This is a genomic window from Pseudomonas sp. 1L-E-NC-VB-C3, assembly GCF_057291535.1.
Map to the genome: position 1 here is coordinate 1 of NZ_JBXAWD010000008.1, position 56,667 is coordinate 56,667.

Here is a 56,667-nt window from a genome sequence, read left to right on the forward strand (position 1 = left end):
GGCTCATCTGATAGCGCAAGGCCCGAAGGTCCCCTGCTTTCTCCCGTAGGACGTATGCGGTATTAGCGTTCCTTTCGAAACGTTGTCCCCCACTACCAGGCAGATTCCTAGGCATTACTCACCCGTCCGCCGCTGAATCCAGGAGCAAGCTCCTCTCATCCGCTCGACTTGCATGTGTTAGGCCTGCCGCCAGCGTTCAATCTGAGCCATGATCAAACTCTTCAGTTCAAACATCTTTGGGTTTTTAAGAAACCCTAAACTTGGCTCAGCAATCGTTGGTTACATCTTTGATTTCTCGCGGAGTAACTTGTGATGCTGATAATCTTGTTGACTATCAGTCTGACTGCACAAGCACCCACACGAATTGCTTGATTCAGTTGTTAAAGAGCGGTTGGTTAAGATCTTTCGTCTCAACCGAGGCGCGCATTCTACAGCAGCCTCATTTGCTGTCAAGTGATTATTTTCAGAAGCTTTCGAAGAATTCTTCAACAACTTCAACCACTTGCGCTTCCGATCTCTCGTTAGCGGGAGGCGAATTCTACAGCGTTAATCGCTGCTGTCAACACCTCTTTTTCTCCGCTTTCGACCGAGAAGATCGAACCGTTAAAAGAGCTACACATCACTGCTCTTTCAACTCCTTCCAGACTTCGATGACCTGAAGCAAGCCGCTGTCGAAAACCGCGTAACTCTTTGAATCTCAAGGAGTTTTCCGTTTCGACTGCGCCGGAAGTGGGGCGAATTATAGACCTCTGGAATCTGCCGTCAACCGTTAATTTCGCTTTTCTTGCAGATTCTGCTTTTTAGCCATTAAACGCGGGATTCGCCTCATCACCGGCGGCACACGAAGCAGCAAGAGCACAGCGCCTATAAAGGCATAAATCGCCCACTCCTCTAGATCGGCCCGCACGATCCAGAGCATATGCAGCAAACCCAGCCCAAGTATCACGTAAACCAAGCGATGCAGCTTCTTCCAGCGAGCACCCAAACGACGCTGACTATAACGATTCGACGTCACTGCCAGTATCAGCAATCCGAGAAAGCCGAGTGCACCGACAATGATGTAAGGCCGCTTACGTAGCTCAACGCCCAACTGTGACCAGTCAAACCCGAGGATAAACGCCATATAGCTGAACAGATGTAGCGCTACATAAGCAAAACACCAAAGCCCTAACTGCCGGCGCACTGCAATCCACCCCGCCCAGCCGCTCAGCTTTTGCAACGGCGTCATGCTCAACGTAATCAACAGCAACACCAGCGTGCCAAGCCCGAGACGATCAACCAGCACCTTGCCTGGATCAGGCCCGAGCAGATCGGCGAACGCCTGATAGAACCACAGCAATGGCCAGATCGCTGCCGCAATGAACACGCCCACTCGCCAGAACGGATAACGCATCAGTAGTTCTTCCGCAGATCGAGCCCTGTATATAAAGAAGCGACTTCATCCGAGTAGCCGTTGAACATCTCCGTATCGCGCACATTCGGTTTGAACAGGCTGTTCGGCAAGCGCCGCTCGCGGGCTTGGGTCCAGCGCGGATGATCAACCGTCGGATTCACATTCGCGTAGAAGCCATATTCATCGGCAGCAATGCTTTGCCAAGTGGTCTTCGGCTGCTCGCTGACCAGACTGATGCGCACAATGGATTTCACGCTTTTGAAGCCGTACTTCCACGGCACCACCAGACGCAAAGGCGCGCCGTTCTGGTTCGGCAGTTCGCGTCCATACATGCCCACCGCCAGAATTGCCAAAGGATTCATCGCCTCATCCAGACGCAAGCCTTCGACGTACGGCCAGTCGATCAAGGCAAAACCGGAACGCTGGCCGGGCATGCTCTTGGGATCCAGCAGGGTTTCAAAGCGGATGTACTTGGCCTTGGAAGTCGGCTCGACCTGCTTGAGCAAGGCCGAGATGGGAAAGCCGATCCAGGGAATGACCATCGACCACGCCTCGACGCAGCGCAGACGATAAATACGTTCCTCCAGTTGATACGGCTTCATGAAGTCTTCCAGCGCATAACGCCCCGGCTTACCCACCTCCCCGTCAATGACCACGCTCCAGGGTTCGGTTTTCAGGTCGCCAGCGTTCCTCGCGGGATCGCCCTTGCCGGTACCGAATTCATAAAAGTTGTTGTAGTTCGTAGCGTCTTTATAAGGCGTGATCGCCTCGTCCTTGACATTGACCGCCCCCCATTGAGTAGAAGGAAGCTTTTCGGCAAACCAGGCCGGAGCCTTGCCGGATTCGACGTCAGAGTAGCGAGGGGTATCAGCGGCATTGGCCCAGCGCGGCAGGCTGCTCACGGCAATACCGGCAGCAGTGGCGCCGAGCAATTGGCGACGGGAGAGATAAATGGCTTCAGGCGTGACATCCGACTCATGGCAGTCGGATGCTTTGGGGATCTTGATCAACATGACAACTCCGCAGCTTTGGAGGACAGGTGCACCCATAGACTGCGGAGTATGCGGGAAATTACATCATTCGGCGTTTTTGTGACGACGAAGACGCAACAGATACTGCACCGGACCGGACGCCGCATAGGCGAGAAACACCAGCAGCAGAATGCGTGGCGGATCACTGAACACGACAGCGAATACCAGCACCACCGCCAGGATCGCCACGAACGGCACGCGACCTTTGAGATCCAGCTCCTTGAAGCTGTTGTACTTGATGTTGCTGACCATCAGCATGCCGGCCGCCGCCACCATCAACGCCACCAGGAACGACATCTTCGAACCCTGAATGCCGTAATCGCTGAACGCCCAGACAATGCCGGCCACAACACCTGCCGCCGCCGGGCTGGCCAGACCGATGAAGTAACGTTTGTCCGCCGTGCCGACCTGGGTGTTGAAACGCGCCAGACGCAACGCCGCACCCGCTACATATATGAAGGCGACCATCCAGCCGACCTTGCCCATGTCTCCCAGCGCCCAGCCGAAGGCCAGCAATGCCGGCGCGACGCCGAAGGCGACCATGTCCGACAGCGAGTCGTACTCGGCGCCGAAGGCACTTTGCGTATTGGTCATGCGCGCCACGCGACCATCAAGACCGTCGAGCACCATCGCGACGAAAATCGCGATCGCAGCGAAGGCGAAGTACTTGCTCGCATTCACCGAGTCGCCGGCGCTCAACGCGGCCTGCGCGCTCATCGAGTTGATGATGGAATAGAAGCCTGCGAACAGGTTGGCGGTGGTGAACAGGTTCGGCAGCAGATAGATACCACGATGCCGGACTTTACGACCTTCGGCGTCGTGCCCTTCTTCGATGTGTTCATCGATGGGCAGCAGGCTTTCGGCGTCGGAAGCCTTGTTCGGCTCTTCGGGACGTTCGCTCATGGACATTACCTTGCAACGGTTTGGAAAAAATTCGACAGAGGCTTGAGGACGACAGTTCGGCCACAAACGATGCAGCTTTATACCAGAAGCACCGGCCCAAACGAAAAAACGCGGCCTAGGCCGCGTTTTTCGTACAAGGGACGACGACTTAGTTTTTGGCTTTGTCGACGATCTTGTTGGCACCGATCCACGGCATCATGGAGCGCAGTTGCTCGCCGATGATTTCGATACCGTGAGCGGCGTTGTTACGACGCTTGGCGGTCATCGAAGGGTAGCCGGTTGCGCCTTCGCTGATGAACATTTTGGCGTATTCGCCGTCCTGAATACGTTTCAGGGCGTTGCGCATGGCCTGACGGGATTCGGCGTTGATCACTTCCGGGCCAGTCACGTACTCGCCGTACTCGGCGTTGTTGGAGATCGAGTAGTTCATGTTGGCGATACCGCCTTCGTACATGAGGTCAACGATCAGCTTCAGTTCGTGCAGGCACTCGAAGTAGGCCATTTCCGGCGCGTAGCCAGCTTCAACCAGGGTTTCGAAACCGGCTTTTACCAGTTCAACGGTACCGCCGCACAGAACGGCTTGTTCGCCGAACAGGTCAGTTTCGGTCTCGTCCTTGAAGGTGGTTTCGATGATGCCGGTACGACCGCCACCGACGCCAGCGGCGTAGGACAGTGCAACGTTTTTGGCGTTGCCCGAGGCGTCCTGGTAGATCGCGATCAGGTCAGGGATACCGCCGCCTTTGACGAACTCGGAACGCACAGTGTGGCCCGGGGCTTTCGGCGCGATCATGATCACGTCGAGGTCGGCACGCGGAACAACCTGGTTGTAGTGAATCGCGAAGCCGTGGGAGAAGGCCAGAGTGGCGCCTTTCTTGATGTTCGGCTCGATTTCGTTCTTGTACAGCGAGGACTGGAACTCGTCCGGGGTCAGGATCATGACCAGGTCGGCAGCGGCAACAGCGGAAGCAACGTCGGTCACTTTCAGGCCGTGAGCTTCGGCTTTGGCAACGGTGGCCGAACCTTTACGCAGACCGACGGTAACGTCGACACCGGAGTCTTTCAGGTTGCACGCCTGAGCGTGGCCCTGGGAGCCGTAACCGATGATGGCAACTTTCTTGCCCTGGATGATCGACAGGTCGCAGTCTTTATCGTAGAAAACTTTCATGAATTTCCCCTTATATCCGGCCGTTCAGGCCATGCGCTAATTTGGTTTAGATGCTGAGAACTTTGTCGCCGCGAGCAATGCCGGTCACGCCGCTACGGACGGTTTCCAGAATCGATGCGGTGCCGATGGACTGAATGAAGCTGTCGAGCTTGTCGCTGGTACCGGTCAACTGAACGGTATACACGCTGGCGCTGACATCGACGATCTGCCCACGGTAGATATCGGTAGTGCGTTTGATCTCGGCGCGCTGGGCGCCAGTGGCCTTGACCTTGACCAGCATCAGTTCACGCTCGATGTGAGCGCTTTCCGACAGGTCCACCAGCTTGACCACTTCGATCAGCTTGTTCAGGTTTTTGGTGATCTGCTCGATGACTTCATCGTGACCCACGGTGGTCAGCGTCAGACGCGACAGGGTCGGGTCTTCGGTCGGCGCCACGGTCAGGCTTTCGATGTTGTAGTTGCGCTGCGAGAACAGGCCGACTACACGAGACAGAGCGCCGGGTTCGTTTTCCAGAAGCAGGGAAATAATGTGCCGCATGATTAAGTACGCTCCGTCTTGCTCAGCCACATATCGCGCATGGAGCCGTCTTTGATCTGCATCGGGTAGACGTGCTCGCTGGTGTCGACCGCAACATCGATGATCACCAGGCGATCCTTCATGGCGAACGCTTCGGCCATCTTCGACTTCAAATCTTTCGATTCGGTGATGCGTACGCCAACGTGGCCGTAGGCCTCAGCCAGCTTGATGAAGTCGGGCAGCGATTCCATGTAGGAGTGCGAGTGACGGCTGCCGTAGCTCATGTCCTGCCACTGGCGAACCATGCCCAGCACACCGTTGTTGAGGATGACGATCTTTACCGGCAAGCCGTATTGCAGGCAGGTCGACAGCTCCTGGATATTCATCTGGATACTGCCTTCGCCGGTGACGCAGGCAACGTCGTCGTCCGGGAAGCTCAGTTTGATGCCCATCGCGGCTGGCAGACCGAACCCCATCGTGCCCAGACCACCGGAGTTGATCCAGCGGTTCGGCTTGTTGAACGTGTAGTACTGCGCAGCGAACATCTGGTGCTGACCCACGTCGGAGGTCACAAAGGCGTCGCCCTTGGTCACTTCGCAGAGGGTTTCGATCACGGTCTGCGGTTTGATCTTGCTGCCGTCGCCCTTTTCATAAGGGAACAGGCCGCGATCGCCACGCCATTCATCGACCTGCTTCCACCAACTGGCCACGGACTCCTTGTTCGGGGTCTCGCCGATTTCCTTGAGGATCGCGACCATTTCGGTCAGGACGCTCTCGACCGGACCCACGATTGGCACGTCAGCCTTGATGGTCTTGGAGATCGACGCCGGGTCGATGTCGATGTGGATGATCTTGGCGTTCGGGCAGAATTTCGCCGGGCCGTTGATCACCCGATCGTCGAAGCGTGCGCCGACGGCGAGGATCACATCGGCATGGTGCATCGCCAGGTTCGCGGTGTAGCTGCCGTGCATGCCGAGCATGCCGATGAACTGACGGTCAGTGCCAGGGAAAGCGCCCAGACCCATCAAGGTGTTGGTCACCGGCAGGTTGAGCATTTTCGCCAATTCGGTCAGTTGCGCGGAGCCATTGCCGAGAATCACGCCGCCGCCGGAGTACAGCACCGGGCGCTTGGCCGCCAACAACATTTCTGCCGCCTTGCGGATCTGCCCGGAGTGACCGCGAACGGCCGGGCTGTAGGAACGCAGCTTGGCTTTCTTCGGGAAAACGTATTCGAATTTCTCGGCCGGATTGGTCATGTCTTTCGGGATGTCGACCACGACCGGGCCCGGACGACCGGACTGCGCCAGGTAGAAGGCCTTCTTCATGACTTCCGGGATTTCCGAAGCGTGCTTGATCATGAAGCTGTGCTTCACGATCGGCCGGGAGATACCGATCATGTCGGTTTCCTGGAACGCGTCAGTGCCGACCATGGTGCTTGGCACCTGACCGGAAATGATCACCATCGGAATCGAGTCCATATAGGCGGTGGCGATACCGGTGATGGCGTTTGTGGCGCCTGGACCGGATGTCACCAATACCACGCCGGCTTTACCGGTGGCACGGGCGTAGCCGTCAGCCATATGGGTAGCCGCTTGTTCGTGACGAACCAGGATGTGGGTCACTTCCGGTTCTTTGAACAGGGCATCGTAAACATGCAGGAGAGCACCACCCGGGTACCCGTAGATATATTTGACGCCTTCGTCACGCAAAAAGCGGACGAGCATCTCACCGCCAGATAAAAGCTCCACGTTGTTCACCTCTAAAACGCCAGAATACCGTCCACAAAAAAGGGGCGGGTCTTAATAGGTTTACTTCTCGGCAGAGCATGAGCGACGGTGGTCGCCGACTACGTCAGCACTGACTGAGCAAGTATTGGGATCGTCCCAAGTGTTGCGGGCCTTTCCCACCCAGCGCGAGGTAACGCGTTGCGGGTGTAACAGGTCGGCGCGGATGTGCGCCTCATGATCTACCGAGTGGGTCTGCTTCTGGCAGTCCCTCTACAGCGGACTTTGGATTCTTCTGTTTCGCCCTCTGCAAGTCAAGTCGTCTGTGGGGTTAATTGTGGGTAAGCACATGAGAACGCAAGAAAAAACCTGAAAAGCGCTACTCTGTTAGCGTCAATTGCGCATTTTTGCCAAGGAATCAGCATGCGAACGCTCCTCCTCACTTTGCTGATCGGTCTCAGCCCATGGTGCTCGGCCGCTCAAATCTACAAATGGGTCGATGCCCAAGGCGTCACACATTTCGATGCACAACCGCCGCAGGGCCAACCGGCGACGACCCTGCAAACGCCCTCCTCACCCGCGCCGAAAGCCGCGCCGCTGCCGGGCGGCGGCGTACTCGGCGATCAGAAAGCCATTGATGCCAAGGTGAAGAAACAGGTCGCCGAGCAGCAGGCGCAGCTCAAGGCCTTTTGCGAACAGGCACGCACGAACCTGGCGCAACTGCAGAACAATCCGCGTTTGCGTGAGGAGGTCGAGGGGGATGTGCGCAGGCTCGACGATACACAGCGTCAGGAACGCATCGTCGAAGCGAAGAAGCAGATTGCCGAGAATTGCTCGTAATCGCTGCGAAGGAGCTGTGTAGGAGCTGCCGAAGGCTGCGATCTTTTGACTTGTTTCAAAGCAAGATCAAAAGATCGCGGCCTCGTTGCACTCGTCAACTCCTACACAACCGCGCTCAGCGGGAGGCAGTGATCAGCAGGTCAAACTCTTTGAGCAGCACCTGCAACTGCCGATCCTTGCCGCCAAGGTTGCGCTGGGCGAAGACCATTTCCGCCATTTCCTGAATGCCCGAGGCGTTCGGCAAGGGCAGATCCTGTTCGAGGATCATCTTCATGCGCGGCAGGAAGATCCATTGCAGCCATTGCTCGAAGTCCAGCGTGTCGACCGAAAACGGCTCGACACTGCTCAGGGCTTCGACCGACGGCTGAACCTCATCCCACCAGCCCTGGGTGCGCAGCTCGCGTTCAATCAACAACAGCTGATCGGCGATTTTCGGGAAACGCACGTCCATCACAGGGAAACCTTGGCCTTCTGACGGGCCAGCGCGGCGCCGGCGGAATCGCCTTGTTTCTCACGAGATTGAGCGATGATTTCCCACAGGCTGGCTTGCAGATCCGGACGACCGTTGGCCATGGTCAGCGCACGACGGGCAAACTGCTCGGCTTGCGGCGCATCGCCCTGGGCCATGCGCACCTGCGCCAGACGGTAAAGCACTTGTGGCTCCCGGGGGGCGACACGTTGCGCCCGCTCCAGGCTGGAAGAGGCACCGTTGAGGTCGCCGCCGGCCTGCTGCTGTTGCGCGGTGGTCAGCAAGGCGAGTACCGGACCGTCCAGTTGCTCATCCGCCGACAGCCCGCCACCGCTGCTGGCCGAAGGAATGCCACTTGGCGTCGACGGCATGCTGTAGCTGCCGGAGTTGATCGGCGCCGACTCAACCGCCGATGGGTTATACGGCCCCGACGTGATACCGCCAGATGCAGGCCCCGGGACGATCGGCGAAGAACTGATCGGTGTTGACACCGCAGCACCGCCGCCCGGCACCATCACCACCACGCCGGTATCGCCCTGCGGAATCGCCTGAGTCTGGCCCTGCGCCGGGCGCTTGACCGTGGTCTGGCGGAAACCGCCATTGGCGCCGATGCGTTCGCTGTTGGACACGGCCGTACCCGAATCCACTACCGGAATCGAACCACGCTGTACGGTGGAGCAGCCGCTGAGCAAAGCCACGGCGGTCACCGCTGGAATCAACCACTTGTTCACTTGAAACCCTCTTTGCTTAATTCATCCAGCCCTTGACCCAGTCCATCACCGACTCCGGCGAGGCAGGTGTTTCGCTTGCACACGCGGCGCCGGGTGGCGGCTCGCTGCCGCGAATATACGGCATCTGTACCGCGCCGGGGCAGTTGGCATCGGAACCCTGGCCGGTGCGCGAATCGACCCACGCTTGCACGACGTTGTCCGGCTGCGGCATGTCCAGCGGCAGCGGATCGGCCTTGCGCATGAAACTGGTCCAGACCTGCAGCGCACCGGTGGCCCCGGTGAAGGGCGTCTTGCCGTTGTCGTCGCGGCCGAGCCAGACCACTGCCAGCAGATCCTGACTGAAACCGGCAAACCAGCTGTCGCGCGAATCGTTACTGGTACCGGTCTTGCCCGCCAGTGTCAGGGTCTTGGGCAGCACGTTATAAACCGAACTGCCGGTACCTTCACGCATCACCCGCTGCATGGCGTTCTGGATCAGGTAAATCGAGGCAGGATCGAAGCGCTGTTCGATCTGGAACGGATAACGCTTGAGCGGCTCGCCCTCGGCGGTCAGCACGCTGCGAATGCCGCGCATCGGCGTATTGAAACCACCGTTGGCCAGCGTCTGGTACATGGTCGCCACTTCGATCGGCGTCATACCGCCAGCACCGAGCAGCATCGACGGGAACGCCGGGAATTCACGGGTAACTCCCAGACGACCTACGGTCTTGAGCACGTTCGGCACGCCGACTTCCAGGCCCAGGCGCGAGGTCGACAGGTTGTAGGAATGCGCCAGGCCCTGATAGAGGAACACCGTACCGTGGGAGCGGCGATCGTAGTTCTGCGGCTTCCACACCTGACCGTTGGCGCCTTTGACTGACAGCGGATCGTCCGACAGCCAACTGGTCAGCGTGTACTGGCTCGGTTTCTCAAGCGCGGTCAGATACACCGCCGGTTTGATCAGCGAGCCGATCGGGCGTACCGCATCGAGTGCGCGGTTGAAACCGGCGTAACTGGCCTGACGGCTGCCGATCATCGCCTGGACTTCGCCGGTTTCCGGGTTGGTCACGACCATCGCCGCTTCGACGTCATCCGAGCCCTTGCGCCCGGCCAGACGCTTGAATGTGTCGTTGACCGAGGCTTCGGCTTTCATCTGCAGAATCGGGTCGAAACTGGTGAAGATGCGCAGGCCTTCTTCGGTCAAGTCTTCGTCGCGGTAGTCTTCGCGCAACTGGCGTTTGACCAGGTCGATAAAGCCCGGGAACGAGCTGTCGGCGAGCTTGCCGCGAGTCGTCACACCGAGCGGCATTTTCTTCGCCGCTTCGACTTGTTCGGGGGTTGCCACGCCTTGCTGCGCCAGCACGTCGAGGACCAGATTGCGCCGCTCCAGCGCGCGTTCCGGGTTGCGGCGCGGGTTGTAGTAGGACGGTCCCTTGACCATGCCGACCAGCATCGCAACCTGATGCAGTTTCAGTTCGGACAAAGGCTGGCCGAAGAAGAACTGACTGGCCAGACCAAAACCGTGCACCGCACGCTGGCCGTCCTGACCGACGAAGACTTCGTTGAGGTAGGCCTCAAGAATTTCCTTCTTGTCGTAATGCAGTTCCAGCAGCAACGCCATCATCGCTTCGGTGAGCTTGCGGGTCAGGCTGCGTTCGCTTGTCAGGTAAAAGTTCTTCACCAACTGCTGGGTCAGCGTACTGCCGCCCTGGGTCATCTTGCCGCCGGAGGTGTTGATCCACACGGCGCGGGCGATCGATTTCGGCGACACGCCCCAGTGGCTGTAGAAGTCGCGGTCTTCGACGGCGATCAGGGTTTCGAGCAGGTACGGCGGCACCTGATCGAGTTTGATCAGGATGCGGTCTTCGAGATTTTTCGGGTAAATGCCGCCGATCATCAGCGGCTCGAGGCGCACCACCGACAGTTTCGAACCGTTGGTCGAGGACAGTTCGGCGACGTAATCGCCGGAGAAGCGCACACGCACCGGCTGCGGCTTTTCCAGACCTTCATAGAACTGGAAGCCACGAGTGTTCAGGTCAACCGTATTGCCGCTGACGGCGGCTGCGCCGGGGCCATTGCTCACGGCTTCGCGGCGATAGCCGAGGGCATCGAGTTCGGTGAGGAAATCGTCCTTGCTGAGCTTCTGTCCGACGAACAGCTCAAGCGGGCGCGCGTACACCTTGGCCGGGATGGTCCAGCGCTTGCCGGAGAACTTCTCCTGCACCACGGCATCGAGGTAAACGGCAAAGCCGGCCAGCACTACAAGGCCGACCAGGCTGAGTTTAATGGCCCAGCTCAACCATGGGCTGAGGCCCTTGGCTGGTGGTTTTTTCTTGGTACGGGGGGATCGGGATCGAGTCATGGCGGCGGATTATACGCACTTTATCGATCCTCAACAGGCACGCGCGGAGGTTTGCGTCAGGCGGGCAAGCAGCCATAATGGCCGCCTCGAATTCCCCCGCCTCTGAAGGATCGCCCGTGAGCCAGTCCCTGATCGCTGCCCTGCAAAACCCGGCCCTCTACCCGCATCCCGTCGAAGGGTTTCAGGTCATCGAAACCCACATCTCGTGGGTGATTCTCACCGGGCCCTTTGCCTATAAAGTGAAGAAGCCGGTGAATTTCGGCTTCCTCGACTTCACCAGCCTCGACGCACGTGCGCATTTCTGCGCTGAAGAGCTGCGGCTGAACCAGCGTCTGACCGATGATTTGTATCTGGACGTGTTGCCGGTCACCGGCAGCGTCGAGGCACCGCAACTGGGCGGCGACGGCCCGGCTATCGAATACGTGCTGAAAATGCGCCAGTTCCCGCAGAGCGGCTTGCTCAGCACCCTGCAAGCCAATGGCGAACTGACCACTCAGCACATCGACGCGTTGGCCGAGCAGATCGCCCATTTCCATCTCAACGCCCCGAAAGTCCCGGCCGAACACGACGCCGGTACACCGGACAGCGTGATGGCGCCGGTCGCGCAAAATTTCGAGCAGATCCTGCCGTTCCTCAGCGACAAGAACGACTTGCTGCAACTTGAGGCATTGAAAGCCTGGGCCGAAAGCAGCTTCGAGCGCCTCAAGCCCCTGTTCGCCCAGCGCAAGACACAAGGTTTCACCCGTGAATGCCACGGCGACATTCACCTGGGCAACGCCACGGTCATCGACGGCAATGTGGTGATCTTCGACTGCATCGAGTTCAACGAGCCATTCCGTTTCACTGATGTCTGGGCCGACACCGGCTTCCTCGCCATGGACCTGGAAGACCGTGGCCTGAAATCGCTGGCGCGTCGCCTCATCAGCCAGTATCTGGAACTGACCGGCGACTATGAGGGCCTGGAAGTGCTGAACTTCTATAAAGCCTACCGCGCGCTGGTGCGGGCCAAGGTGGCACTGTTCAGCATGCCGGCGGACGCGACTGCGGTGCAGCGCGCCACCACCCTGCGCCAGTACCGCAACTACGCCAACCTGGCGGAAAGCTACAGCACCATTCCTTCGCGCTTCATGGCCATTACCCACGGTGTTTCCGCAGTCGGCAAGAGCCATGTGGCCATGCGCCTGGTCGAAGCGCTGGGCGCAATTCGCCTGCGTTCCGATGTCGAACGCAAGCGCCTGTTTGGCGAGCAGACCGTCGCCAACGATGTGCAGGCCGGCATTTACAGTGCCGACGCCAGCACCGCGACCTACGCACGTCTGCATGAAATCGCCGAGGTGATTTTGCACGCCGGGTTCCCGGTAGTGATCGACGCGACCTATCTCAAACGCGAGCAGCGCGATAACGCGGCGAAGATTGCCGAAGCCACTGGCACGCCGTTCCTGATCCTCGACTGCAATGCCCCGCAAGCGGTAATCGAAAGCTGGCTGGCGATGCGCCAGGCCGATCAGAAGGATCCGTCCGACGCCACCCTGGCAGTGATCGAAGCGCAGCAGGCCAACCGCGAAGCGCTGACCCCGGAGGAGATTCTGCGCAGCAAACGCGTGCAGACCAATGAATCCGGCACGCTGGACACCGTGGTTGCGCAGATCCGTCAGCGCCTGCCGGGCCTGTAAAAAACTATTTCGGCCGTGAAGCCCTCGCTCGCTTCACGGCCGGCAAATAGTGGCACTATACTGGCGTCATAAAACCAACAGGTGATCTGACATGAGCCAGCCTAAACTGCTCGACACTCCGCTTTACGCCCTGCTGCACAAAGATGACGTTGCAGGCTTCAACAAAGAACGTCCACAGGATGGTCTGATCGACATGGTCGGCGGCGATTTTCGTGGCCTCGACCTGCGTGAACTGAACGCCGATAACGTGGATTTCCGCGATGCGTATTTCCGCTCCGCCGATTTGCGTGGCATCGATTTCCGCAAGGCTTCGCTCGAAGGCGCCAGCCTGGCCCATGCACAGATTTCCGGTGCGTACTTTCCGCCGGAGCTGAGTGCCGACGAGATCCTGATGTCAATGAATTTCGGTACACGGTTGCGCTATCGCACTCGCTGATATCCGGAAATCTTCCTGACACCACGCCTTGCCCCTATGGGAGCGAGCCTGCTCGCGACGGCGTAGTGTCAGTCGATATTGATTGTGTCTGATACGCCCTCTTCGCGAGCAGGCTCGCTCCCCCATTGATAATCGTTTACCTCCCTTCCCTCTGCGTTCGCAGGTCCTTTATCCCCCTTTCTTAGAAGCTTTTGCGTCGAATCCGACCAAACAACCACGCTTTTCCTACTGATGGCTACACTGCTGAGAAGCTCGCCCACGCACCATTCGGCCGTCGCAAGGAGGCTTGATGAATGATGAACTGCAACACCTGAAAAATCTTGGCAAGACATCGGCGCAATGGCTGCATGCCGTGGGCATCCACAGCGCCTCGGACTTGCGTCGCCTCGGTGCAGTGGATGCCTACCGGGCCGTGCGTACTCGAGGCTTTCGCGCTTCAAAGGTGTTGTTGTATGCGATCGAAGGGGCGTTGATGGACGTGCACTGGAACGACATCCCTGCCGAGCGCAAGGACGCCTTGAACAAGCAGCTCGAAGCCATTTCCGCGCGCCATAAAAACTGAACAGGCGCTGACGCCATGTATTTGCTGGGGGAACAATCGGCCCACGCCGACGCATTGATCAATCGCTTGCAGAGTCTTCCCGGGCAGTGGCTGCAGGATTTGTCGCCGTGCGCGCCTGTTGTCGAACTGGAGGCCACGGATGATTTGTATACGCAGTTGCCGGACGATCAGCTGTTTTTGCTGAGCGAGGGCGTGGTACATGGCTGCATCGCGGGCCGTGCGCTGTTCTACTGGCAGGAAGGTGATCTGCTCGGTCTGCAACGTGGCGAGCAATGGAGCGACTGCCGCGTATGCAGCGACAGCACTGTGCGCCTGCTGCCCTATGGTCGCGCAGAGGTTTTGCAGCATTTGTATGCCGACCCTGATCGAGCCGAGCAGCTTCTGAGCTATCTGCTCGGGCAAATGGCGCTGCTCGCCCACGCTGTGGCCGAGTTGAAACCCCGGGAGTTCCGCAGCACCAACGGCTTCAAACGGGTCGAGGCCGGCGCCGTGCTGATCCAACAGGGCGATGCAGCGGATCATGTCTTCGTGATCATCGACGGGCACGCCGAGGCATTTGTTGACGGGCACAAGGTCGGTGACGTGCCGAAGGACGAGATTTTCGGCGCCATGGCGTTGTTTACCGGCGAGCCGCGCAACGCTTCGGTGGTGACGTCCGAGCCGAGCACGGTGATGTTGATTCCCGGTGATCAATTTTTGAGCATGACTCGCAGCAATCCGAAGATCGCCCATGGCCTGATTGAGGGTATGGCTCGACGCATCGGACAGTTGAATCGCCAGATCACGCAGTTGACGACGCAGCGCACCTAGCGCATAGCCCTTTATTCACAGGGCCTCACCACCACTCGCAAAACTAAATTACAGATTTGCAAAAACAGCGGTTGACTCGGTAATGAGAATCGCTATGATTATCACAACTGGTCGCGAGATCAGTCGATATTCTGAAAAGCCCTTGGTTCGGACTCTCAGATTATCTCCTCATCAGGCTAATCACGGTTATTTGACCCGGTTTTTTACCGGGTCTTTTTTTGCCTGCCGAAAAGTCATTTGGCGAATTGCTGACGCATCTGCTCGCAGTAATCCGGCTTCGGTGTGGCCGGCGTGTACCAGACGTAATCGGCCATCGCCGGCGTTACCGCAGCGCCCTGCTCGGCCAGCATCAATACGGTCGGCGCCCTGGTGGCGCCCAGATCGAGCAGATGCAGCGGCACGCCGACATCCTTGCGCGCATGCCAGGCACCGGCCAGCAGGATCGAAGGCGTCGCCGCCGCCAGCATGCGTTGGGCCATTCGCCGATCGCGCTGTTGCTGAATCGCCAGCATCGCCGGCATCTGTGATTCGGGCAGCAAGCCGCAGTGAGATTCACTGACTTGTCCAAGCAACGTGTTCTGCACGGACAACGCATTACTGCGAGGACCGTTCAGCGCAGGTGGATTTCGGTAAAACGCGCGGATTTCGCTGTCATCGAGATTGGCCGCCAGCAGCGGATATGGCTGTGTCAGAGCGAAGCGCACGATCGGCCCGTAAAGATTCCAGTCCCAGCCCTCCTGCCAGGCCAATGCCGCAGGCAAATCAGCCGCAACGGAATTCGACTGGCGCAACGCATCGACTTTCGCTTGTTGATCCGGCGTGAGCATTTCCAGCAGCAGACTGCCTTGCGCCCGGCGCTTGCCCAGCGACTGCAACAGCCATAATTGCGCAGCATGATGATCGGCATTGTCGTGCTGCTCACCGATGATCAAACGCTCAGGTTCAGCGAGACGCACCAGCAGTTGCTGCGCGGTGAGCATCTCGCCGCTGCGCAGATCGCGGATATCAGCGCCCACCGGCGGAGCCGCCACGTGCTGACAGCCCGCGAGCAACACCAGCGCCAACAACCACAATCCACGCATGCGACACCTCGATGATGATTCAGCGGGCGATGATCAGCGGATGCCCACGCTCCGGGTGCGGTTGCACCAAAACCTCCAGGCCGAACACCGCTCTGAGCGTATCCGGACGCAGCACCTGCTGCGGGGTATCCAGCGCAACCGGGCGCCCCTCCTCCAGCAACAGCACGCGATCACAATAGCGCGCCGCAAGATTCAGATCATGCAGGATCACCAGCACCGCCGCGCCGCGATCGGCGAACTCGCGCACCGCTTGCAAGGTGGTGTGCTGATGCAGCGGATCGAGCATCGATGTCGGTTCGTCGAGCAACAAGGTTTGCCCGGCCTGACCCGGCCAGAGTTGCGCCAGCACCCGCGCCAGATGCACGCGCTGACGCTCGCCACCTGACAACGCCAGATAGCTGCGCCCACTCAGGTGCCCGGCATCGGCGGCGGCCAGCGCTGCCGCGACGATTTCGTCATCACGTACGCGCCCGGTCTGGTACGGCAAACGGCCCATGCCGACGACCTCTTCGACGGCGAAGGCAAAATCCAGCGTCGACACCTGCGGCAACACCGCCAGTCGTTGTGCCCGCTGTGTTCCGCTCCAATAGCTCAATGCCTGACCATCGAGCGAAACGTTGCCGTCACTGGCGAGCAACTCCCCGCACAAGGCGCCAAGCAACGTGCTTTTCCCGGCGCCGTTCGGCCCCAGCACCCCAAGCACCTCGCCGGGTTCGAGCCCGAGCGTAACACCACTGAGCACAGCTTTGCGGCCACGGCGGACATGCAGATCGTGCGCGGACAACATCAGGCACGCCCTCGCAGCAGCAGATAAAGGAAGAACGGCGCGCCGATAAACGCAGTGACAATGCCGATTGGCAACTCCGCCGGCGCCAGCGCCAGGCGCGCCACCAGATCGGCGAGCAATAACAGGCTCGCACCCGCCAGCACCGAGGCTGGCAATAGCACTTTGTGATCCGGGCCGGCCAGCAGGCGCACCAGATGCGGCACCACCAGCCCGACAAAACCGATCATGCCCGCAGCGGCCACCGCCGCGCCGACACCCAGCGCGGTGCAGAACACCAGTTCGCGCTTGAGCCGTTCGACATCGATGCCCAGATGACCGGCCTCGGATTCACCGAGCAACAAGGCATTCAATGCCTTGGCCCGACGCGGCAGCCACAGCGCCACGCCGATGGTGATGATCAGCAAGGGCCACAGCCGCGCGTAACTGGCGCCGTTGAGGCTGCCCAGGTTCCAGAAGGCCAGGGTGCGCAGCGTCGCGTCATCGGCCAGATAAGTGAACAGACCGACCGCCGAACTGGCCAGCGCCGTCAGCGCGATACCGGCCAGCAACATGGTCGCCACGTGGGTCTGACCGTTGCGCCGGCCCAGCCGATAGACCAGCGCCGTCACCCCGAGACCACCAAGAAACGCACACACCGACAACAGATACGGCCCGAACCACTCCGGCAGGCCGCCGAATAAAGAACCGCCGACAATCGCAATCGCCGCGCCGAGTGCCGCGCCACTGGACACCCCCACCAGTCCCGGGTCCGCCAGCGGATTACGAAACAGACCCTGCATCGCCACGCCGGACAGCGCCAGCACGCCACCGACCGCCAAGCCGAGCAAGGTTCGCGGCAGGCGGATCTGGCCGAGAATCAGCTCGGCCTGCTCCAGACCTTCCGGCGCCAGCGGCACGCCGATCAGACGCAGCGCCGCGCGCAGGGTATCGAACAACGGCAGGCTCACCGGCCCCAATGCCAGCGACAGCCAGATCGCCAGCAGACACAGCAAGGTCAGGCCGATGAACAAGCCACGGGGTTTGACCAGTGTGGTCATTGGCCGCCCTTGGCCGGGTAGAAACCGTCCGTCAGGGTTTGCAAAGCAGCCGGCAACCGTGGCCCGAGACCGCCCACCAGCAGCGTCGGGTCCAGCTCCATCACCCGCCCGCTCTTGGCCGCGCGGCTGGAATTGAGGATGGGGTTTTCCTTGAACAACGCGGCTTTTGCCGCCTCGCCGGTCAACGCTCGGTCAGCGAACACCAGCACTTCGGGATCGAGGCTGGCGAGGGATTCGACAGAAAACGGTTTGTAGCCGGTATGAGTAGCAAGGTTGTGCCCGCCGGCCTGTTGCAGCAGCCAATCGGCGGCAGTGTCCTTGCCGGCGATCAACGGCTTACCGCCGGCGTGCCCGAGCAGCAGCAACACACCGGGGGCTTTCTGTGTGGTTTGCACTTGGGCAACTCGCACTGTCTGCGCCTGGAGCTGCTGTTGATAATTCTCCAGCAACTGCGCAGCCTTCTCTTGCGCACCGAGCAACTGGCCCAGATGAGTGACATTCTTTTCCAGCGTCGGCAGATCAGGCTGGGCTGAAAACGACTCGACCTTTACCTTGGCTGCTTTGACTTGCGCCAGAACCGGCGGCGGCCCCATTTCTTCGGTACCGATCAGAATGTCCGGACGCAGGCTCAAGATGCCTTCGGCCGACAGGCTGCGCTGATAACCAATGCTCGGCAGCGTCTGCAACGATTGGGGATGCTGACTGGTGGTGTCGACCCCTACCAGCTTCGATTCGCCGCCCAGTGCGCTGACCCATTCCGACAGCGCACCGCCGGCGCTGACCCAGCGTTGCGGTAAATCCGCCGCAGCCGCCTGATGGCAGAGCAAAAGGCCGACGCACAGTACGGCAACGCGGGTTTTCAGGCGCATACGCAGCTTCCTTGAACAAGGTTTCCCGGGCATCGGCGCAGCGAGCCAAGTATCCTCGGCAACGGCCAGACTCCCTGTGGGAGAAGGTCGCCATTTGATAATTGTTTGCATTTGAACGTCAAGCTCGGACATATCCAGACACGAGCGGACATTAGAGGATAGCCATGAAGTTTCTCTGCGCCGGCAGCGATCTGGCCGAAGCCGGCAGTCGCGGTTTCGAAATTGAAGGCAAAAAGCTTTTCGCCGTGCGTCGTGGCGGGCAGGTCTATGTCTACTTCAATCGCTGCCCGCATCGCGGCGTCGGGCTGGAATGGCAGCCCGACCAGTTTCTCGACCCCAGCAACAGTCTGATCCAGTGCGCCACCCATGGCGCACTGTTTCTGATCGAGAACGGCGAATGCGTCGCCGGCCCCTGCGCCGGGCAGTCACTCACGGCAATTGAATGCCGGGAAGATACACGAGGCGTGTGGATCGACGTTTAACCGTTGAGCCGCACATCGAGTCGGCGGTCGATGACCATCTCTTCATGGTCCAGGCGCACGCCGTACGCCAACACCTCGACACCGCACGCGACCGCTTCACGCAGCGCCTCGGCGTAAGCCCAATCGATTTCCTCGGCCGGGCGCACGGCATCGATGCCGGAGAGGTTCACGCAGTACAACTGCACCGCCCGAATGCCGTCGCGCGCCAGATGCGCCAGCTCGCGCAGATGTTTGGCGCCGCGCTGGGTCACCGCATCGGGAAACGCCGCCACCGCCGTGCCGTCGAAGCCGAGGGTGACGCTTTTCACTTCGACATACGCCGGGCCGCTGGGGTATTCGAGGCGGAAGTCGATGCGGCTTTTTTCCTGTCCGTAGGCAACCTCACGCTTCAACGCGGTAAAGCCGTTCAACTCGGTAATCACCCCAGCGTGCAAGGCTTCTTCGACCAAACCGTTGGCGCGCCCGGTGTTGACGCAAAACAGCCGGCCCTGCGGGGTTTCGCCAATTTCCCAAGTGCCGGGCAACTTGCGTTTAGGGTCATTGGAGCGACTGAACCAGACCTGCCCGCCCTCGACCTGGCAATTGAGCATCGAGCCGGTATTGGGGCAGTGAATGGTCAGCAACTCGCCGCTAACGGTCTCGATATCGGCGAGAAAACGCTTGTAACGACGAATCAGCCGCGCTTCTTCCAGAGCAGGATAAAAGCGCATCAGCCTTGCCAGCTCTTCAAGCCGCGCGCGATGCGTTCCACGGCTTCCTGTAATCGTGCGAGGTTTTGTGTGTAAGCGAAGCGCACGTGATGACCGGCCTGATAACGACCGAAATCCAGTCCCGGCGTAAAGGCGACGTGCTCGGTTTCGAGGAAATGCCGGCAGAACGCGAAGGCATCACCGCCGAAACGGCTGATATCGGCGTACAGATAAAACGCGCCTTCCGGCTCAACCGCGATGTTGAAACCCAGTTCACGCAGCGCCGGCAGGAGAAAATCGCGACGGCGCGCAAACTCGGCGCGGCGCTCTTCGAGAATCGCAATGGTGGCGGGCTCGAAACAGGCCAGCGCAGCGTATTGCGCCATGCTTGGCGCGCTGATGTAGAGGTTCTGCGCAAGCTTTTCCAATTCGCTGACCGCCGCGTCTGGCGCCACGAGCCAGCCCAGGCGCCAACCGGTCATACCGAAATACTTGGAGAAACTGTTGAGGACAAAAGCGCCGTCATCGACTTCCAGCACACTGGCAGCATCAGTGCCGTAGGTCAGGCCGTGGTAGATCTCATCCACCACCAAGTGCCCGTGCCGGGCCTTGATGGCTGTGGATAATCCGCCCAGTTCATCGCGGGTCAGCAGGGTTCCGGTCGGGTTAGCCGGCGAAGCGACGAGGGCGCCGACACTGTCGTGGTCCCAATGCCGCGCCACCAGATCCGGGGTCAGTTGGTAACGCACCTCCGGCCCGACCGGCACCAGTTGCGCCGCGCCTTCGACCAGCCGCAAGAAATGCCGGTTGCACGGGTAGCCCGGGTCGGCGAGCAGCCAGTGTTTACCCGGATCGACCAACAGGGCACTGGCCAGCAACAACGCGCCGGAGCCGCCCGGCGTGATCAGAATCCGCCGTGGGTCGATATTCAGGCCGTAACGCGATTGGTAGAAACCGGCGATCGCCTCGCGCAGTTCGGGAATGCCACGGGCGGCGGTGTAGCGGGTCTTGCCCGCCGTCAACGCAGCTTGTCCGGCGCGAATGATCGGCTCGGCGGTGGTGAAGTCCGGCTCACCGATTTCCAGATGGATCACGTCGTGGCCTTCGGCCTGCAATTCATTGGCCCGCGCCAGCAGCGCCATCACATGGAACGGTTCGATCGCACGACTGCGCGCACTGTAGGGGGCCATTGGAATGCCTTCGACGGAAAAAAGAGACGATTCTACCTGTCTGCCGGAACGAGCGAGAACCCGTGAAGGTCACAGCCTCAAGAACGCTGGACTGTAACGATCTGAACGTACGCTCCAGGATTGACTAAAATCAGTGATTGAACAGGTCTCCCTTCCCACAGACACGGCTTGTCAGACATCTGCAAGCGCCACCCGCCGGGGGCTCGACATCCGGGAGTAGCGCAGGCTGATTTGATCTGGTAAGTTCGCCCGCTTGCAGCCGCAGGGCCGGCAGGTGTCGGTGATGGAGCAATCCTGCGCAATGGATTACAAGAGTAGAGGCGGTCCATTTCATGCCCACCCAAGCAAAGCAACAGCAGCAAACGTCGATCAGCGGCTTCGAACCTTACGTTCAGAAGGCGGGTGAAGAGTACATGGGCGCTCCGATGCGCGCGCACTTCACCAAGATCCTGAACAAGTGGAAACTGGACTTGATGCAGGAAGTCGACCGTACGGTTGATCACATGAAAGACGAAGCGGCCAACTTCCCTGACCCGGCCGACCGTGCCAGCCAGGAAGAAGAGTTCTCCCTCGAACTGCGCGCCCGCGACCGCGAGCGCAAGCTGATCAAGAAAATCGACAAGACCCTGCAGTTGATCGAAGACGAAGAGTACGGCTGGTGCGATTCCTGCGGCATCGAGATTGGCGTCAAGCGCCTCGAAGCCCGTCCGACCGCGGATCTGTGCATCGACTGCAAGACCCTGGCGGAAATCAAGGAAAAGCAGGTCGGCAAGTAATCTCGGCCTGAACGAAAAACGGAGCGTGTAAACGCTCCGTTTTTGTTTCTGTGTTTTGCCCGCGGAACCTGCGTCTGCCTCTGTGGGAGCGAGCCTGCTCGCGAAAGCGTCCTCTCAGATAACTCTTTCATGACTGACACAGCTTTCGCGAGCAGGCTCGCTCCCACAGAGGTAACCTGCTCAAATCCTGAATAGCCTTTATCGCCTCCATGACTGCCAAATCCCCCGCCTACATCGGCCGCTTCGCCCCTACCCCCAGTGGCCACCTGCACTTCGGTTCGCTGGTCGCTGCGTTGGCGTCTTACCTCGATGCCCGCTCCGTCGGTGGGCGCTGGCTGGTGCGCATGGAAGATCTCGATCCGCCGCGCGAAGAGCCCGGTGCGCAAGCGGCGATTCTCAAGGCGCTGGAAAGCTACGGTTTCGAATGGGACGGCGAAATGGTCCGCCAGAGCGATCGGCACGCGGCTTATGCCGAAGTGCTCGACAGCCTGTTCAACCACGGTCTGGCCTACGCCTGCACCTGCTCGCGCAAACAACTGGAGCCGTATCACGGGATTTATCCGGGGTTTTGCCGCAATGCCGGCCATGATCAGCACGACGCCGCGATCCGCCTGCGCGTGCCTGAGCTGGAATACCACTTCATCGATCGCGTGCAGGGCGAATACCGTCAGCACCTGGGCCGCGACGTCGGCGACTTCGTCATTCGTCGGCGCGATGGTCTCTACGCTTATCAATTGGCGGTGGTGCTCGACGACGCTTGGCAAGGCATTACCGATATTGTGCGCGGCGCCGATCTGCTCGATTCGACGCCGCGTCAGCTGTACCTGCAAGAACTGCTCGGCCTGAAACAGCCGCGCTATCTGCACCTGCCACTGATCACCCAGCCGGACGGCAACAAACTCGGCAAGTCCTATCGTTCGCCGCCGCTTGAGGCTGATCAGGCCACGCCGTTGCTACTGCGGGCCTTGCGCGCGCTGGGGCAGCATCCCGGCACCGAACTGGCTCACGCTTCGCCGCGCGAACTGCTGGCCTGGGGCAGCGCACATTGGGATGCTGCCAAGATCCCGCGCACACTGACCCTGCCCGAAGCGCAACTGCAATGACGACACTTGCAGTCGCGCGCCCATCCGTTACCATCGCCGCACGTTTTCGGGCACGCGCATAAAAAAGAGAGGCCGGGATGTACATCTATCGCTTGGTCCTGCTTTTGGTCGTCGGGATCTACCTGTTCTCCCCCGCCATCATGGATTGGTGGATCGACGCGACGGGCGCCTGGTATCGCCCTTATCTGCTCTGGCTGATCCTGATTGTCGTGACCTTCATCCTGCAGAGCCAAAAAGATGCCGATGAGCTTTAGCCTGACCCAGATGATCCTGATCAGCGCCGCGTACCTGGCGGCGCTGTTCGGCGTTGCCTGGGTCAGCGAACGGGGCATGATCCCGCGCGCGATCATTCGCCACCCGTTGACCTACACCCTGTCGCTGGGGGTTTACGCCAGTGCCTGGGCGTTCTACGGCACGGTGGGCCTGGCCTATCAATACGGTTACGGCTTTCTGTCCAGTTATCTCGGCGTGTCCGGTGCATTCCTGCTGGCGCCGGTGCTGCTTTATCCGATCCTGAAGATCACCCGCACCTATCAACTGTCGTCGCTGGCCGATCTGTTTGCCTTCCGCTTTCGCAGCACCTGGGCCGGCGCGCTGACCACGATTTTCATGCTGATTGGCGTGTTGCCATTGCTTGCCCTGCAGATTCAGGCAGTGGCCGACTCGATCGGCATCCTCACCGGCGAACGTGTGCAGAGCCGCGTGGCGCTGGCGTTCTGTGCGCTGATCATTCTGTTCACGATTTTCTTCGGTTCCCGGCACATCGCCACGCGCGAGAAACATGAAGGGCTGGTGTTCGCGATTGCTTTCGAATCGATCATCAAACTGATCGCTCTCGGCGGCGTTGGCCTGTATGCGCTGTATGGCGTATTCGACGGCCCGCAACAGCTCGAACTGTGGCTGCTGCAAAACCAGACCGCCCTCGCCGCCCTGCACACGCCGTTGCAGGAAGGCCCGTGGCGCACACTGTTGCTGGTGTTCTTCGCCTCGGCGATCGTGATGCCGCACATGTATCACATGACCTTTACGGAAAACCTCAACCCGCGCTCGCTGGTCAGCGCCAGTTGGGGCCTGCCGTTGTTTCTGCTGTTGATGAGTCTTGCCGTACCGCTGATTCTCTGGGCCGGACTGAAACTCGGCGCCACCACCGACCCGGAATATTTCACCCTCGGCATCGGCATTGCCGCCAACAGCAAACCGCTGGCCTTGCTCGCCTACGTCGGTGGCCTGTCCGCCGCCAGTGGCCTGATCATCGTCACCACCCTGGCCTTGTCGGGCATGGCGCTGAACCATCTGGTGCTGCCGCTCTATCAGCCGCCGGCTGAAGGCAACATCTACCGCTGGCTGAAATGGACCCGTCGGGCGCTGATCGTGGCGATCATCATGGCCGGTTTCGGTTTCTACCTGATGCTCGGCGTCGAGCAGGATCTGGCCAACCTCGGCATCGTCGCGTTCGTTGCGACCCTGCAATTTCTGCCCGGGGTGTTGTCGGTGTTGTACTGGCCGACCGCCAACCGCCGCGGTTTCATTGCCGGGCTGCTGGCGGGGATCACGGTCTGGGTGGTGACCATGTTGCTGCCGCTGGTCGGCAATCTGCAGGGTTTCTATATCCCGCTGTTGAACATGATCTACGTGCTCGACGACACCAGTTGGCACATGGCGGCCATCGCCTCCCTGGCGGCCAACGTCCTGATGTTCACTTTGATCTCGCTGTTCACCAACGCCAGCCCGGAAGAAGCCAGCGCCGCCGAAGCCTGCGCCGTGGACAACGTGCGCCGCCCGCAACGCCGCGAACTGCACGCCGCCTCGCCGCAGGAGTTCGCCACGCAGCTGGCCAAGCCGCTGGGTGCCAAGGCTGCGCAGAAAGAAGTCGAGCAAGCGCTGCGCGACTTGTATCTGCCCTTCGATGAACGCCGGCCGTATGCCTTGCGCCGGTTGCGCGACCGCATTGAGGCCAACCTGTCCGGCCTGATGGGCCCGAGCGTTGCGCAGGATATGGTGGAAACCTTCCTGCCCTATAAGGCTGGCGGCGAGAACTACGTCACCGAAGACATTCACTTCATTGAAAGCCGTCTCGAGGATTATCACTCGCGCCTCACCGGCCTGGCCGCCGAGCTCGACGCCCTGCGCCGCTACCACCGCCAGACCTTGCAGGAACTGCCGATGGGCGTCTGCTCGCTGGCCAAGGATCAGGAGATCCTGATGTGGAACAAGGCCATGGAAGAGCTGACCGGCATCGCCGCGCAGCGAGTGGTCGGTTCTCGCTTGAGCACCATCGCCAACCCGTGGAAAGAATTGCTGCAAGGCTTCATCAACCTGCCCGACGAGCATTTGCACAAACAGCATCTGGCCCTCGATGGTCAGACCCGCTGGCTGAATCTGCACAAAGCGGCAATCGACGAGCCGTTGGCACCGGGTAACAGTGGCCTGGTGTTACTGGTCGAGGATTTGACCGAAACGCAGATGCTCGAAGACAAACTGGTGCATTCCGAACGGCTGGCCAGCATCGGTCGTCTCGCAGCGGGTGTGGCCCACGAAATCGGCAACCCGATCACCGGCATCGCCTGCCTGGCGCAGAACCTGCGCGAAGAGCGCGAAGACGACGGCGAGCTGACGGAAATCAGCGGGCAGATTCTCGAGCAGACCAAACGCGTCTCGCGCATCGTCCAGTCGCTGATGAGCTTCGCCCATGCCGGCAGTCATCAGCACAACGACGAACCGGTGTGTCTGGCAGAAGTTGCGCAGGATGCCATCGGCCTGCTGGCGCTGAACCGGCGCAATTTCGAAGTGCAGTTCTACAACCTGTGCGATCCCGATCATTGGGTCGAAGGCGACCCGCAACGGCTTGCCCAGGTGCTGATCAATCTGCTCTCCAACGCCCGCGACGCCTCGCCGCCGCACAGTGCGGTACGGGTCAAGAGCGAAGCCGGCGAACACACGGTCGATCTGATCGTCGAAGACGAAGGCAGCGGTATTCCGTCGAGCATCATGGACCGATTGTTCGAACCTTTCTTCACCACCAAGGATCCGGGTGAAGGCACCGGTCTGGGCCTTGCACTGGTCTATTCCATCGTTGAAGAGCATTATGGACAAATCACCATCGACAGCCCGGCTGATGTACAAAGCCAACGCGGCACCCGTATCCGGGTGACCTTACCGCGTCATGTCGAAGCGACGTCCGCTGTGAACTGAGACCGTCGAGAGTATCGAATCAATGCCGCACATTTTGATCGTCGAAGACGAAACCATTATCCGCTCCGCCTTGCGCCGCCTGCTGGAACGCAACCAGTACCAGGTCAGCGAAGCCGGATCAGTGCAGGAAGCACAAGAACGCTTCACCATTCCTACGTTCGATCTGATCGTCAGCGACCTGCGCCTGCCGGGCGCTCCGGGCACCGAGCTGATCAAGCTCGGGCAAGGCACACCGGTGCTTATCATGACCAGTTACGCCAGCCTGCGCTCGGCGGTCGACTCGATGAAAATGGGCGCGGTCGATTACATCGCCAAGCCGTTCGACCACGATGAAATGCTCCAGGCGGTTGCGCGGATCCTGCGTGATCGTCAGTCGGCGCCAGCTGCCGGCGAAGCCACGGCGAGCAAGCCTGCCGCCGGCAATGGCAAAGCCGCTGTGGATAACAGCAATGGCGAAATCGGCATCATCGGCTCCTGCCCGCCGATGCAGGACCTGTACAGCAAGATCCGCAAAGTCGCGCCAACCGATTCCAATGTATTGATTCAGGGTGAGTCCGGCACCGGTAAAGAACTGGTGGCCCGCGCCCTGCACAATCTGTCGAAACGCGCCAAGGCGCCGATGATCTCGGTGAACTGCGCGGCGATTCCGGAAAGCCTGATCGAGTCCGAACTGTTCGGCCACGAGAAAGGCGCGTTCACCGGCGCCAGCGCCGGTCGCGCCGGTCTGGTCGAAGCGGCGGACGGCGGCACCCTGTTCCTCGATGAGATCGGCGAACTGCCCCTCGAAGCCCAGGCTCGCTTGCTGCGGGTTCTGCAGGAGGGCGAGATCCGCCGCGTAGGTTCGGTGCAGTCGCAGAAAGTCGATGTGCGCCTGATCGCTGCAACGCACCGCGATCTGAAGAGCCTGGCGAAAATCGGCCAGTTCCGTGAAGACCTTTATTACCGTCTGCACGTGATTGCCCTGAAGCTGCCGCCGCTGCGCGAGCGTGGCGCCGACGTCAACGAAATCGCCAATGCCTTCCTCGCTCGCCAGAGCGCGCGGATCAATCGCACCGACCTGAAATTCGCTGCCGACGCTGAACAGGCGATCCGGCACTATTCGTGGCCCGGTAACGTGCGTGAGCTGGAGAACGCTGTCGAGCGCGCGGTGATTCTCAGCGAAAGCCCGGAGATTTCGGCCGACCTGCTGGGCATCGACATCGAGCTGAGCGATCTGGAAGACGACGAGTTCATCGGTCTGCCGCCGCAAACCGGCGGTAACGCCAGCAACAGCAGCCATGAGCCGACCGAGGATCTGTCGCTGGAAGACTATTTCCAGCACTTCGTCCTCGAGCATCAGGACCACATGACCGAGACCGAACTGGCACGCAAACTGGGCGTCAGCCGCAAATGCCTGTGGGAACGCCGCCAGCGTCTGGGCATTCCAAGACGCAAGACCGGGGTCGCCAGCGAAAGCTGAGCGTTACCCACCGCGTGCGCGGGTAACGCATGACAATGTGAAAAAACTGTTACCGCAGTCGATTCACGTAACAGAAGCCGGGGTTATCGGTAACGCAACCCCGGCTTTTTTTCGCCCCTGCAAAACGGTTATATCGACCTAACCCCTTGTTTTACTGGGCTTGGCGAAAGTTGGCACGCACCCTGCTATATGTTTGGTACAAGAACAATAACAAGCAATGCACAAGACAATAAAAATAAGACGAATCGACTCACGCACAATAAAAACAAGACGGCGAGAGGCGCAGCTAACTGATTCTTTTGGAGAGGCGTTGTATTTGGGGCTTGCCCCACGACCAGGCCGAGAACAACAAAAACTGTCCTAAGACAGAGCCTGTACTGGTTGGATCGACAGATCACTGCAATTCAGCGACCAAAGCAATCCGTTTGCTCTTGGCTCCCGATTGGGAGGGTCACGAAGGAAACACTTCGTGGCGAGGGCACTCAACAAAAACAAGAAGCCCGAATCAATAATAAAAAGAGCACGCAACTACTTCTTGGGGAGCTTCGGCTCCCCTTGTAGTTTCTCCCCTCCGTGAAATTCCCCTGCTTTCCCGCGTTCGACCCTTGAAGCTTGCGGCTTGCAGCTCATATCTGCTGCGTCCTACACCATCCCCCGACTAAATGCTAGAATCTGCGCCCATCATGCGGTCATTCTTTTGGTATGGCCGAACATTCCTTCAAACAGTGCATCCCATGCTGAAGAAGCTGTTCCAGTCATTCCGAACTCCCGTGCGTCGTACGCAACACATCCGCAGCACCCCTGAAGTGCTCAACAGCGGCCAACATTCGCTGCAGAAAACGCAGTTCAGCCGCTATGCGGTGAATATCGTCGAACGCCTGCAAGGTGCCGGTTACCAGGCTTATCTGGTCGGTGGTTGCGTGCGTGACATGCTGTTGGGCATCACGCCCAAGGATTTCGACGTCGCCACCAGCGCCACCCCAGAGCAGGTCCGGGCCGAATTCCGCAATGCGCGGATCATCGGTCGCCGGTTCAAACTGGTGCACATCCATTTCGGTCGCGAAATCATTGAAGTCGCGACCTTCCGCGCCAATCACCCGGTCAACGAAGACGAGGAAGACAGCAACCAGTCTTCGCGCAACGAGAGCGGGCGGATTCTGCGCGACAACGTCTACGGCACCCTGGAAGAAGACGCGCAACGCCGCGACTTCACCATCAATGCTCTGTATTACGATCCGGTCAGCGAGCGCATTCTCGATTATGCCAATGGCGTGCACGACATCCGCAATCACCTGATCCGCCTGATCGGCGACCCGAAGCAGCGTTACCAGGAAGACCCGGTGCGCATGCTGCGGGCCGTGCGTTTCGCCGCCAAGCTCAACTTCGGCATCGAGAAGCACACCGTGCAGCCGATCCGTGAGCTGGCGCCGATGCTGCGCGAGATTCCGTCGGCGCGGCTGTTCGAAGAAGTGCTCAAGCTGTTCCTCTCCGGGCACGGCGCGATCACCTTTGAAATGCTGGTTGATCTGCAACTGTTCGCCCCGCTGTTCCCGGCCAGTGCCGAGGCGCTGGAATACAACCCGGAATACACCCATACGCTGATCAGCGAAGCACTGACCAACACCGACCTGCGCATCAAGCAGAACAAACCGGTGACCCCGGCGTTCCTCTTTGCCGCCCTGCTCTGGCCTGCGCTGCCGGCGCGAGTGTTGCGTCTGCAGGAACGTGGCATGCCGCCGATTCCGGCGATGCAGGAAGCCGCTCATGAGCTGATCGCCGAACAGTGCCAGCGCATCGCGATTCCGAAGCGCTTCACCATGCCGATCCGCGAAATCTGGGACATGCAGGAACGCCTGCCACGGCGCAGTGGCAAACGCGCCGATCTGTTACTGGACAACCCGCGCTTCCGTGCCGGTTACGATTTCCTCCTGCTGCGTGAAAGCGCCGGCGAGGAGACCGATGGCCTCGGCGAGTGGTGGACCGATTATCAGGACGCCAATGACAGCGAGCGTCGCGACATGATCCGCGACCTCAGCGGCAAGGGCGACGATGCCAGCGGCGCACCGCGCAAACGTCGCCGCAGCGGCGGTTCCAAGCGCAAGCGCGCCGGTGCTTCGAGCGCGACGGGCGAGTAAGCGATGGAACGCATCTACATCGGCCTGGGCAGCAACCTCGCTGACCCGGCCGACCAGTTGCGCAGCGCCATTGCGGCGCTGGGGCAATTGCCGCAGACGAGTCTTGCCGGCGTTTCAGCCTTTTATCAAAGTGATTCGCTGCTGCCGGGCCAGCCGCGTTACACCAACGCCGTCGCCGCGATTGACAGTTCGCTCGCACCGATCGAGCTGCTCGACGCCTTGCAAGCGATCGAAAACGCTCAGGGCCGCGAGCGCCTTGAGCGCTGGGGGCCTCGCACGCTGGATCTGGATATTCTGCTGTTCGGCGATCGCCTGATCGATGAGCCACGGCTGAAGGTCCCGCATTACCAGATTCAGGAGCGGGCGTTCGTTCTTTATCCCCTCGCTGAACTGGCACCGCAGGATCTGCGTCTCGCCGATGGCCGCACGCTGACAGACCTGCTGGCCGCCTGCCCGTTCGTCGGCCTCGAGCGCCTCCCCCAGCCCTGACAAAAATCTTCTGTGAAATGTGGTTATGTGGCGAGGGGATTTATCCCCGCTGGACTGCGAAGCAGGCCCAAATCTGACCAAGCCGTATACAAACATGGGGCCGCTCCGCGACCCAACGGGGATAAATCCCCTCGCCACAGGTCACCTGCCAATCTCCAGTTTTTGTCAGACAAAAATCCCCCGAATCAGGCCCGCCGCGCCGCTGAATCGCATCAGTAACGCCGGTAACACCGCCCGCGTAACAAGGCGGTAACACACGCAATTGACTTCCTGTTGGCTCATCACGACTATAGGCGTCCCGCTGCCGCCAACCCGGCATGAACGGGCGCAATCCAGGCCTTTCAAAGCACGACACAAGACCGTGCGCCTGAGTAGATGAAGAATCACGCGCGTGACTCGCAGCAGTTTCCAGAGCGCCTGAACGAGGATTTTTTACATGCCAGCCATCACCCTGACCACGCTCCAGAGCCTCAAGCAGAAAGGTGAAAAAATCACCATGCTGACCTGCTATGACGCGACCTTCGCCCATGCCTGCAATGAGGCCGGTGTCGAAGTGCTGCTGGTCGGCGACTCCCTCGGCATGGTCCTGCAGGGGCACGACAGCACCCTGCCAGTGACCACGGCGGAAATGGCCTATCACGTCGCCAGCGTCAAGCGTGGCAATGGCGATGCCCTGATCCTCGCCGACCTGCCGTTCATGGCCAACGCCACCCTCGAACAGACCATGAACAACAGCGCCATGCTGATGCAGGCCGGCGCGCACATGGTCAAGGTTGAAGGCCAGCTGTGGCTGGCGGAGTCGATCCGCCTGCTCGCCGAGCGCGGTGTGCCGGTGTGCGCGCACATGGGCCTGACCCCGCAAGCGGTGAACATTCTCGGTGGCTATAAAGTGCAGGGCCGCAATGAGAACCAGGCGCGGCAGATGCGTGCCGATGCGATCGCGCTGGAGCAGGCCGGTGCGGCCATGCTCTTGCTTGAGTGCGTGCCGAGCGAACTGGCGGCAGAAATCAGCCAGGCCGTGGGCATTCCGGTGATCGGTATCGGTGCCGGCAACGCCACCGACGGCCAGGTGCTGGTATTGCACGACATGCTCGGCCTGTCGATCACCGGCCGCGTACCCAAATTCGTCAAGAACTTCATGCAAGGTCAGGACAGCATCCAGGCCGCGCTGAAGGCTTACGTCAGTGAAGTCAAAGCCACCACGTTTCCCGGCATCGAACACGGATTCTCTGCATGAACACCGTCAAAACCGTACGCGAACTGCGTGCCGCCGTCGCTCGCGCGCGCAGTGAAGGCAAGCGCATCGGCTTCGTGCCGACCATGGGGAACCTGCACAGCGGCCACGTCGCATTGATCACCAAGGCCACGCAGCGAGTCGATTTCGTCGTCGCGAGTATTTTCGTCAACCCGCTGCAGTTCGGCGCCGGCGAAGACCTCGACAAATACCCGCGCACCCTCGCCGCCGATCAGGAAAAGCTCCTCGAAGCCGGTTGCGACCTGCTGTTCGCGCCGACGGTTGAAGAGATGTACCCGGACGGCATGGCCGGCCAAACCAGGGTCAGCGTGCCGCAATTGTCCGAAGGCCTGTGTGGTGCCAGCCGTCCGGGGCACTTCGAAGGTGTGGCGACCGTAGTCAGCAAGCTGTTCAACATGGTCCAGCCGGATCTGGCGATCTTCGGCCAGAAGGATTACCAGCAACTGGCGGTGATCCGCGCACTGGTGCACGACCTGAACATGCCGATCCAGATCATCGGCGAGCCGACCGTGCGTGCTGCGGATGGTCTGGCGCTGTCGTCGCGCAACGGCTTCCTCAATGAAGACCAGCGCGCCGTGGCGCCGGTGGTCTACCGCGTGCTGAGCAGCATCGCCGAAGCGATCAAGCAAGGTGAGCGTGATTACCCGGCGCTGATCGCTGCGCAGTTGCAGGTGCTGGAATCAGCGGGGCTGCGTCCGGATTATCTGGAAATCCGTCATGGCCTGACCTTGCGTCCGGCGACGGCGGAGGATCGCGATCTGGTGATTCTGGTAGCGGCGTTCCTCGGCACCACGCGGTTGATCGACAACCTGCACCTGAATCTCGATAGCCAGATTTAAGCAGCAACGAATTTCCCTGTGGGAGCGAGCCTGCTCGCGAAGGCGGTGTATCAGCGACTTATAAGTTGCCTGACACCACGCCTTCGCGAGCAGGCTCGCTCCCACATGTGTTTCCGGTGCATGCCGGTTGGGCGAAAGTCTTCCGGGCACCTCCGTTTGTCGGCCAGATTCCTCTGCGGATGTTAAAAAAGTACAGGGATCTGGTCAGACAAAGTCAAGACAGAACGCAGCGCGAGGTTTACTGTATTCGCCCTGTGTCCAGATCTCGTGTCGACGCAGTTGATCCCATGCGCTAAAACCCGTGGTTGATCTGTACCGTGTTCAAAAGGCCGTTCAAGTAAAAAGGAAAACCGCAGCGATGGCGTACTACCGCACTCCTCACGACGTTACCGCTCTGCCCGCCTGGCAAGCGTTGAAAGACCACCGCCAAGCCATGCAGGATTTCAGCATGCGCGAAGCCTTCAACGCCGATCCGCAGCGTTTCAATCAGTTCACCCTCAGCAGCTGCGGTCTGTTTCTCGATTATTCGAAGAATTTGATCAACGCCGAGACCCGCAACCTGCTCGTGGGCCTGGCCAATGAAGTCGATCTGAAGGGCGCGATCAAAGCGCTGTTCGACGGCGAAATCGTCAATGCCTCCGAAGGCCGCCCGGCACTGCACACCGCCCTGCGCCGCCCGGTCGGCGACAAATTGTCGGTCAACGGCGTCAACGTGATGCCGGAAGTGCACAAGGTGCTGAACCAGATCACCGATCTGGTTGGCCGAATTCATGATGGCTTGTGGCGCGGTTACACCGAGAAGCCGATCACCGACGTGGTCAACATTGGCATCGGCGGCTCGTTCCTCGGCCCTGAGCTGGTCTCCGAAGCGCTGCTGTCCTACGCGCAGAAAGGCGTACGTTGCCACTATCTGGCAAACATCGACGGCAGCGAATTCCATGAGCTGACGCAGAAACTGCGCGCCGAGACCACGCTGTTCATCGTTTCGTCGAAGTCGTTCAACACCCTCGAAACCCTGAAGAACGCGCAGGCCGCACGCGCCTGGTACCTGGCGCAGGGCGGCTCGGAAGCCGAGCTGTATCGCCACTTCATCGCCGTATCGAGCAACAACGCCGCAGCGGTGGCCTTCGGTATCCGCGAAGAAAACATCTTCCCGATGTGGGACTGGGTCGGCGGGCGTTATTCGCTGTGGTCGGCGATCGGTTTGCCGATCGCCCTGGCCATCGGCATGTCCAACTTCAAGGAATTGCTGTCCGGTGCCTACACCATGGACCAGCATTTCCAGACCGCGCCGTTCGAACAGAACATGCCGGTGCTGCTGGCCCTGCTCGGCGTGTGGTACGGCAACTTCTGGGGTGCGCAGAGCCACGCGATCCTGCCGTACGACCACTACCTGCGCAACATCACCAAGCACTTGCAACAGCTGGACATGGAGTCCAATGGCAAGAGCGTGCGTCAGGACGGCACCTCGGTGTCGACCGATACCGGCCCGGTGATCTGGGGCGGCGTCGGCTGCAACGGTCAGCACGCTTATCACCAGTTGCTGCACCAGGGCACCCAACTGATCCCGGCCGACTTCATTGTGCCGATCGTCAGCTTCAACCCGGTTTCCGATCATCACCAGTGGCTGTACGCCAACTGCCTGTCGCAGAGCCAGGCGCTGATGCTCGGCAAGACCCTGCCGGAAGCCGAAGCCGAACTGCGCGACAAAGGCATGGGCGAAGACGACGTGCGCAAACTGGCGCCGCACAAGGTGATCCCGGGCAATCGCCCGAGCAACACCTTGGTAGTCGAACGCATCAGCCCGCGTCGCCTCGGCGCCCTGGTTGCGATGTACGAGCACAAAGTGTTCGTGCAAAGCGTGGTCTGGGGCATCAACGCCTTCGACCAGTGGGGTGTGGAACTGGGCAAGGAATTGGGCAAAGGCGTCTACAACCGCCTGGTCGGCAGCGACGAGACCGTGGCTGACGATGCCTCGACTCAAGGCCTGATCAACTACTTCCGCGGGCGCCATCGCGGCTGATAAAAGCCTTCGGGCACAACGCTGTTCCCCTGTGGGAGCGAGCCTTCTCGCGAAAGCGGTTCGTCATTCAACACCTTCGTTGACTGACATTCCGCCTTCGCGAGCAGGCTCGCTCCCACAGTTGTTTTGGCACATGACTTGAACCTGTGCAGCGCTCGGCGCATCTTTATTCGTGTCGCACCACAAGAATAAGGAACCGTCATGTTCGATATCAGCACGTTCCCCAAAGCCGATGCCGTGCGCCAGGCCGCTCAGTTGAGCCAGGACGAGTATCGGCGCCTGTACCGCGAATCGATTGAACACCCCAGCGCCTTCTGGGCCGAGCAGGCCACGCGCTTCCTCGATTGGAGCACGCCGTGGCAGACCGTTCAGCGCTATGACCTGAAGACCGGTGAAGCGGCCTGGTTTGCCGGCGGCAAGCTCAACGTCAGCTACAACTGCATCGACCGTCACCTCAAGCAACGCGGCGAACAGACCGCCCTGCTCTGGGAAGGCGACGATCCTGCCGAATCGGCGCAGATCACTTACAACAAACTCCATCACCACGTCTGCCGTTTGGCCAACGTGCTGAAAAGCCGTGGCGTGAAGAAAGGCGACAGGGTGTGCATCTACATGCCGATGATCCCCGAAGCCGCCTACGCCATGCTCGCCTGCGCGCGAATCGGCGCGATTCATTCGGTGGTGTTCGGCGGATTTTCCCCGGATTCCCTGCGTGATCGAATTCTCGACGCCGACTGCCGTACCGTGATCACCGCCGATGAGGGCGTACGTGGCGGCCGCTTCGTGCCACTGAAAAACAACGTCGACAAAGCCCTGCAAAGCTGCCCGAACGTCAGCACTGTGGTGGTCGTCGAGCGCACTCAGGGCCAAGTCGATTGGGTCGAAGGCCGTGACCTTTGGTATCACCAGGCCGTGCGCGAGGTCAGCGACGACTGCCCGCCGGAACCGATGGACGCCGAAGATCCGCTGTTCATCCTCTACACCTCCGGCAGCACCGGCAAACCCAAAGGCGTGCTGCACACTACCGGCGGCTATCTGCTGCAAGCGGCGATGACCTTCACATATGTGCTCGACTACCGCGACGGCGAAGTGTTCTGGTGCACCGCCGACGTCGGCTGGGTCACCGGCCACAGTTACATCGTCTACGGGCCGCTGGCCAACGGTGCGACCACACTGATGTTCGAAGGCGTGCCGAGCTACCCGAGCAGTTCGCGCTTCTGGCAGGTCATCGACAAGCACAAGGTCAACATTTTCTACACAGCACCCACCGCCCTGCGCGCGCTGATGCGCGAAGGCGCCGGACCATTGAAGGAAACTTCACGCGCCAGCCTCAGATTGCTCGGCAGCGTCGGTGAGCCGATCAACCCGGAAGCGTGGGAATGGTATTTCAATGCTGTCGGTGAACAGCGCTGCCCGATCGTCGACACCTGGTGGCAGACCGAAACCGGCGGCATCATGCTCAGCCCGCTGGTCAGCGCCCAACGGATCAAACCCGGCTGCGCGACGCAACCGATGTTCGGCGTGCAACCGGTATTGCTTGACGAAGCCGGCAAGGAAATCAAAGGCGCCGGCAGCGGCGTGCTGGCGATCAAATCCAGCTGGCCGGCGCAGATTCGCAGCGTCTACGGCGATCCGCAGCGGATGATCGACACCTACTTCAAACCCTACCCCGGCTATTACTTCACTGGCGACGGCGCCCGCCGTGACGAGGACGGCGATTACTGGATTACCGGACGCATCGACGATGTGATCAACGTCTCCGGCCACCGCATCGGCACCGCCGAAGTGGAGAGCGCCCTGGTGCTGCACGACAGCATCGCCGAAGCCGCCGTGGTCGGTTATCCCCACGACGTCAAAGGCCAGGGCATCTACGCATTCGTGACGCCAATGAACGGCACCGAGGCCAACGAAGAGCTGAAGAAAGACCTGCTGGCGCATGTCAGCAAGGAGATCGGCAGCTTCGCCAAACCTGACCTGATCCAGTGGGCGCCGGCATTGCCGAAGACCCGTTCGGGCAAGATCATGCGGCGGATTCTGCGCAAGATTGCCTGCAATGAGCTCGACAGCCTTGGCGATACTTCGACCCTGGCAGATCCGAGTGTGGTGCAGGACCTCGTTGATAAACGTTTGAATCAATAGCTTCGCGAGCAGGCTCGCTGCCACAGGTGATCGCATTGCACATGTGGCAGCGAGCTCGCTCGCGAAGGGCCATCACGCGATCCCCCGGCAAACTGTTAAACTCCCGCGCCCCAATTCCCCTCAGCAAGGCGCCCGCATGTCTTCCTTGAATCAGGCGCTGCGCGCCGCCCTCGATCAACGCCAGGACCTGCTCGCTGCGCTGCACAGCCAGGGCACCGATTGCTATCGGCTGTTCCACGGCAGCCAGGAAGGCGCCGGCGGCCTGACCATCGACCGCTACGGCCCGCAATTGCTGGTGCAGAGTTTTCACCAGACGCTCGAACGTGATGAACTGTTGCAACTGCACGCCATGGTCAACCAGACCCTGGGCTTCGACAGCCTGCTGGTCTACAACGACCGCTCCCGTGGCAATTCACGGATCGATCGCGAGGACAGCGTCTATAAAGCCGACGACGCCGCACTGGCGGATCTGGTCGGGCGTGAATGGGGCCTGAACTACCGCGTGCGCGGGCGTCATGCCGGGCAGGATCCGCTGCTGTTCCTCGACCTGCGCAACACCCGTGGCTGGGTCAAGGATCATGCGCAAGGCAAAAGCGTGCTCAACCTGTTCGCTTACACCTGTGGTGTTGGTCTCAGTGCTGCGGCAGGCGGTGCGCGCGAGGTGTGCAACCTGGACTTTGCCGAGGGCAATCTGGCGGTCGGTCGGGAGAATGGTTTGCTCAACCCGCAACTGCCGGAGATGCAATTCATTCAGTCCGATTACTTCCCGGCGATCCGCCAGCTCGCTGGCCTGCCGATCAGCGTGCGGCGCGGGCAGAAGCTGCCGAGCTATCAGCGCCTCGAACAGCGCCAATACGATCTGGTCCTGCTCGACCCGCCGGCGTGGGCCAAAAGTGCGTTCGGCACCGTCGATCTGCTGCGCGATTATCAGAGCCTGCTCAAACCCGCGCTGCTGACCACCGCTGACAACGGCGTACTGATCTGCTGCAACAACCTGGCGAAAGTCAGCATGGACGACTGGCGCGAACAAGTGCTGCGCTGCGCCGAAAAGGCCGGCCGCCCGGTGCGCGAATGGAGCGTGATGACCCCGGGTGCGGACTTCCCCTCGCGGGACCAGCAGCCACCGTTGAAGACACTGATTTTGCAGCTCTAATCCCTCAAGCATGAGCGATTACATTCCCCTGTGGGAGCGAGCCTGCTCGCGGAAGCGCAGTGTCAGTCGACTTGTTTTTCACTGAACCAGCGCATTCGCGAGCAGGCTCACTCCTACAATGGGTATCTGTTCCTACAGAAATTTCTGAACAATCCTGTCCCACATCAAGCACTTCGGAACCAGAATCGCGTGCCATACTCCAAGGCACTCCGATTCAGACAGATGAAGCCGCACATGCCCAAAGGATTGATTCGCGCGATTGGCGCACTGCTGACAGCCCTGGCCCTCTACAGCCTGCTGGGGTTTCTGATCCTGCCGGGCATTGCCTTGCGCGTGGCCAACCAGCAACTGGCGAACTACGCGACGGTGCCGGCGCATCTGCAGCGCATCGAACTCAACCCCTTCAGCCTTGAGGTCACCCTCTGGGGCCTGGTCATCGGCGAGCCGGGCAAGGAGCAGGTCGGCTTCGATCGCCTCTATGCCAACCTGCAAATCGACAGCCTCTGGACCAAAGCGCTGCATCTGTCCGACATCGAACTGGACAAACCCAAAAGCGAAATCCTCTTCGCCAAGGACGGCAAGCTCAACCTGCTGGGCCTGTTCAACGTGCCGCCGAGCGAGCCGACACCCGCCGATCCCGACGCCAAGCCATTCCCGCTGCGTATCGACAACATCAAACTGGCCGGCGGTGTGGTGCATTTCGAGGATATGCGGCCCAGCGAGCCGATCGAATTTCTTTACGACGACCTCAGTTTCGAGCTGAAAAACCTCAGCACTTTGCCCGAGGACAGCGCCGACATGACCCTCGTCGCCATCGGCCCCGCTGGCGGGAGGATCGACTGGACCGGCAATTTCAGCCTGATCCCGTTCACCTCCGAAGGCACCCTGAAAGTCACCGATGGCCAGATGAAATCCTTCTGGCCTTACGTGCGTGACGCCGTGCCGCTGGTGCTGGAAAACGGCGTGGTCAGCCTCAGCACTGAGTACAAACTCAACCTGTCGAAACAAACCGAACTGCTGCTGAACAACGTCGCGGTGAGCATTGCGCCGTTCGCCATCAAGGCTCCGGACGGACGTCCGCTGGCCAGGCTCGAACGCCTCGACGTCAGCGAAACCTCGCTGGACCTGGCCAAGCAGCAAGTGGTGGTCGGCAAGATCCGCAGCAACAAACTGGAAACCTGGGCGGCGCTGGAAGCTGACGGCCAACTGGACTGGCAGAAGCTGTTCGCCAGCCAGCCGTCGAAACCGGCTGCCAAAGCCGCTGCCGAACCGGCGGATACACCGGCCGCCGCCGACTCGCCGAAACCTGAGCCAAGCGCCCCGAGCAAGCCATGGCAGGTGCTGGTCAAGGATGTGCAACTGCGCAACTACACGGTCCATCTCGCTGACCGCTCGGCGCAACCGGCGGTGGCGCTGGACATCACCCCGCTGAACGTCGATCTGCAGGATTTCGACAGCCTCAACGGCTCGCCTTTCAAGCTCAAGCTCGACAGCGGCCTGGGCAAGCAAGGCAAGATCAGCGCCGACGGCACGGTCAATCTGGCCCCGGTCAACGCGCAGCTCAACGTGAAAACCCAGGACGTCGACTTGCGTGTCGCGCAGTCCTATATCAACCCGTTCATTCGTCTGGAACTGCGCAGCGGCATGCTCGGCAGTGACCTCAAGGTCAACCTGAAAAGCACCGAACCACTGGCCCTCAGCGTCACCGGCCGCGCGCAGATTGATCAACTGCACACCCTCGATACGCTCAAGACCCGCGATTTTCTCAAATGGCAGCAAGTAGTGGTCGACGGCATCAACTATCAGCACGGCGACAGCCTGTCGATCGACAAGGTCAACCTGTTGCAGCCGTATGTGCGCTTCATGATCAACGACGATCGCACCACCAACGTCGACGACCTGCTGATCCCGCAACCGGCCGACAGCGGAGCACAAAGCACCGCAGCCAAACCGGCCGGCAAGGACAAACCACTGGGCATTCACATCGGCGCGATTGCGATCAACGATGGTTCGGCCAACTTCGCCGACTTCAGCCTGACGCCGAATTTCGCCACCGCCGTGCAGCAGCTCAACGGCCAGATCGGCACCATCGACAGTCGTCAGGCGAAACCGGCCAGCGTCGACATCAAAGGCAAGGTCGACCGTTATGCGCCGGTGACCATCAAGGGTGCGGTCAATCCGTTCGACCCGATGGCCAGCCTCGACATCGCCACCAGTTTCAAGCGCGTCGAACTGACGACCCTGACGCCCTACTCCGGCAAATTCGCCGGCTACCGCATCCGCAAGGGCCGGCTCAACCTAGATCTGCACTACCTGATTACCAAGGGCCAATTGAAAGCCGACAACAAAGTCGTGGTCGAGCAATTGCAACTGGGCGAGAAGGTCGACAGCCCTGATGCGGTGAGTCTGCCGCTGAAACTGGCGATCGCCCTGCTCAAGGACGTCGACGGCAAGATCTCCATCGAATTGCCAGTGACCGGCGACCTGAATAATCCACAGTTCAGCGTGATGCCGATCGTCTGGCAGACCCTGCGCAATCTGATCGTCAAAGCGGCCGCCGCACCGTTCAAGATGATCGGCGGGCTGGTCAGTGGCGGCGGCTCCGAAGACCTCGGCACGGTGTCCTTCGCGCCGGGCTCCAGCGATCTGAGCAAAGACGCCGAAGCGGCGCTGGTGAAACTGTCGCAGGCACTCAAGGAACGTCCGGCGCTGCGCCTGGAAATCGCAGGCACTGCCGCGAAGAGCAGCGATGGGCCACTGCTCGCCGAACAACGTCTGGAACGCGAATATCAGTACAACTACTACAAGATGCTCCAGCGCCGTGGCGACAAAGTCCCGGCCCAGGCCTCGCTGTTGCAAGTGCCCGAAAGCGAGAAAGGCGCGTTGCTCGAAGGCATCTACCGCACCCGCCTGAAAACCCAGCCACCGGCTGAATGGAAAGACCTGGGCAAGGAAGAACGCACGGCGAAAATGCGCGAGGGCGTGATCGCGTTCTGGAGTGGCAGCGAGGTGCTGTTGCGCCAGTTGGGCCAGGACCGCGCCAGCACCATCAAGGATTACCTGGTCGACAAGGGCAAGCTCGAGGATGACCGCGTGTACTTCATCGACGCCAACCTCGGCGAGGCCGAAAGCGACGGCCGCGTGGTGACGCAAATGCACCTGGATGCCGAATGACCGTGCGTAACTGGCTGGCTGTGCTTGCTCTGACGTGCGCCGCCGGCCACGCGTCAGCTTCGGATACATTGCGCTGCGGTAGCCAGTTGATCAGCCTCGGCGACCGCGCCAGCGAAGTGCTGCAAAAATGTGGCGAGCCGGTCAGTCGCGATGTGCTTGGCTACAAGCGCAGTGCCAATCGCCGCGAAGAGTTTCAGGTCGAGGAATGGACCTACGGACCAAACAACGGCATGTACCAGTACCTGCGCTTCGAAGGCAATCGCCTGCGGCAGATCAACAGCAAACGCGGTAATTAAGCCGTACGAAATTCACCCTGTGGGAGCGAGCCTGCTCGCGAATACGGTCTGTCTACTGACGAACTTGTCGGCTGACGATACGCATTCGCGAGCAGGCTCGCTCCCACATTGGTATTGCCCAAAATAGAACAGGCCCCGACACAAGTGCCGGGGCCTGTAATGGTCACATCCGTGTGACCGTTCGCATGAACTCTAAAGTTGCGGCAGACGTATTGCTCGGCCCGTCTGTCGCGTCTTCTCCCGGTTCAGGCGAGAAGTCTTGCCTTACTCGGCTTTCAGGCCGTCAGCGGAGACCGCTTTAACGCCTTTGATTTTCTTGGCGATGCCTACGGCGACTTCTTTCTGCGACTCGGTTACCGCAGTGGTCGACGACAGGGAAACTACACCCTTGTTGGTTTCGACTTTGATATCAGTGCCTGGAATGCCTTTTTCGGTGACTAGATCAGCTTTGACCTTGGTGGTGATCCAGGTATCGGAAGTCTCTTCTTTAGCCTTGGTCATTTCACCGGCAGCCAGAACCATTGGCGACTGGGTAGCCTGAGCGGACTGGGCGAAAGCGCCACCAGCCATGGTCAGGGTCAGAGCGGTAGCAGCGGCAGTGATAGCGAACTTCTTCATACGAGTAACTCCTGTTTTTACTGGAAGTCTGCTGTAACGCTTGTCAGCAGGGTTACCGGAGATATTGCGAACGCTGTGCCAACTTTTTTTGCCATATAAATTCTTTTAAAAACAATGAGTTATGAAAAATGCCAATTTTCATTTTCATGCAAAATGCATGACTCGCTCAATCTTCGCATGCAAGTTGCGGTTTTTTGGAAAGTTCATAAGCTGCTGAAATTATTGGAGCTTTTAAAAACCGTTGCGCCATAAAAAGCTCCGCAATTGCGGAGCTTTTTATGTTGCAGGTGCGTGTCAAACGCCTGGGCAGCTCGTAGTTGTATATTCTTTCGAGCCGGAGAACTTACAGGTCCAGCCAGTGGTAGGACTGCGTGTCAGCGTTACGGTCTGGCCGAGAACAGGCGCTGGAGCGTTGAGCAGCGTACAAGTAATAGTACCCGTCCCATCGGCGACTTTTCCGGATGCCGCCAACGTGCAATTCTGCGTGGCCGCTGTGCCGCCGTTCACGTTGGTAATGCTCGGGTCAGTCGATCCGGCATTGATCACGTCTTCAAAATTGACCTTAAGAGCTGATGCTTCCGCAATCCCAGCGGTCACCTTCGACCGCGCCTGATACTTCGAATACTGCGGCAGGGCGATAGTCGCCAGAATGCCGATGATCGCCACGACGATCAGCAGCTCGATCAATGTAAAGCCTTGTTGTTTTTTCATAGACACGCTCCATGCATGAGTCGAAATCTCATGATCTGAACAAGGCCCAGCACAGCCCATGCCAACGCCCATTTGCCCCCGTCTGCTGGGCGCGCTCATTCCCCAACGCCGTTTCCTACAACCGGCAACCGCACTATCTGACACTTTTTGTCACCTGCACCGGCCGTGTTTGGCGCTGTCACTTGACTAGGCTATAAGTCATGAACGGCAAGCGTGCGGAATCCCCATGAATGACATCGCTCTGAGCGGTCTGGCCAAGCAATTGGTCCAGGCCGAACTGCTCACGGAAACAAGCGCCCGGCAATCCTGGGCGCAGGCCCAGCGCAATCGCGTGTCGCTGGTCAATTACCTGGTGCACAACAAACTGGTCAACAGCCGGCAAATTGCCGAGATCGCCTCGGAACATTTCGGCATGGCCCTGCTCGATCTGCATTGCCTCGACAAAGAGACTCAGCCCAAGGGTCTGGTCAGTGAGAAACTGGTTCGCCAGCACTGCGCCCTGCCCCTCTGGCGGCGCGGCAACAAACTGTTCGTGGGCCTTTCCGACCCAAGCAATCAGCAGGCGATCAGCGACATCCAATTCAGCACCGGCCTGAGCACCGAAGCGATCCTGGTCGAGGACGACAAACTCAGCGACGCCATCGACAAGTTCTTCGACAGCCACGCCTCGGGTCTGGAAGAAATGGCCGATGTCGATCTCGACGGCCTCGACGTCGAGTCCATTGATGACAACAAACAGGACGTGATCGGCGGCCTCGATGCCGACGACGCCCCGGTCGTGCGCTTCGTGCACAAAATGCTGCTCGATGCGATCAAGAGCGGCTCTTCCGACCTGCACTTCGAACCCTACGAAAAAAACTACCGGGTGCGCATGCGCACCGACGGCATGCTGCGCGAGGTGGCCAAGCCGCCGATCCAGCTGGCCGGGCGTATTGCCGCGCGCCTGAAGGTGATGGCCAGTCTGGATATTTCCGAACGACGCAAACCCCAGGACGGGCGGATCAAGATGCGCCTGTCGAAAAGCAAATCCATCGATTTTCGCGTCAACACCTTGCCGACCCTGTGGGGCGAAAAAGTGGTGATCCGGATTCTCGACCCGTCCAGTGCACAAATGGGCATCGACGCCTTGGGTTACGAAGCCGAGCAAAAGGCTTTGTACCTGGCCGCGCTGAAACAGCCGCAAGGAATGATTCTGGTCACCGGCCCCACCGGCTCCGGTAAAACCGTGTCGCTGTACACCGGGCTGAATATCCTCAACACCGTCGACATCAATATTTCCACCGCCGAAGACCCGGTGGAAATCAACATGGAAGGCATCAATCAGGTCAACGTCAATCCCCGCCAAGGGCTGGACTTTGCCCAGGCGCTGCGCTCGTTTCTGCGTCAGGACCCGGACGTGATCATGGTCGGCGAGATCCGCGATCTGGAAACCGCCGAGATCGCGATCAAGGCCGCGCAGACCGGCCACCTGGTGCTGTCGACCCTGCACACCAACAGCGCGGCGGAAACCCTCACGCGCCTGCACAACATGGGCATTCCCGGTTTCAACATTGCCACCTCGGTCAGCCTGATCATCGCCCAGCGTCTGGCGCGCAAATTGTGCGCGCACTGCAAGCGGCCGCTGGAAATCCCGCACGAGACCTTGCTCAAGGAAGGCTTCCCCGAGGAACGCATCGGCCATTTCACGATCTACGAGCCGGTCGGTTGCGATCACTGCAACGGCGGTTACAAAGGACGCGTGGGGATTTATGAAGTGGTAAAGAACACACCGGACCTGCAGCGGCTGATCATGGCCGAGGGCAATTCGCTGGAAATCGACATTCAGATGCGCCGCGACGGTTTCGCCGATCTGCGCACCTCCGGGCTGCACAAGGCCATGCAAGGCATCACCAGCCTTGAGGAAATCAACCGGGTCACCAAGGATTGAACATGGCGGTCAAGGCAGCGAAAGTCAGCGTTTACGCCTGGGAAGGCACGGACCGCAAAGGCAGTAAAGTCAGCGGCGAGTTGAGCGGACAGAACCCCGCACTGATCAAGGCGCAACTGCGCAAACAGGGGATAAACCCGGGCAAGGTGCGCAAGAAATCCGCCTCCCTGCTGACCTTGGGCAAACGCATCAAACCGCAGGACATCGCCCTGTTCACCCGGCAGATGGCGACCATGATGAAGGCCGGCGTGCCGCTGTTGCAGTCCTTCGACATCATCGGCGAAGGCTTCGAAAACCCGGCCATGCGCAAACTGGTCGACGAGGTCAAACAGGAGGTCGCGGCCGGTAACAGCTTCGCTACGGCCCTGCGCAAGAAACCGCAATACTTCGACGAGTTGTACTGCAATCTGGTCGACGCCGGCGAACAGTCTGGCGCCCTCGACACCTTGCTTGAACGGGTCGCGACCTATAAGGAAAAAAGCGAAGCGCTCAAGGCCAAGATCAAGAAAGCCATGACCTACCCCACCGCCGTGGTGCTGGTGGCGGCAGTGGTAACAGGCATTCTGCTGGTCAAAGTGGTGCCGCAGTTCCAGTCGGTGTTTTCCGGGTTCGGCGCAGAACTGCCGGGCTTCACCCTGATGATCATCAGCCTGTCGGAATTCATGCAGCAGTGGTGGTGGGCCATTCTTTTTGCGCTGGTGGCAGCGTTTTTCGGCACTCGCCACGCGTTGAAGACTTCGCAGGCCCTGCGCGACCGGCGCGATGCCTGGCTGCTGAAGCTGCCACTGGTGGGCACCTTGATGTACAAGTCCGCCGTCGCACGTTTTGCCCGCACCCTGTCGACCACATTCGCAGCCGGTGTGCCGCTGGTGGAAGCACTGGATTCGGTCGCCGGTGCCACCGGCAATGTGGTGTTCAAGCGCGCGGTGTTGCGGGTGCGGCAGGACGTCTCGACCGGCATGCAACTGAATTTCTCCATGCGCAGCACCGGTGTGTTTCCCAACATGGCGGTGCAGATGACCGCCATCGGCGAGGAATCGGGCGCGCTGGATGACATGCTCGACAAGGTCGCCGGTTTTTATGAAGCGGAAGTCGATAACATGGTCGACAACCTCACCAGCCTGATGGAGCCGTTCATCATGGTGGTGCTGGGGGTCATCGTCGGTGGACTGGTGGTGGCCATGTACCTGCCGATCTTCCAGCTCGGCTCAGCGATCTGACATGTCTATCGATGAACTGTTTGCCGTGTATCCGCTGGCCTTTGTGGTCAGCGCGCTGCTGCTCGGGCTGGTGGTCGGCAGCTTCCTCAATGTTGTGGTCTGGCGCTTGCCGAAAATGCTTGAGCGCGACTGGCGCCAGCAGGCTCATGATGTGCTCGGCCTGCCCACTGAAACGCCTGTGCCGACTTACAACCTGATGCTGCCGCACTCCGCTTGCCCGCATTGCGGACACCGGATCCGCCCGTGGGAAAATATTCCGCTGCTCAGTTATCTGCTGCTGCGCGGTCGCTGCTCGGCCTGCTCGGCGCCGATCAGCAAACGTTACCCGCTGACCGAACTGGCCTGCGGCGTCCTCTCGGCATTCATTGCCTGGCATCTCGGCTTCGGTTGGCCGGCAGGTCTGCTGATCTTGCTGACATGGGGCTTGCTGGCGATGAGTCTGATCGACTGCGAACATCAGCTGCTGCCCGATGTGCTGGTGCTGCCGCTGCTGTGGCTGGGGCTGATCGTCAACAGCTTCGGCGTGTTCGTGGCGTTGCCCGATGCGTTGTGGGGCGCGGTCGCGGGTTATCTGGCGCTGTGGTCGGTGTTCTGGCTGTTCAAACTGCTCACCGGCAAGGACGGTATCGGCCATGGCGATTTCAAGCTGTTGGCCTTGCTCGGCGCATGGGGTGGCTGGCAGATTCTGCCGCTGACGATTCTTCTATCTTCCCTGGTGGGGGCGATATTGGGCGTTGTCATGCTGCGTCTGCGCGCCCAGGAAACCTCGACGCCGATCCCCTTCGGACCCTTTCTGGCAATTGCCGGCTGGATTGCCTTGCTCTGGGGTGGTCAAATAACCGACTTCTATTGGCAGTCTGTCGGTTTGAAATGAATACCCCTGTGGAAAAACCCTGGATTCTCGGCCTGACCGGCGGCATCGGCAGCGGCAAAAGCGCGGCGGCGCAGCACTTCATCGATCTCGGTGTGCATGTGGTGGATGCCGATCATGCGGCGCGCTGGGTAGTCGAACCGGGGCGTCCGGCGCTGGCGAAAATCGCCGAGCATTTCGGTTCCGGCGTGTTGCAGGCCGATGGCACGCTGGACCGCGCCGCCCTGCGCAAACTGATTTTTGAAGACCCTGAACAGCGGCGTTGGCTTGAAGCGCTGCTGCATCCGTTGATCGGCGAAGAAATCGCTCATCATCTGGCGCAGGCAAAATCGCCTTACGCGATTCTGGTTTCACCGTTGCTGATCGAGTCCGGGCAATACGCGATGACCCAGCGCATTCTGGTCATCGATGCGCCGCAACAACTGCAGATCGAACGCACCTTGCAGCGTGACCAGACCAGCGAAGCGCAGGTGCAGGCGATCCTCAAGGCGCAATCGAGCCGTGAAGACCGCGTGAGCCGTGCCGACGACGTGATCGTCAACGACCGCGACCTCGCCTGGCTGCACAGCGAGGTCGAGCGTCTGCATCACTTTTATCTGACTTTATCCGGAGGCCAAGCATGAGCCAGATTCCAACCGTTGAATGCCCAACCTGCGGCGCCCCCGTCGAATTCACCCCGGCGAACAAATTCCGTCCGTTCTGCTCCGACCGCTGCAAACTGATCGACCTCGGCGCCTGGGCCTCGGAAGAGCACAAGATTCCGGTCGCCCCGGATGCCGAAGACGAGCTGTTTTCCGGCGATTTCGATCCGCGTCACTGATCGCTGATCAGGGCCGCATAAAGCCGTAGTCCTGACTGTCGTCGAGGTTCTCCGCGAGAAAGCGCAACTCGTCGGCCAGGTCTTCGGCATTGCGCACTGCCTTGCTCTGCTGCACCACGGCGCTGAGCAGGGCGCGCAAACTCAGGCCCGGGTCAAAGCCCACTTCCTGCGCCAGCTCCAGACTCTGCCGAGTTTCCTGCCGCGCCCATTCATAAACGCCCATGCCACTGCTCCTGAAGGGATTTGCGCGAGCATGAAATCTCTGCGGCATGGCCGGTTTGATGTGGATCAAGACTTCGGATCGTCGTCCTTCCACGGCGCCGAAAGGTAGCGGGTGCGGTTGAAGGTCTCCAGCCATTCCGGGCAGAACACCACCAATGCACTGACGACCATGCCGTTGATAAAAGCCTCGGGGAACAACAGCAACCACAGGTAGCCGACGAAATCTTCCAGCCATTCCGGCATGGCGAAGAGGCCGTCGTACCACAGCAGCGTCAGGCTGAGGATCAGGCACAACAGGCCTGACAACGCAGCGGCGAAGAAACCGGAACAGAAGATGTAAACGAATGGATTGCGTGGCTGCGCACGCTCCACGAGGATTGCCACGCACTCGGTGATCAGCACTGGCAGCAGAATCAGCAACGCGCCATTGACGCCCACCGCAGCCAGGTCCTGACGCCCCAAAAGCACCAGGCCAATCTGCGCAACCAGCCCGCCGACAATCGCCAGCGGCCAATCGAGCAGCAGCGTCACCGCGGTCATGCCGATGAAGTGATAAGACACACCGGTGTCGAAATCCCTGCGCACCAGCCACAGCAGAAACAGCGCGAACACCGTGCCGAACAGCAAGTGCTGCCGGCGACTGTCGCTGAACAGCTCGACCCATGGCGCACGCATGATCGTCCAGAGCAGCGCCGGCAGATAAATCAGCCAGCCGAGTGTCAGGCTTGCCGTTGAAAGCAGTTCGGCACCGATCATGATTCCCTCACCTGCTACTCGACACGCTTTTTTGTAGGAGCTGCCGAAGGCTGCGATCTTTTGATCTTGTTTATAAAAGCAAAAGATCGCAGCCTTCGGCAGCTCCTACAAGGGCGCAATCGCGCGACGTTTATGTCTGAGCCGATGCAAAGCTATCTGCTTGTCGCATTTGGACGCTAAGCTTGGGCTTATGGATGATTCAGATTATTTACGCCTGCTGACCATCGCGGCCGAGCAAGCCAACGCGTTCCTGTCCAATGCCCGCAAATGGGAGCGTGAGCGTTGGGTCTGCCAGCGCCTGCTGCAAGGTCTGAACATCCCCTACCGCGCCGACGAATTCGCCCCGGCCGGTGAGCCGCCGGACGTGTTGTTCCGCGATGCCAATTTCGAAGTTTTTTTCGTCCTCGATGAAGGCCGCCGTCTCAATGATGAATGGCGCGACGAATTGCAGCGTCGGCGCAGCGCGTTTTCCCTAAGCCAACTGGTGCGCCGCGAAGCCAAGCCCAAACGCATCCCGGCCAATGAATTTCTCCTGCGTCTGGCGCCAACCCTGCGCAAGAAGGCGCACAACTACAAGGAACGCGGCATGGATCTGGGTGAACTGGACATCATCGCCTTCGCCAGCCTCAAGCGCGAAGTGCTCGATCTCAACAGTCATTTCCCGCCACCGACCGAATATCTGCGTCAGGGCTGGCGCTCGCTGTCGCTGGTCGGCCCGACATTCGCCCGCGTGTTGTTCGCCCACCCCGACGCACCGGACTTTCTGCGCAGTAACCTCGGCCGCAGCATTGTGTTCGACGTGGGTATCAGCCTGTGACGCCGCTGCAGCAGTTGATCGCCGAGGTTCCGCAAACCGGTCGTGTGCGCTGGATCGGTGTGCGTCCAGAGTCCCGTGGGCCGATGCTTGAGCTCGAGGCGGTAGAGGCGCGGCTGGAAGCCGGGCTCACCGGCGACCACGCCCGCCCGGGCGTTCGCAATGCGCGACAGGTGACGCTGATTCAGTGGGAGCACTTGGCGGTGATCAATGCATTGATGGGCCGTCCCGATGACGAGCCGGTCCGGCCTGAAGATCTGCGGCGCAATCTCGTTATAAGCGGAATCAATTTGTTTAGCCTGAAGGGGCGGCGCTTTCGCATCGGGCAAGCGATACTCGAAACCACTGGCTGGTGTCAGCCCTGCGCACGCTTGCAGAACAATCTCGGCCCGGGCACGTTTCAAGCCGTGCGCGGGCATGGCGGGATCACTGCCCGGGTGTTACAAAGCGGCATCATTCGCCTCGACGATAGCGTGTGCGTCGAACCGGTTCCGGACAGCGGCTACGCTGCGTTCAACCCGGGCTGAAAACCGCTGTAGCCTGTGCTCATTCAGTAACGTCTACCTGACGAGGCAAATATGACCAGCCGCCTGAACCCCGAAGACCAAAAGCATGTCGAAGAGTACCTGCAATTGTCCCAACACCGTGTCGAGCGCCGGCCTTTCCGGCCATGGATGCTCCTGGTGCTGGTGCTGGCAGTGACCATTGGTCTGGGCCTGTTGAGCCGATTTATCAGTTATCTGACGCTATGAGCTGCCTGGCGCTCGCTTGGGTAACTGCGAAAAAGATTTCCTTTAAAAACCTTGCGAGTTATCCCTATGTCCCATCGTATTGTCATTGTCGGCGGCGGCGCCGGCGGTCTGGAGTTGGCTACCCGTCTGGGTAAGACTCTGGGCAAGCGCGGCACGGCCAGCGTCATGCTGGTCGACGCGAACCTGACCCACATCTGGAAACCGCTGCTGCACGAAGTGGCCGCCGGTTCCCTGAACTCCTCCGAAGACGAACTTAATTATGTCGCCCAGGCGAAATGGAACCACTTCGAGTTCCAGCTCGGGCGCATGAGCGGGCTTGATCGCGCGCAGAAGAAAATCCAGCTGGCCGCGACCTATGACGAAAACGGCGTCGAGCTGGTGCCGGCGCGTGAAGTGGCTTATGACTCGCTGGTGATCAGCGTCGGTAGCACCACCAACGATTTCGGCACCCAGGGCGCGGCGCAGCATTGCCTGTTTCTTGATACGCGCAAACAGGCCGAGCGCTTCCATCAGCAATTGCTCAATCACTATCTGCGCGCCCACGCCGGGCAGACCGATGTGGTCGAGCAAATCAGCGTGGCCATCGTCGGCGCTGGCGCCACCGGCGTCGAATTGGCGGCAGAACTGCACAACGCCGCCCATGAATTGGCCGCGTACGGTCTGGACCGGATCAAACCGGAAAACATGCACATCACGCTGATCGAAGCCGGCCCACGGGTGCTGCCTGCCCTGCCGGAGCGCATCAGCGGGCCGGTGCACAAGACGCTGGAAAAGCTCGGGGTCAATGTGATGACCAACGCAGCAGTCAGCGAAGTGACTGCCGACAGCCTGATCACCGCCGATGGCAACGAGATCAAGGCCAGCCTGAAAGTCTGGGCTGCCGGCATCCGCGCACCGGGTTTCCTCAAGGACATTGACGGTCTGGAAACCAATCGCATCAATCAGCTGCAAGTGCTGCCGACTCTGCAAACCACTCGCGACGAAAACATCTTTGCCTTCGGTGACTGCGCGGCCTGTCCGCAACCGGGCACCGATCGCAACGTGCCGCCACGGGCACAAGCGGCGCATCAACAGGCGTCGCTGCTGGCCAAGTCGCTGAAATTGCGCATCGAAGGCAAGACCCTGCCGGAGTACAAGTACACCGACTACGGCTCGCTGATTTCACTGTCGCGTTTTTCTGCTGTGGGTAACTTGATGGGTAACCTGACCGGCAGCGTCATGCTCGAAGGCTGGCTGGCGCGGATGTTCTATGTGTCGCTGTACCGTATGCACCAGATGGCGCTGTACGGGCCGTTCCGCACGGCGATGCTGATGCTGGGCAGCAAGATTGGTCGTGGCACCGAACCGCGTCTGAAACTGCACTAAAGCGCCAACCTGTGGGAGCGAGCCTGCTCGCGAAAGCGGTGGGTCTGTCAACACTGTCGTTGAATGATCCGGCCCCTTCGCGAGCAGGCTCGCTCCCACATTGTTTCGTGTTGTGCGCAAATCAGCAGGCGAAGGCCTGCAATTGATCTCTGTTCATCAGAGCTGAAAGCGTCGCACCATGCCCTGCAGCGCATTGGCCAGTTGCGAAAGCTCATGGCTCGACGCGCTGGTCTGATCAGCACCCGCAGCCGAACGTACCGACAGGTCGCGAATGTTCACCAGATTGCGATCCACTTCCCGCGCCACTTGCGCCTGCTCTTCGGCAGCGCTGGCGATCACCAGGTTGCGCTCGTGAATCTCGTGCACCGACGCCGTGATCGTCACCAACGCCTCACCCGCCCGCTCTGCCAGAACCAGCGTGCTCGCCGCACGAGATGCGCTGGCCTGCATTGACTCCAGTGCCTGGCTCGAACCGCTGCGCATGCCTTGCACCATCTGTTCGATTTCCTGCGTCGATTGCTGGGTGCGATACGCCAGCGCGCGCACCTCATCGGCTACCACCGCAAAACCTCGACCGCTTTCGCCCGCACGTGCTGCCTCGATGGCAGCGTTGAGCGCCAGCAGATTGGTCTGCTCAGCGATTGCGCGAATCACGTCCAGTACCTTGCCGATGTCCTGTGACTGATTGGCCAGCGACTGCACCAGCTCGCCGGTGTTTTGCACATCACTGGCCAGGGCATTGATCGCGCTGGCGGTTTCGCTGACGCGCTCCTGGCCCAACTGCGCTGATTGACTGGACTGGCGCGTGGCATCGGACGTCGACACCGCGTTGCGCGCGACCTCCTCCACCGCAGCGGTCATCTCGTTGACCGCAGTGGCGGCCTGTTCGATTTCATTGCTCTGCTCTTGCAGGCCCAGGGTGCTGTCGACGGTGACGGCACTCAGTTCGTCAGCGGCGGTGGCCAGTTGTGTGGCTGAGCCGCTGATACCTTGCAGCGTCTCGCGCAGGTTCTGTTGCATCGTCGCCAAGGCCTTGAGCAAGCGGCTGACTTCGTCGTTGCCATGGGTTTCGATCGGCCGCGTGAGATCGCCCTTGGCGACACTTTCAGCGGCCTCCACGGCGCTGCTCAGGGGACGCACGATACTGCGTGTGAGCAACATCGCCAGCGCCACCGTGGCCAGCGCTGCCAAGGCAATGAACAGAGTTACGATGGTGCGCGAGGTTTCATAATGCGCGGCGGACTTCTCGCTTTCGGCAGCAACCTGGCGGGCGAACAGATCGGCGAGATCGTTGAGTTGCTTGCCGGAGCCGTCGACCACGGTCTTCATGTCAACCAGCAACAATTTGGTCAGCTCGTCACGCTTGCCTTGCTCAGCGAGGGTGAATGACTGGGCAATGCCGGTGCGATAGGCGGCGAAGGTTTTCTTGAACTGGTCATACAGCTGCTGGCCTTCGGCAGTGTCAACCAGTTTGTCGTAGGCTGCGATTTTTTCGCTCAGCTCCTTGTCGCGGGTGTCCATCTGGCCACGGTAGGTGGCGATGTTGGCCGGATCCTGATCGAGCGCCATGCGCAGGGAGATAGTGCGGATGCGCAGCATCAGTTCGCGGATCTCGTCGCCGCCACGGATGCTCGGCAACCAGCGGTTCTCCACCGCCACCTCGCTGTCGCGAATGCTCGACATCTGCCCCAGCGCAAACACGCCGAGCAAGGCCACCAACACCGCGATCAGGGCAAATCCCAGGGCAGCCCGGGGAGCAATATTCAACTGACGAAGCAACATGACGAACGCCCTTATTCTTGTAATGGCCAGATCAGGGGCGAAGCGTTGGCAGTCCCCTCGTGTTAGCGGGCTATCGGCAGGTTGTATGACGACTTGAAGGGATTCGCCTTTCAGCAGGCAAAAAAAATCCCCGTATCTTTCGATACGAGGATTTTCAATATGGTCGGGGTAAGGGGATTCGAACTCCTGACATCCTGCTCCCAAAGCAGGCGCGCTACCGGACTGCGCTATACCCCGGTAAAAAAAAGGCGACCTTTCAAAGATCGCCTTCTTCGATCAGCGCTTTTGGCCTCTGATCTTAAGATTCGATCCCAGCGCAAACTGGTTTCAAAAATGGTGGGTCGTGTGGGATTCGAACCTACGACCAATTGGTTAAAAGCCAACTGCTCTACCAACTGAGCTAACGACCCAAATATGGTCGGGGTAAGGGGATTCGAACTCCTGACATCCTGCTCCCAAAGCAGGCGCGCTACCGGACTGCGCTATACCCCGGTTTGAAATTGGCTCCGTGACCAGGACTCGAACCTGGGACCCAATGATTAACAGTCATTTGCTCTACCGACTGAGCTATCACGGAACTACATATTTCAATTTACAACGGTGAAGCTTTGTTGCATCTCGCCACCCGTTCGCATCGCTGCGTTCGTGTGTCTGAGGCGCGCTATTCTACAACCTAGAACACCTCTGTCAACCCCCTAAATTGCTTTCAAGTTAATGATTTGCAACTTATTTCAGATTCCAACCCGGTGGGTTGAAACGCTGCCGGTGACTGACTGCGGGGCGCACTTTACAAGCCTTTTCCTTTGAGTTCAACAGCCTGGCGAAAAAAAGGCCTCGCAATGCGAGGCCTTCCCGGTTTCATTGCCGCTGAGGCTTAGCCGAAAACGATTTCGTCGTTCTCGACCTTGCCGGTGGCGGTGTCGCCCGGCATGAAATGACCCGACAGGATCAACTGCGCCAGCGGGTTTTCGATCCAGCGCTGGATCGCCCGTTTCAAAGGACGTGCGCCATACACCGGGTCGTAACCGACGGCGATCAGCTTGTCCATCGCTTCCGGGCTCAGCTCCAGCTTCAGCTCGCGCTCGGCCAGGCGGCTGCGCAGGCGGCCCAACTGGATCTCGGTAATGCCGGCGATCTGATCCCGCGCCAGCGGTTCGAAGATCACCACTTCGTCAACGCGGTTGATGAACTCAGGACGGAAGTGCGACGTCAGCGCGTCCATCACAGCAGCACGCTGCGCCTCACGATCACCGACCAGTTCCTGGATCTGCATCGACCCGAGGTTGGACGTCATCACGATCACCGTGTTGCGGAAGTCCACCGTACGCCCGTGACTGTCGGTCAGACGGCCATCCTCAAGCACTTGCAGGAGGATGTTGAACACATCCGGGTGCGCCTTCTCGACTTCGTCCATGAGGATCACCGAGTACGGCTTGCGACGCACCGCTTCGGTCAGGTAACCGCCCTCTTCATAGCCGACGTAGCCTGGTGGCGCACCAATCAGACGAGCCACGGAGTGTTTCTCCATGAACTCGGACATGTCGATCCGCACCATCGCCTCTTCGGTATCGAAAAGGAATTCGGCCAAAGCCTTGCACAGCTCGGTTTTACCGACACCGGTCGGGCCGAGGAACATGAACGAGCCGCTCGGCCGATTCGGGTCGGACAACCCGGCGCGGGAACGCCGCACGGCGTTGGCCACTGCAACGACCGCTTCTTCCTGACCGATCACCCGTTTGTGCAACAGGCTCTCCATCTTCATCAGCTTGTCGCGCTCGCCTTCGAGCATCTTCGACACCGGGATGCCTGTCCACTTCGACACGACTTCGGCAATCTCTTCTTCAGTCACCTTGCTGCGCAGCAACTGGTTTTCGCTCTTGCCGTGCTGGTCGACCATTTGCAGGCTGCGTTCCAGATCCGGGATCACCCCGTATTGCAACTCGGCCATGCGATTCAGGTCGCCTTTACGGCGCGCGGCTTCCAGTTCCTGGCGCGACTGTTCGATCTTCTGCTGAATCTGCGCAGAACCCTGCACCTCGGCTTTCTCCGAGTTCCAGATTTCCTCCAGATCGGAATACTCACGTTCGTGACGCTCGATTTCTTCCTGGAGTTTTTCCAGGCGTTTCTTCGCTGCGTCGTCGCTTTCTTTCTTCAGCGCCTGGGATTCCACTTTCAACTGAATCAGGCGCCGCTCCAGACGATCGAGTACTTCCGGTTTGGAGTCGATCTCCATGCGGATACGGCTGGCAGCCTCGTCGATCAGGTCGATGGCCTTGTCCGGCAGCTGTCGATCCGTGATGTAGCGATGGCTGAGCTTGGCCGCAGCGATGATCGCGCCGTCGGTGATCGCCACCTTGTGGTGTACCTCGTAACGTTCCTTGAGGCCACGCAGAATGGCGATGGTGTCTTCTTCGCTCGGCTCGTCCACCAGGACTTTCTGGAAACGCCGCTCGAGCGCCGCGTCCTTCTCTATATATTGGCGATACTCGTTGAGCGTGGTCGCGCCGACGCAGTGCAACTCGCCGCGAGCCAGCGCAGGCTTGAGCATGTTGCCGGCGTCCATCGAGCCTTCGCCCTTACCAGCGCCGACCATGGTGTGCAGTTCGTCGATGAACAGAATGATCTGCCCTTCCTGCTTCGACAGTTCGTTGAGCAACGATTTCAGGCGCTCTTCGAACTCACCGCGATACTTGGCGCCGGCAATCAGCGCGCCCATGTCCAGCGACAGCAGACGCTTGCCTTTAAGGCCGTCCGGCACTTCGCCATTGATGATGCGCTGCGCCAGCCCCTCGGCGATCGCGGTTTTACCCACGCCAGGTTCACCGATCAGCACCGGGTTGTTCTTGGTGCGGCGTTGCAGAACCTGAATGGTGCGACGGATTTCGTCGTCGCGGCCGATCACCGGATCAAGCTTGCCTTCTTCGGCGCGTTTGGTCAGGTCGACTGTGTACTTGTCCAGCGCTTGCCGCGACTCTTCGTGGTTGGCGTCATTTACCGCTTCGCCACCACGTAGGTTGTTGATCGCGTTTTCCAGGGCTTTCTTGCTCACGCCTTGGCCGAGCAGCAACTTGCCGAGCTTGCTGTTCTCGTCCATCGCGGCGAGCAGCACCAGTTCGCTGGAAATGAACTGGTCGCCCTTCTGCTGAGCCAGACGGTCAGCCTGATTGAGCAGGCGCGCCAGATCCTGCGACATGTTGACGTCGCCGGTCGGGTTCTGGATTTTCGGTAGTTGATCGAGCTCTTTGGTCAGCTCTTTACGCAAGCTGTTGACGTCGAAGCCTACTTGCATCAGCAACGGCTTGATCGAACCGCCCTGCTGTTCAAGCATGGCCTGCATCAAGTGCGCCGGCTCGATGGCCGGATGATCGTGGCCAACCGCCAACGACTGGGCGTCGGACAGGGCCAACTGTAATTTGCTGGTTAAACGGTCAATACGCATGGGTCACCTTCCTTTTGAGCAGGCCGGACCTAAGAAACCATCCTGAATAAAGAAACCTGCCAGATACCACTGTAGATGCGGTCGATTCTGGGAGATTCAAGCGTCGGAGAGTTGATGCAGATCAGAGAGTTTAGCGGGTGAGCCAAACAAGAGAGGCGAAACGACCGGTCCGCGACGCACGGCGATAGGAGAAGAAGCGCGGATCGGTCACGGTGCAGAAACCGCCACCATAAACAGCCGTGACACCCCGTTCAGCCAGACGCAGGCGCGCCAGCAGATAGATATCAGCCATGAACTTGCCGGCATTGTTGCTCGGTACGAACGCTTCTGCTGCTTCAGGCAGTTGATTGATGAAGACTTCCCGTACTTCCGGACCGACTTCAAAGGCTTTGGGGCCAATGGCCGGGCCGAGCCAGACCAGTACCTCGTCAGCAGGAACATCGAGGCTGTCGTGAGTTGCCTCAAGCACGCCCGCCGCCAGACCACGCCAACCGGCATGAGCGGCCGCGACACGCGTGCCGGCACGATCGCAGAACAATGCCGGCAAACAGTCTGCCGTCATCGACGCGCAGGCAATACCCGGCGTTGCCGTCCAACTGGCATCTG

At 60.0% G+C, this 56,667-nt stretch carries 51 protein-coding genes, 4 tRNA genes and 1 rRNA gene (1 of these 56 only partly in view); 29 read left to right on the plus strand and 27 right to left on the minus strand.

Annotated elements, in window-relative coordinates; translation table 11 throughout:
- The 7 genes from AC0Z5Z_RS14245 to AC0Z5Z_RS14275 all read right to left on the minus strand — a co-directional run.
- A 16S ribosomal RNA gene (locus AC0Z5Z_RS14245) occupies positions 1-228 on the minus strand; the annotation flags it as partial.
- Positions 229-769: 541 nt separating this feature from the next.
- Positions 770-1,393 carry a protein-methionine-sulfoxide reductase heme-binding subunit MsrQ gene (gene msrQ, locus AC0Z5Z_RS14250; protein WP_095181813.1) on the minus strand — a complete coding sequence of 208 codons (624 nt, stop codon included), beginning with the start codon at positions 1,391-1,393 and terminating at the stop codon, positions 770-772.
- On the minus strand, positions 1,393-2,406 hold the full coding sequence (gene msrP, locus AC0Z5Z_RS14255; protein WP_485611232.1) for a protein-methionine-sulfoxide reductase catalytic subunit MsrP: 1,014 nt from the start codon (positions 2,404-2,406) through the stop codon (positions 1,393-1,395). The genes msrQ and msrP overlap by 1 nt, the downstream gene beginning before the upstream one ends.
- Positions 2,407-2,469: 63 nt before the next feature.
- Positions 2,470-3,327 (minus strand): CDP-diacylglycerol--serine O-phosphatidyltransferase, encoded by an 858-nt coding sequence (pssA, locus tag AC0Z5Z_RS14260; protein WP_016773182.1) that lies wholly within the window; start codon positions 3,325-3,327, stop codon positions 2,470-2,472.
- A gap of 148 nt (positions 3,328-3,475) precedes the next feature.
- A complete protein-coding gene (ilvC, locus tag AC0Z5Z_RS14265) occupies positions 3,476-4,492 on the minus strand; it encodes a ketol-acid reductoisomerase (protein WP_003228216.1) in 1,017 nt (338 codons plus the stop codon).
- Positions 4,493-4,538: 46 nt separating this feature from the next.
- Positions 4,539-5,030: an acetolactate synthase small subunit gene (gene ilvN, locus AC0Z5Z_RS14270; RefSeq protein ID WP_003176102.1), complete on the minus strand. Its 492-nt coding sequence runs from the start codon at positions 5,028-5,030 to the stop codon at positions 4,539-4,541.
- A 2-nt stretch (positions 5,031-5,032) separates the two neighbouring features.
- Positions 5,033-6,757 carry an acetolactate synthase 3 large subunit gene (locus AC0Z5Z_RS14275; protein WP_039761986.1) on the minus strand — a complete coding sequence of 575 codons (1,725 nt, stop codon included), beginning with the start codon at positions 6,755-6,757 and terminating at the stop codon, positions 5,033-5,035.
- A 399-nt stretch (positions 6,758-7,156) separates the two neighbouring features.
- Here AC0Z5Z_RS14275 and AC0Z5Z_RS14280 point away from each other — a divergent pair, with 399 nt between their 5' ends.
- Positions 7,157-7,573 carry a DUF4124 domain-containing protein gene (locus AC0Z5Z_RS14280; protein WP_252876902.1) on the plus strand — a complete coding sequence of 139 codons (417 nt, stop codon included), beginning with the start codon at positions 7,157-7,159 and terminating at the stop codon, positions 7,571-7,573.
- Between the two features lie 115 nt (positions 7,574-7,688).
- Here the strand turns inward: AC0Z5Z_RS14280 and AC0Z5Z_RS14285 are convergent, their stop codons facing one another.
- Genes AC0Z5Z_RS14285 through mrcB form a run of 3 tightly spaced genes read right to left on the minus strand, consistent with a single transcriptional unit; the run spans position 7,689 to position 11,114 of the window.
- Positions 7,689-8,024 (minus strand): YqcC family protein, encoded by a 336-nt coding sequence (locus tag AC0Z5Z_RS14285; RefSeq protein WP_041477845.1) that lies wholly within the window; start codon positions 8,022-8,024, stop codon positions 7,689-7,691.
- Positions 8,024-8,773: a tetratricopeptide repeat protein gene (locus AC0Z5Z_RS14290; protein ID WP_041477844.1), complete on the minus strand. Its 750-nt coding sequence runs from the start codon at positions 8,771-8,773 to the stop codon at positions 8,024-8,026. Before AC0Z5Z_RS14290 ends, AC0Z5Z_RS14285 begins: the two co-directional genes overlap by 1 nt.
- A gap of 16 nt (positions 8,774-8,789) precedes the next feature.
- A complete protein-coding gene (gene mrcB, locus AC0Z5Z_RS14295; RefSeq protein ID WP_095181816.1) occupies positions 8,790-11,114 on the minus strand; it encodes a penicillin-binding protein 1B in 2,325 nt (774 codons plus the stop codon).
- Positions 11,115-11,230: 116 nt separating this feature from the next.
- Here mrcB and AC0Z5Z_RS14300 point away from each other — a divergent pair, with 116 nt between their 5' ends.
- The 4 genes from AC0Z5Z_RS14300 (at position 11,231) to AC0Z5Z_RS14315 (ending at position 14,595) form a co-directional block, all read left to right on the plus strand.
- Entirely contained in the window at positions 11,231-12,787 is a 1,557-nt protein-coding gene (locus AC0Z5Z_RS14300) for a bifunctional aminoglycoside phosphotransferase/ATP-binding protein (protein ID WP_056790394.1), read from the plus strand.
- A gap of 91 nt (positions 12,788-12,878) precedes the next feature.
- Positions 12,879-13,223: a pentapeptide repeat-containing protein gene (locus tag AC0Z5Z_RS14305; RefSeq protein WP_041477841.1), complete on the plus strand. Its 345-nt coding sequence runs from the start codon at positions 12,879-12,881 to the stop codon at positions 13,221-13,223.
- 289 nt (positions 13,224-13,512) lie between these two features.
- Positions 13,513-13,785, plus strand: a complete 273-nt coding sequence (locus AC0Z5Z_RS14310; protein WP_016773175.1) for a TfoX/Sxy family protein — start codon at positions 13,513-13,515, stop codon at positions 13,783-13,785.
- A gap of 15 nt (positions 13,786-13,800) precedes the next feature.
- Positions 13,801-14,595 (plus strand): Crp/Fnr family transcriptional regulator, encoded by a 795-nt coding sequence (locus AC0Z5Z_RS14315; protein ID WP_150742228.1) that lies wholly within the window; start codon positions 13,801-13,803, stop codon positions 14,593-14,595.
- A gap of 233 nt (positions 14,596-14,828) precedes the next feature.
- Here the strand turns inward: AC0Z5Z_RS14315 and AC0Z5Z_RS14320 are convergent, their stop codons facing one another.
- Genes AC0Z5Z_RS14320 through AC0Z5Z_RS14335 form a run of 4 tightly spaced genes read right to left on the minus strand, consistent with a single transcriptional unit; the run spans position 14,829 to position 18,370 of the window.
- On the minus strand, positions 14,829-15,677 hold the full coding sequence (locus tag AC0Z5Z_RS14320; RefSeq protein ID WP_485611233.1) for a ChaN family lipoprotein: 849 nt from the start codon (positions 15,675-15,677) through the stop codon (positions 14,829-14,831).
- A gap of 19 nt (positions 15,678-15,696) precedes the next feature.
- Entirely contained in the window at positions 15,697-16,464 is a 768-nt protein-coding gene (locus tag AC0Z5Z_RS14325) for a heme ABC transporter ATP-binding protein (protein WP_095181819.1), read from the minus strand.
- Positions 16,464-17,447 (minus strand): FecCD family ABC transporter permease, encoded by a 984-nt coding sequence (locus tag AC0Z5Z_RS14330; RefSeq protein ID WP_485611288.1) that lies wholly within the window; start codon positions 17,445-17,447, stop codon positions 16,464-16,466. Before AC0Z5Z_RS14330 ends, AC0Z5Z_RS14325 begins: the two co-directional genes overlap by 1 nt.
- A 50-nt stretch (positions 17,448-17,497) precedes the next feature.
- On the minus strand, positions 17,498-18,370 hold the full coding sequence (locus tag AC0Z5Z_RS14335) for a heme/hemin ABC transporter substrate-binding protein (protein WP_485611234.1): 873 nt from the start codon (positions 18,368-18,370) through the stop codon (positions 17,498-17,500).
- Positions 18,371-18,534: 164 nt separating this feature from the next.
- On the opposite strand from AC0Z5Z_RS14335, the gene AC0Z5Z_RS14340 reads away from it, so the two are divergent.
- The gene (locus AC0Z5Z_RS14340; RefSeq protein WP_305381540.1) at positions 18,535-18,852 is read left to right on the plus strand and encodes a Rieske (2Fe-2S) protein; all 318 of its coding nucleotides are present in this window, start codon (positions 18,535-18,537) and stop codon (positions 18,850-18,852) included.
- On the opposite strand, the gene sfsA is transcribed toward AC0Z5Z_RS14340, so the two are convergent.
- Positions 18,849-19,562 carry a DNA/RNA nuclease SfsA gene (gene sfsA, locus AC0Z5Z_RS14345; protein WP_150638526.1) on the minus strand — a complete coding sequence of 238 codons (714 nt, stop codon included), beginning with the start codon at positions 19,560-19,562 and terminating at the stop codon, positions 18,849-18,851. The genes AC0Z5Z_RS14340 and sfsA overlap by 4 nt on opposite strands.
- The gene (locus AC0Z5Z_RS14350) at positions 19,562-20,731 is read right to left on the minus strand and encodes a pyridoxal phosphate-dependent aminotransferase (protein ID WP_056790414.1); all 1,170 of its coding nucleotides are present in this window, start codon (positions 20,729-20,731) and stop codon (positions 19,562-19,564) included. The genes sfsA and AC0Z5Z_RS14350 overlap by 1 nt, the downstream gene beginning before the upstream one ends.
- Positions 20,732-21,063: 332 nt before the next feature.
- On the opposite strand from AC0Z5Z_RS14350, the gene dksA reads away from it, so the two are divergent.
- From dksA to AC0Z5Z_RS14420, 14 genes are all read left to right on the plus strand, one after another.
- Positions 21,064-21,507, plus strand: a complete 444-nt coding sequence (gene dksA / locus AC0Z5Z_RS14355; RefSeq protein ID WP_485611235.1) for an RNA polymerase-binding protein DksA — start codon at positions 21,064-21,066, stop codon at positions 21,505-21,507.
- Between the two features lie 209 nt (positions 21,508-21,716).
- A complete protein-coding gene (gene gluQRS, locus AC0Z5Z_RS14360; protein WP_252886811.1) occupies positions 21,717-22,610 on the plus strand; it encodes a tRNA glutamyl-Q(34) synthetase GluQRS in 894 nt (297 codons plus the stop codon).
- Between the two features lie 77 nt (positions 22,611-22,687).
- Complete coding sequence (locus AC0Z5Z_RS14365) at positions 22,688-22,864, plus strand: hypothetical protein (RefSeq protein WP_003176118.1); 177 nt, start codon at positions 22,688-22,690, stop codon at positions 22,862-22,864.
- Complete coding sequence (locus AC0Z5Z_RS14370) at positions 22,848-25,802, plus strand: sensor histidine kinase (protein WP_024014332.1); 2,955 nt, start codon at positions 22,848-22,850, stop codon at positions 25,800-25,802. The genes AC0Z5Z_RS14365 and AC0Z5Z_RS14370 overlap by 17 nt, the downstream gene beginning before the upstream one ends.
- A gap of 22 nt (positions 25,803-25,824) precedes the next feature.
- Positions 25,825-27,261, plus strand: a complete 1,437-nt coding sequence (locus tag AC0Z5Z_RS14375; RefSeq protein WP_039761623.1) for a sigma-54-dependent transcriptional regulator — start codon at positions 25,825-25,827, stop codon at positions 27,259-27,261.
- 734 nt (positions 27,262-27,995) lie between these two features.
- Positions 27,996-29,396, plus strand: coding sequence for a polynucleotide adenylyltransferase PcnB (locus AC0Z5Z_RS14380; RefSeq protein WP_039761624.1), 1,401 nt, complete (start codon positions 27,996-27,998; stop codon positions 29,394-29,396).
- Positions 29,397-29,399: 3 nt separating this feature from the next.
- On the plus strand, positions 29,400-29,885 hold the full coding sequence (gene folK / locus AC0Z5Z_RS14385; protein WP_485611236.1) for a 2-amino-4-hydroxy-6-hydroxymethyldihydropteridine diphosphokinase: 486 nt from the start codon (positions 29,400-29,402) through the stop codon (positions 29,883-29,885).
- Positions 29,886-30,321: 436 nt separating this feature from the next.
- Positions 30,322-31,122 carry a 3-methyl-2-oxobutanoate hydroxymethyltransferase gene (panB, locus tag AC0Z5Z_RS14390; protein ID WP_041477826.1) on the plus strand — a complete coding sequence of 267 codons (801 nt, stop codon included), beginning with the start codon at positions 30,322-30,324 and terminating at the stop codon, positions 31,120-31,122.
- Positions 31,119-31,979, plus strand: coding sequence for a pantoate--beta-alanine ligase (panC, locus tag AC0Z5Z_RS14395; protein ID WP_310220211.1), 861 nt, complete (start codon positions 31,119-31,121; stop codon positions 31,977-31,979). The genes panB and panC overlap by 4 nt, the downstream gene beginning before the upstream one ends.
- A 358-nt stretch (positions 31,980-32,337) precedes the next feature.
- Positions 32,338-34,002 (plus strand): glucose-6-phosphate isomerase, encoded by a 1,665-nt coding sequence (gene pgi / locus AC0Z5Z_RS14400; protein WP_016773160.1) that lies wholly within the window; start codon positions 32,338-32,340, stop codon positions 34,000-34,002.
- Between the two features lie 201 nt (positions 34,003-34,203).
- Positions 34,204-36,141, plus strand: a complete 1,938-nt coding sequence (gene acs, locus AC0Z5Z_RS14405; RefSeq protein ID WP_305381543.1) for an acetate--CoA ligase — start codon at positions 34,204-34,206, stop codon at positions 36,139-36,141.
- 136 nt (positions 36,142-36,277) lie between these two features.
- Positions 36,278-37,294 (plus strand): class I SAM-dependent rRNA methyltransferase, encoded by a 1,017-nt coding sequence (locus AC0Z5Z_RS14410; protein ID WP_485611237.1) that lies wholly within the window; start codon positions 36,278-36,280, stop codon positions 37,292-37,294.
- Between the two features lie 222 nt (positions 37,295-37,516).
- Positions 37,517-40,468 carry a DUF748 domain-containing protein gene (locus tag AC0Z5Z_RS14415; protein WP_485611238.1) on the plus strand — a complete coding sequence of 984 codons (2,952 nt, stop codon included), beginning with the start codon at positions 37,517-37,519 and terminating at the stop codon, positions 40,466-40,468.
- On the plus strand, positions 40,465-40,764 hold the full coding sequence (locus tag AC0Z5Z_RS14420) for a DUF2845 domain-containing protein (RefSeq protein WP_039761633.1): 300 nt from the start codon (positions 40,465-40,467) through the stop codon (positions 40,762-40,764). Before AC0Z5Z_RS14415 ends, AC0Z5Z_RS14420 begins: the two co-directional genes overlap by 4 nt.
- A 264-nt stretch (positions 40,765-41,028) precedes the next feature.
- Here AC0Z5Z_RS14420 and AC0Z5Z_RS14425 read toward each other — a convergent pair whose 3' ends face one another.
- Positions 41,029-41,382, minus strand: coding sequence for a BON domain-containing protein (locus tag AC0Z5Z_RS14425; RefSeq protein WP_071173629.1), 354 nt, complete (start codon positions 41,380-41,382; stop codon positions 41,029-41,031).
- 294 nt (positions 41,383-41,676) lie between these two features.
- A complete protein-coding gene (locus AC0Z5Z_RS14430) occupies positions 41,677-42,093 on the minus strand; it encodes a pilin (protein WP_056790436.1) in 417 nt (138 codons plus the stop codon).
- 226 nt (positions 42,094-42,319) lie between these two features.
- Here AC0Z5Z_RS14430 and pilB point away from each other — a divergent pair, with 226 nt between their 5' ends.
- From pilB to yacG, 5 genes are read left to right on the plus strand one after another with little or no spacing between them, the layout of a single operon-like run.
- The gene (gene pilB, locus AC0Z5Z_RS14435) at positions 42,320-44,020 is read left to right on the plus strand and encodes a type IV-A pilus assembly ATPase PilB (RefSeq protein WP_056790439.1); all 1,701 of its coding nucleotides are present in this window, start codon (positions 42,320-42,322) and stop codon (positions 44,018-44,020) included.
- Between the two features lie 2 nt (positions 44,021-44,022).
- Positions 44,023-45,240: a type II secretion system F family protein gene (locus AC0Z5Z_RS14440; RefSeq protein ID WP_095181835.1), complete on the plus strand. Its 1,218-nt coding sequence runs from the start codon at positions 44,023-44,025 to the stop codon at positions 45,238-45,240.
- 1 nt (position 45,241) lies between these two features.
- On the plus strand, positions 45,242-46,114 hold the full coding sequence (locus AC0Z5Z_RS14445; RefSeq protein WP_485611239.1) for a prepilin peptidase: 873 nt from the start codon (positions 45,242-45,244) through the stop codon (positions 46,112-46,114).
- Positions 46,111-46,734, plus strand: coding sequence for a dephospho-CoA kinase (coaE, locus tag AC0Z5Z_RS14450; RefSeq protein WP_076564149.1), 624 nt, complete (start codon positions 46,111-46,113; stop codon positions 46,732-46,734). Before AC0Z5Z_RS14445 ends, coaE begins: the two co-directional genes overlap by 4 nt.
- Positions 46,731-46,931: a DNA gyrase inhibitor YacG gene (gene yacG / locus AC0Z5Z_RS14455; protein WP_016773149.1), complete on the plus strand. Its 201-nt coding sequence runs from the start codon at positions 46,731-46,733 to the stop codon at positions 46,929-46,931. The genes coaE and yacG overlap by 4 nt, the downstream gene beginning before the upstream one ends.
- Before the next feature lie 7 nt (positions 46,932-46,938).
- Here yacG and AC0Z5Z_RS14460 read toward each other — a convergent pair whose 3' ends face one another.
- Positions 46,939-47,154, minus strand: coding sequence for a hypothetical protein (locus AC0Z5Z_RS14460; RefSeq protein ID WP_016773148.1), 216 nt, complete (start codon positions 47,152-47,154; stop codon positions 46,939-46,941).
- A 65-nt stretch (positions 47,155-47,219) separates the two neighbouring features.
- Positions 47,220-47,909, minus strand: a complete 690-nt coding sequence (locus AC0Z5Z_RS14465) for an energy-coupling factor ABC transporter permease (protein WP_485611240.1) — start codon at positions 47,907-47,909, stop codon at positions 47,220-47,222.
- 190 nt (positions 47,910-48,099) lie between these two features.
- Here AC0Z5Z_RS14465 and AC0Z5Z_RS14470 point away from each other — a divergent pair, with 190 nt between their 5' ends.
- The 4 genes from AC0Z5Z_RS14470 (at position 48,100) to AC0Z5Z_RS14485 (ending at position 50,840) form a co-directional block, all read left to right on the plus strand.
- Positions 48,100-48,726, plus strand: a complete 627-nt coding sequence (locus AC0Z5Z_RS14470) for a DUF1780 domain-containing protein (protein WP_007909887.1) — start codon at positions 48,100-48,102, stop codon at positions 48,724-48,726.
- On the plus strand, positions 48,723-49,250 hold the full coding sequence (locus AC0Z5Z_RS14475; protein ID WP_056790453.1) for an MOSC domain-containing protein: 528 nt from the start codon (positions 48,723-48,725) through the stop codon (positions 49,248-49,250). Before AC0Z5Z_RS14470 ends, AC0Z5Z_RS14475 begins: the two co-directional genes overlap by 4 nt.
- Before the next feature lie 51 nt (positions 49,251-49,301).
- Positions 49,302-49,475 carry a DUF3094 domain-containing protein gene (locus tag AC0Z5Z_RS14480; RefSeq protein ID WP_007909875.1) on the plus strand — a complete coding sequence of 58 codons (174 nt, stop codon included), beginning with the start codon at positions 49,302-49,304 and terminating at the stop codon, positions 49,473-49,475.
- A gap of 66 nt (positions 49,476-49,541) precedes the next feature.
- Positions 49,542-50,840, plus strand: a complete 1,299-nt coding sequence (locus tag AC0Z5Z_RS14485) for an NAD(P)/FAD-dependent oxidoreductase (protein ID WP_016773144.1) — start codon at positions 49,542-49,544, stop codon at positions 50,838-50,840.
- A 156-nt stretch (positions 50,841-50,996) separates the two neighbouring features.
- Here the strand turns inward: AC0Z5Z_RS14485 and AC0Z5Z_RS14490 are convergent, their stop codons facing one another.
- From AC0Z5Z_RS14490 to pgeF, 7 genes are all read right to left on the minus strand, one after another.
- A complete protein-coding gene (locus tag AC0Z5Z_RS14490; protein WP_485611241.1) occupies positions 50,997-52,622 on the minus strand; it encodes a methyl-accepting chemotaxis protein in 1,626 nt (541 codons plus the stop codon).
- Positions 52,623-52,782: 160 nt separating this feature from the next.
- Positions 52,783-52,859, minus strand: a tRNA-Pro gene (locus tag AC0Z5Z_RS14495).
- Positions 52,860-52,956: 97 nt separating this feature from the next.
- Positions 52,957-53,032 (minus strand) — tRNA-Lys (locus tag AC0Z5Z_RS14500).
- 5 nt (positions 53,033-53,037) lie between these two features.
- Positions 53,038-53,114 (minus strand) — tRNA-Pro (locus AC0Z5Z_RS14505).
- 9 nt (positions 53,115-53,123) lie between these two features.
- Positions 53,124-53,199: transfer RNA gene (locus AC0Z5Z_RS14510), tRNA-Asn, on the minus strand.
- A 297-nt stretch (positions 53,200-53,496) separates the two neighbouring features.
- The gene (clpB, locus tag AC0Z5Z_RS14515) at positions 53,497-56,061 is read right to left on the minus strand and encodes an ATP-dependent chaperone ClpB (RefSeq protein ID WP_056790458.1); all 2,565 of its coding nucleotides are present in this window, start codon (positions 56,059-56,061) and stop codon (positions 53,497-53,499) included.
- A gap of 130 nt (positions 56,062-56,191) precedes the next feature.
- Positions 56,192-56,667, minus strand: partial view of a peptidoglycan editing factor PgeF gene (gene pgeF, locus AC0Z5Z_RS14520; RefSeq protein WP_485611242.1) — the 3' portion only. It continues 247 nt past the right edge of the window; 476 of the gene's 723 nt are visible here — the last part of the coding sequence; the start codon falls outside the window, past its right edge — the gene reads right to left on this strand; its stop codon occupies positions 56,192-56,194.

What these genes read in the sequence shown, in the direction of transcription:
- AC0Z5Z_RS14470 (WP_007909887.1), top strand. Translation starts at nt 48,100, where the DNA reads ATGGATGATTCAGATTATTTACGCCTGCTGACCATCGCGGCCGAGCAA.
- panC (WP_310220211.1), top strand. Translation starts at nt 31,119, where the DNA reads ATGAACACCGTCAAAACCGTACGCGAACTGCGTGCCGCCGTCGCTCGC.
- AC0Z5Z_RS14440 (WP_095181835.1), top strand. Translation starts at nt 44,023, where the DNA reads ATGGCGGTCAAGGCAGCGAAAGTCAGCGTTTACGCCTGGGAAGGCACG.
- AC0Z5Z_RS14375 (WP_039761623.1), top strand. Translation starts at nt 25,825, where the DNA reads ATGCCGCACATTTTGATCGTCGAAGACGAAACCATTATCCGCTCCGCC.
- AC0Z5Z_RS14415 (WP_485611238.1), top strand. Translation starts at nt 37,517, where the DNA reads ATGAAGCCGCACATGCCCAAAGGATTGATTCGCGCGATTGGCGCACTG.
- AC0Z5Z_RS14315 (WP_150742228.1), top strand. Translation starts at nt 13,801, where the DNA reads ATGTATTTGCTGGGGGAACAATCGGCCCACGCCGACGCATTGATCAAT.
- AC0Z5Z_RS14380 (WP_039761624.1), top strand. Translation starts at nt 27,996, where the DNA reads ATGCTGAAGAAGCTGTTCCAGTCATTCCGAACTCCCGTGCGTCGTACG.
- coaE (WP_076564149.1), top strand. Translation starts at nt 46,111, where the DNA reads ATGAATACCCCTGTGGAAAAACCCTGGATTCTCGGCCTGACCGGCGGC.
- msrP (WP_485611232.1), bottom strand. Translation starts at nt 2,406, where the DNA reads ATGTTGATCAAGATCCCCAAAGCATCCGACTGCCATGAGTCGGATGTC.
- AC0Z5Z_RS14485 (WP_016773144.1), top strand. Translation starts at nt 49,542, where the DNA reads ATGTCCCATCGTATTGTCATTGTCGGCGGCGGCGCCGGCGGTCTGGAG.
- AC0Z5Z_RS14460 (WP_016773148.1), bottom strand. Translation starts at nt 47,154, where the DNA reads ATGGGCGTTTATGAATGGGCGCGGCAGGAAACTCGGCAGAGTCTGGAG.
- pssA (WP_016773182.1), bottom strand. Translation starts at nt 3,327, where the DNA reads ATGAGCGAACGTCCCGAAGAGCCGAACAAGGCTTCCGACGCCGAAAGC.
- msrQ (WP_095181813.1), bottom strand. Translation starts at nt 1,393, where the DNA reads ATGCGTTATCCGTTCTGGCGAGTGGGCGTGTTCATTGCGGCAGCGATC.
- AC0Z5Z_RS14335 (WP_485611234.1), bottom strand. Translation starts at nt 18,370, where the DNA reads ATGCGCCTGAAAACCCGCGTTGCCGTACTGTGCGTCGGCCTTTTGCTC.
- AC0Z5Z_RS14445 (WP_485611239.1), top strand. Translation starts at nt 45,242, where the DNA reads ATGTCTATCGATGAACTGTTTGCCGTGTATCCGCTGGCCTTTGTGGTC.
- panB (WP_041477826.1), top strand. Translation starts at nt 30,322, where the DNA reads ATGCCAGCCATCACCCTGACCACGCTCCAGAGCCTCAAGCAGAAAGGT.
- AC0Z5Z_RS14280 (WP_252876902.1), top strand. Translation starts at nt 7,157, where the DNA reads ATGCGAACGCTCCTCCTCACTTTGCTGATCGGTCTCAGCCCATGGTGC.
- pilB (WP_056790439.1), top strand. Translation starts at nt 42,320, where the DNA reads ATGAATGACATCGCTCTGAGCGGTCTGGCCAAGCAATTGGTCCAGGCC.
- AC0Z5Z_RS14480 (WP_007909875.1), top strand. Translation starts at nt 49,302, where the DNA reads ATGACCAGCCGCCTGAACCCCGAAGACCAAAAGCATGTCGAAGAGTAC.
- yacG (WP_016773149.1), top strand. Translation starts at nt 46,731, where the DNA reads ATGAGCCAGATTCCAACCGTTGAATGCCCAACCTGCGGCGCCCCCGTC.
- AC0Z5Z_RS14310 (WP_016773175.1), top strand. Translation starts at nt 13,513, where the DNA reads ATGAATGATGAACTGCAACACCTGAAAAATCTTGGCAAGACATCGGCG.
- AC0Z5Z_RS14285 (WP_041477845.1), bottom strand. Translation starts at nt 8,024, where the DNA reads ATGGACGTGCGTTTCCCGAAAATCGCCGATCAGCTGTTGTTGATTGAA.
- AC0Z5Z_RS14370 (WP_024014332.1), top strand. Translation starts at nt 22,848, where the DNA reads ATGCCGATGAGCTTTAGCCTGACCCAGATGATCCTGATCAGCGCCGCG.
- AC0Z5Z_RS14325 (WP_095181819.1), bottom strand. Translation starts at nt 16,464, where the DNA reads ATGTTGTCCGCGCACGATCTGCATGTCCGCCGTGGCCGCAAAGCTGTG.
- ilvC (WP_003228216.1), bottom strand. Translation starts at nt 4,492, where the DNA reads ATGAAAGTTTTCTACGATAAAGACTGCGACCTGTCGATCATCCAGGGC.
- sfsA (WP_150638526.1), bottom strand. Translation starts at nt 19,562, where the DNA reads ATGCGCTTTTATCCTGCTCTGGAAGAAGCGCGGCTGATTCGTCGTTAC.
- dksA (WP_485611235.1), top strand. Translation starts at nt 21,064, where the DNA reads ATGCCCACCCAAGCAAAGCAACAGCAGCAAACGTCGATCAGCGGCTTC.
- pgi (WP_016773160.1), top strand. Translation starts at nt 32,338, where the DNA reads ATGGCGTACTACCGCACTCCTCACGACGTTACCGCTCTGCCCGCCTGG.
- AC0Z5Z_RS14365 (WP_003176118.1), top strand. Translation starts at nt 22,688, where the DNA reads ATGTACATCTATCGCTTGGTCCTGCTTTTGGTCGTCGGGATCTACCTG.
- AC0Z5Z_RS14465 (WP_485611240.1), bottom strand. Translation starts at nt 47,909, where the DNA reads ATGATCGGTGCCGAACTGCTTTCAACGGCAAGCCTGACACTCGGCTGG.
- AC0Z5Z_RS14430 (WP_056790436.1), bottom strand. Translation starts at nt 42,093, where the DNA reads ATGAAAAAACAACAAGGCTTTACATTGATCGAGCTGCTGATCGTCGTG.
- AC0Z5Z_RS14340 (WP_305381540.1), top strand. Translation starts at nt 18,535, where the DNA reads ATGAAGTTTCTCTGCGCCGGCAGCGATCTGGCCGAAGCCGGCAGTCGC.
- folK (WP_485611236.1), top strand. Translation starts at nt 29,400, where the DNA reads ATGGAACGCATCTACATCGGCCTGGGCAGCAACCTCGCTGACCCGGCC.
- AC0Z5Z_RS14420 (WP_039761633.1), top strand. Translation starts at nt 40,465, where the DNA reads ATGACCGTGCGTAACTGGCTGGCTGTGCTTGCTCTGACGTGCGCCGCC.
- gluQRS (WP_252886811.1), top strand. Translation starts at nt 21,717, where the DNA reads ATGACTGCCAAATCCCCCGCCTACATCGGCCGCTTCGCCCCTACCCCC.
- acs (WP_305381543.1), top strand. Translation starts at nt 34,204, where the DNA reads ATGTTCGATATCAGCACGTTCCCCAAAGCCGATGCCGTGCGCCAGGCC.
- AC0Z5Z_RS14425 (WP_071173629.1), bottom strand. Translation starts at nt 41,382, where the DNA reads ATGAAGAAGTTCGCTATCACTGCCGCTGCTACCGCTCTGACCCTGACC.
- ilvN (WP_003176102.1), bottom strand. Translation starts at nt 5,030, where the DNA reads ATGCGGCACATTATTTCCCTGCTTCTGGAAAACGAACCCGGCGCTCTG.
- AC0Z5Z_RS14490 (WP_485611241.1), bottom strand. Translation starts at nt 52,622, where the DNA reads ATGTTGCTTCGTCAGTTGAATATTGCTCCCCGGGCTGCCCTGGGATTT.
- AC0Z5Z_RS14320 (WP_485611233.1), bottom strand. Translation starts at nt 15,677, where the DNA reads ATGCGTGGATTGTGGTTGTTGGCGCTGGTGTTGCTCGCGGGCTGTCAG.
- AC0Z5Z_RS14350 (WP_056790414.1), bottom strand. Translation starts at nt 20,731, where the DNA reads ATGGCCCCCTACAGTGCGCGCAGTCGTGCGATCGAACCGTTCCATGTG.
- AC0Z5Z_RS14305 (WP_041477841.1), top strand. Translation starts at nt 12,879, where the DNA reads ATGAGCCAGCCTAAACTGCTCGACACTCCGCTTTACGCCCTGCTGCAC.
- mrcB (WP_095181816.1), bottom strand. Translation starts at nt 11,114, where the DNA reads ATGACTCGATCCCGATCCCCCCGTACCAAGAAAAAACCACCAGCCAAG.
- AC0Z5Z_RS14410 (WP_485611237.1), top strand. Translation starts at nt 36,278, where the DNA reads ATGTCTTCCTTGAATCAGGCGCTGCGCGCCGCCCTCGATCAACGCCAG.
- clpB (WP_056790458.1), bottom strand. Translation starts at nt 56,061, where the DNA reads ATGCGTATTGACCGTTTAACCAGCAAATTACAGTTGGCCCTGTCCGAC.